The sequence below is a fragment of the Pseudomonas sp. SJZ078 genome (assembly GCF_007828255.1).
Lineage (GTDB): Bacteria > Pseudomonadota > Gammaproteobacteria > Pseudomonadales > Pseudomonadaceae > Aquipseudomonas.
Genome location: NZ_VIUG01000030.1, coordinates 1 through 56,952 on the forward strand (window position 1 = coordinate 1; position 56,952 = coordinate 56,952).

At 60.7% G+C, this 56,952-nt stretch carries 54 protein-coding genes and 4 tRNA genes (1 of these 58 only partly in view); 22 read left to right on the plus strand and 36 right to left on the minus strand.

What is annotated here, in order from left to right:
• The first annotated feature begins 449 nt into the window (after positions 1-449).
• Positions 450-644 carry a hypothetical protein gene (locus FBY02_RS22050; protein WP_144930252.1) on the plus strand — a complete coding sequence of 65 codons (195 nt, stop codon included), beginning with the start codon at positions 450-452 and terminating at the stop codon, positions 642-644.
• Between the two features lie 128 nt (positions 645-772).
• Here FBY02_RS22050 and FBY02_RS22055 read toward each other — a convergent pair whose 3' ends face one another.
• The 7 genes from FBY02_RS22055 to FBY02_RS22085 form a co-directional block, all read right to left on the minus strand.
• Positions 773-1,312 carry a DUF2058 domain-containing protein gene (locus FBY02_RS22055; RefSeq protein ID WP_024779739.1) on the minus strand — a complete coding sequence of 180 codons (540 nt, stop codon included), beginning with the start codon at positions 1,310-1,312 and terminating at the stop codon, positions 773-775.
• A gap of 26 nt (positions 1,313-1,338) precedes the next feature.
• Entirely contained in the window at positions 1,339-2,172 is an 834-nt protein-coding gene (gene mazG, locus FBY02_RS22060) for a nucleoside triphosphate pyrophosphohydrolase (RefSeq protein ID WP_144930253.1), read from the minus strand.
• A gap of 128 nt (positions 2,173-2,300) precedes the next feature.
• Positions 2,301-4,547 carry a GTP diphosphokinase gene (relA, locus tag FBY02_RS22065; protein WP_144930254.1) on the minus strand — a complete coding sequence of 749 codons (2,247 nt, stop codon included), beginning with the start codon at positions 4,545-4,547 and terminating at the stop codon, positions 2,301-2,303.
• A gap of 101 nt (positions 4,548-4,648) precedes the next feature.
• Complete coding sequence (gene rlmD, locus FBY02_RS22070; protein WP_144930255.1) at positions 4,649-6,019, minus strand: 23S rRNA (uracil(1939)-C(5))-methyltransferase RlmD; 1,371 nt, start codon at positions 6,017-6,019, stop codon at positions 4,649-4,651.
• On the minus strand, positions 6,019-6,921 hold the full coding sequence (cysM, locus tag FBY02_RS22075) for a cysteine synthase CysM (protein WP_144930256.1): 903 nt from the start codon (positions 6,919-6,921) through the stop codon (positions 6,019-6,021). The genes rlmD and cysM overlap by 1 nt, the downstream gene beginning before the upstream one ends.
• Positions 6,922-7,001: 80 nt before the next feature.
• Entirely contained in the window at positions 7,002-8,402 is a 1,401-nt protein-coding gene (locus FBY02_RS22080) for a sensor histidine kinase (protein WP_144930257.1), read from the minus strand.
• Complete coding sequence (locus FBY02_RS22085; RefSeq protein ID WP_144930258.1) at positions 8,389-9,111, minus strand: response regulator transcription factor; 723 nt, start codon at positions 9,109-9,111, stop codon at positions 8,389-8,391. Before FBY02_RS22085 ends, FBY02_RS22080 begins: the two co-directional genes overlap by 14 nt.
• A 214-nt stretch (positions 9,112-9,325) precedes the next feature.
• On the opposite strand from FBY02_RS22085, the gene FBY02_RS22090 reads away from it, so the two are divergent.
• From FBY02_RS22090 to FBY02_RS22105, 4 genes are all read left to right on the plus strand, one after another.
• Entirely contained in the window at positions 9,326-12,076 is a 2,751-nt protein-coding gene (locus FBY02_RS22090) for a response regulator (protein WP_144930259.1), read from the plus strand.
• Between the two features lie 67 nt (positions 12,077-12,143).
• Positions 12,144-13,133 (plus strand): 2-hydroxyacid dehydrogenase, encoded by a 990-nt coding sequence (locus tag FBY02_RS22095; protein WP_144930260.1) that lies wholly within the window; start codon positions 12,144-12,146, stop codon positions 13,131-13,133.
• 191 nt (positions 13,134-13,324) lie between these two features.
• A complete protein-coding gene (locus FBY02_RS22100; RefSeq protein ID WP_144930261.1) occupies positions 13,325-13,759 on the plus strand; it encodes a hypothetical protein in 435 nt (144 codons plus the stop codon).
• On the plus strand, positions 13,759-14,163 hold the full coding sequence (locus FBY02_RS22105) for an META domain-containing protein (protein WP_144930262.1): 405 nt from the start codon (positions 13,759-13,761) through the stop codon (positions 14,161-14,163). Before FBY02_RS22100 ends, FBY02_RS22105 begins: the two co-directional genes overlap by 1 nt.
• A 96-nt stretch (positions 14,164-14,259) precedes the next feature.
• Here FBY02_RS22105 and FBY02_RS22110 read toward each other — a convergent pair whose 3' ends face one another.
• Complete coding sequence (locus FBY02_RS22110) at positions 14,260-14,727, minus strand: TlpA disulfide reductase family protein (protein WP_144930263.1); 468 nt, start codon at positions 14,725-14,727, stop codon at positions 14,260-14,262.
• Between the two features lie 90 nt (positions 14,728-14,817).
• Here FBY02_RS22110 and arsC point away from each other — a divergent pair, with 90 nt between their 5' ends.
• Genes arsC through FBY02_RS22125 form a run of 3 tightly spaced genes read left to right on the plus strand, consistent with a single transcriptional unit; the run spans position 14,818 to position 16,191 of the window.
• Positions 14,818-15,171: an arsenate reductase (glutaredoxin) gene (gene arsC, locus FBY02_RS22115; RefSeq protein WP_144930264.1), complete on the plus strand. Its 354-nt coding sequence runs from the start codon at positions 14,818-14,820 to the stop codon at positions 15,169-15,171.
• Positions 15,168-15,773, plus strand: coding sequence for an NAD(P)H:quinone oxidoreductase (gene wrbA, locus FBY02_RS22120; protein WP_144930265.1), 606 nt, complete (start codon positions 15,168-15,170; stop codon positions 15,771-15,773). Before arsC ends, wrbA begins: the two co-directional genes overlap by 4 nt.
• Entirely contained in the window at positions 15,766-16,191 is a 426-nt protein-coding gene (locus FBY02_RS22125) for a DUF2069 domain-containing protein (RefSeq protein ID WP_144930266.1), read from the plus strand. The genes wrbA and FBY02_RS22125 overlap by 8 nt, the downstream gene beginning before the upstream one ends.
• Positions 16,192-16,290: 99 nt before the next feature.
• Here the strand turns inward: FBY02_RS22125 and FBY02_RS22130 are convergent, their stop codons facing one another.
• A complete protein-coding gene (locus FBY02_RS22130; RefSeq protein ID WP_144930267.1) occupies positions 16,291-16,965 on the minus strand; it encodes a DNA-3-methyladenine glycosylase I in 675 nt (224 codons plus the stop codon).
• Positions 16,966-16,985: 20 nt separating this feature from the next.
• Complete coding sequence (gene ttcA / locus FBY02_RS22135) at positions 16,986-17,810, minus strand: tRNA 2-thiocytidine(32) synthetase TtcA (RefSeq protein WP_041020228.1); 825 nt, start codon at positions 17,808-17,810, stop codon at positions 16,986-16,988.
• 333 nt (positions 17,811-18,143) lie between these two features.
• On the opposite strand from ttcA, the gene FBY02_RS22140 reads away from it, so the two are divergent.
• Positions 18,144-18,746, plus strand: coding sequence for a Yip1 family protein (locus tag FBY02_RS22140; RefSeq protein ID WP_024779754.1), 603 nt, complete (start codon positions 18,144-18,146; stop codon positions 18,744-18,746).
• A 156-nt stretch (positions 18,747-18,902) separates the two neighbouring features.
• Entirely contained in the window at positions 18,903-19,397 is a 495-nt protein-coding gene (locus FBY02_RS22145) for a SprT family zinc-dependent metalloprotease (RefSeq protein ID WP_144930268.1), read from the plus strand.
• Between the two features lie 136 nt (positions 19,398-19,533).
• Here the strand turns inward: FBY02_RS22145 and FBY02_RS22150 are convergent, their stop codons facing one another.
• Both FBY02_RS22150 and FBY02_RS22155 read right to left on the minus strand, forming a co-directional pair.
• Positions 19,534-20,715 carry a CaiB/BaiF CoA-transferase family protein gene (locus tag FBY02_RS22150; RefSeq protein ID WP_144930269.1) on the minus strand — a complete coding sequence of 394 codons (1,182 nt, stop codon included), beginning with the start codon at positions 20,713-20,715 and terminating at the stop codon, positions 19,534-19,536.
• A 164-nt stretch (positions 20,716-20,879) separates the two neighbouring features.
• The gene (locus FBY02_RS22155; protein WP_144930270.1) at positions 20,880-22,232 is read right to left on the minus strand and encodes a dicarboxylate/amino acid:cation symporter; all 1,353 of its coding nucleotides are present in this window, start codon (positions 22,230-22,232) and stop codon (positions 20,880-20,882) included.
• Positions 22,233-22,566: 334 nt separating this feature from the next.
• On the opposite strand from FBY02_RS22155, the gene FBY02_RS22160 reads away from it, so the two are divergent.
• Complete coding sequence (locus tag FBY02_RS22160) at positions 22,567-23,565, plus strand: AraC family transcriptional regulator (RefSeq protein ID WP_144930271.1); 999 nt, start codon at positions 22,567-22,569, stop codon at positions 23,563-23,565.
• A gap of 127 nt (positions 23,566-23,692) precedes the next feature.
• Here FBY02_RS22160 and FBY02_RS22165 read toward each other — a convergent pair whose 3' ends face one another.
• From FBY02_RS22165 to FBY02_RS22175, 3 genes are all read right to left on the minus strand, one after another.
• The gene (locus tag FBY02_RS22165) at positions 23,693-25,039 is read right to left on the minus strand and encodes an ATP-binding protein (RefSeq protein WP_144930272.1); all 1,347 of its coding nucleotides are present in this window, start codon (positions 25,037-25,039) and stop codon (positions 23,693-23,695) included.
• On the minus strand, positions 25,036-25,713 hold the full coding sequence (locus tag FBY02_RS22170) for a response regulator (RefSeq protein ID WP_144930273.1): 678 nt from the start codon (positions 25,711-25,713) through the stop codon (positions 25,036-25,038). Before FBY02_RS22170 ends, FBY02_RS22165 begins: the two co-directional genes overlap by 4 nt.
• 105 nt (positions 25,714-25,818) lie before the next feature.
• Positions 25,819-26,418, minus strand: coding sequence for an outer membrane beta-barrel protein (locus FBY02_RS22175; RefSeq protein ID WP_144930274.1), 600 nt, complete (start codon positions 26,416-26,418; stop codon positions 25,819-25,821).
• A gap of 155 nt (positions 26,419-26,573) precedes the next feature.
• Between FBY02_RS22175 and FBY02_RS22180 the strand changes: the two genes are divergently transcribed.
• Together FBY02_RS22180 and FBY02_RS22185 are read left to right on the plus strand one after the other, a co-directional pair.
• Positions 26,574-27,365 carry a dienelactone hydrolase family protein gene (locus FBY02_RS22180; RefSeq protein ID WP_144930275.1) on the plus strand — a complete coding sequence of 264 codons (792 nt, stop codon included), beginning with the start codon at positions 26,574-26,576 and terminating at the stop codon, positions 27,363-27,365.
• 123 nt (positions 27,366-27,488) lie between these two features.
• Complete coding sequence (locus tag FBY02_RS22185) at positions 27,489-28,214, plus strand: 4'-phosphopantetheinyl transferase (protein ID WP_144930276.1); 726 nt, start codon at positions 27,489-27,491, stop codon at positions 28,212-28,214.
• A gap of 115 nt (positions 28,215-28,329) precedes the next feature.
• Here FBY02_RS22185 and FBY02_RS22190 read toward each other — a convergent pair whose 3' ends face one another.
• Both FBY02_RS22190 and FBY02_RS22195 read right to left on the minus strand, forming a co-directional pair.
• Complete coding sequence (locus FBY02_RS22190; protein WP_144930277.1) at positions 28,330-29,940, minus strand: ATP-binding protein; 1,611 nt, start codon at positions 29,938-29,940, stop codon at positions 28,330-28,332.
• Positions 29,937-30,659, minus strand: coding sequence for a response regulator (locus FBY02_RS22195; RefSeq protein ID WP_144930278.1), 723 nt, complete (start codon positions 30,657-30,659; stop codon positions 29,937-29,939). Before FBY02_RS22195 ends, FBY02_RS22190 begins: the two co-directional genes overlap by 4 nt.
• Positions 30,660-31,432: 773 nt before the next feature.
• Here FBY02_RS22195 and FBY02_RS22200 point away from each other — a divergent pair.
• Complete coding sequence (locus FBY02_RS22200) at positions 31,433-34,324, plus strand: ribonucleoside-diphosphate reductase subunit alpha (RefSeq protein ID WP_144930279.1); 2,892 nt, start codon at positions 31,433-31,435, stop codon at positions 34,322-34,324.
• A 189-nt stretch (positions 34,325-34,513) separates the two neighbouring features.
• On the opposite strand, the gene flgE is transcribed toward FBY02_RS22200, so the two are convergent.
• From flgE to FBY02_RS22230, 6 genes are all read right to left on the minus strand, one after another.
• Positions 34,514-35,812 carry a flagellar hook protein FlgE gene (flgE, locus tag FBY02_RS22205; RefSeq protein ID WP_144930280.1) on the minus strand — a complete coding sequence of 433 codons (1,299 nt, stop codon included), beginning with the start codon at positions 35,810-35,812 and terminating at the stop codon, positions 34,514-34,516.
• Positions 35,813-35,841: 29 nt separating this feature from the next.
• Complete coding sequence (gene flgD / locus FBY02_RS22210) at positions 35,842-36,564, minus strand: flagellar hook assembly protein FlgD (protein WP_144930281.1); 723 nt, start codon at positions 36,562-36,564, stop codon at positions 35,842-35,844.
• Between the two features lie 15 nt (positions 36,565-36,579).
• A complete protein-coding gene (gene flgC / locus FBY02_RS22215) occupies positions 36,580-37,023 on the minus strand; it encodes a flagellar basal body rod protein FlgC (RefSeq protein ID WP_144930282.1) in 444 nt (147 codons plus the stop codon).
• 3 nt (positions 37,024-37,026) lie between these two features.
• Positions 37,027-37,434: a flagellar basal body rod protein FlgB gene (flgB, locus tag FBY02_RS22220; protein WP_024779770.1), complete on the minus strand. Its 408-nt coding sequence runs from the start codon at positions 37,432-37,434 to the stop codon at positions 37,027-37,029.
• A 361-nt stretch (positions 37,435-37,795) separates the two neighbouring features.
• A complete protein-coding gene (gene cheR, locus FBY02_RS22225; protein ID WP_178111821.1) occupies positions 37,796-38,623 on the minus strand; it encodes a protein-glutamate O-methyltransferase CheR in 828 nt (275 codons plus the stop codon).
• Positions 38,624-38,677: 54 nt separating this feature from the next.
• A complete protein-coding gene (locus FBY02_RS22230; protein ID WP_144930284.1) occupies positions 38,678-39,604 on the minus strand; it encodes a chemotaxis protein CheV in 927 nt (308 codons plus the stop codon).
• A 78-nt stretch (positions 39,605-39,682) separates the two neighbouring features.
• On the opposite strand from FBY02_RS22230, the gene flgA reads away from it, so the two are divergent.
• The 4 genes from flgA (at position 39,683) to FBY02_RS22250 (ending at position 42,278) form a co-directional block, all read left to right on the plus strand.
• A complete protein-coding gene (flgA, locus tag FBY02_RS22235; protein WP_144930285.1) occupies positions 39,683-40,447 on the plus strand; it encodes a flagellar basal body P-ring formation chaperone FlgA in 765 nt (254 codons plus the stop codon).
• Positions 40,448-40,619: 172 nt separating this feature from the next.
• On the plus strand, positions 40,620-40,925 hold the full coding sequence (flgM, locus tag FBY02_RS22240) for a flagellar biosynthesis anti-sigma factor FlgM (RefSeq protein WP_144930286.1): 306 nt from the start codon (positions 40,620-40,622) through the stop codon (positions 40,923-40,925).
• Positions 40,926-40,971: 46 nt separating this feature from the next.
• Positions 40,972-41,439 (plus strand): flagella synthesis protein FlgN, encoded by a 468-nt coding sequence (locus FBY02_RS22245; RefSeq protein WP_047701073.1) that lies wholly within the window; start codon positions 40,972-40,974, stop codon positions 41,437-41,439.
• Between the two features lie 92 nt (positions 41,440-41,531).
• Entirely contained in the window at positions 41,532-42,278 is a 747-nt protein-coding gene (locus FBY02_RS22250; protein WP_144930287.1) for a flagellar brake protein, read from the plus strand.
• Positions 42,279-42,408: 130 nt separating this feature from the next.
• Here FBY02_RS22250 and FBY02_RS22255 read toward each other — a convergent pair whose 3' ends face one another.
• From FBY02_RS22255 to FBY02_RS22275, 5 genes are all read right to left on the minus strand, one after another.
• On the minus strand, positions 42,409-43,746 hold the full coding sequence (locus FBY02_RS22255; RefSeq protein ID WP_144930288.1) for an MFS transporter: 1,338 nt from the start codon (positions 43,744-43,746) through the stop codon (positions 42,409-42,411).
• 77 nt (positions 43,747-43,823) lie between these two features.
• Positions 43,824-45,065: a glutamine synthetase family protein gene (locus FBY02_RS22260; RefSeq protein ID WP_178111830.1), complete on the minus strand. Its 1,242-nt coding sequence runs from the start codon at positions 45,063-45,065 to the stop codon at positions 43,824-43,826.
• 280 nt (positions 45,066-45,345) lie between these two features.
• Positions 45,346-46,038 (minus strand): sensor histidine kinase KdpD, encoded by a 693-nt coding sequence (locus tag FBY02_RS22265; protein ID WP_144930290.1) that lies wholly within the window; start codon positions 46,036-46,038, stop codon positions 45,346-45,348.
• Positions 46,031-47,638: a tetratricopeptide repeat-containing response regulator gene (locus FBY02_RS22270; protein WP_144930291.1), complete on the minus strand. Its 1,608-nt coding sequence runs from the start codon at positions 47,636-47,638 to the stop codon at positions 46,031-46,033. The genes FBY02_RS22265 and FBY02_RS22270 overlap by 8 nt, the downstream gene beginning before the upstream one ends.
• Positions 47,639-47,929: 291 nt before the next feature.
• Complete coding sequence (locus FBY02_RS22275; RefSeq protein ID WP_144930292.1) at positions 47,930-48,856, minus strand: transcriptional regulator GcvA; 927 nt, start codon at positions 48,854-48,856, stop codon at positions 47,930-47,932.
• A 238-nt stretch (positions 48,857-49,094) separates the two neighbouring features.
• Here FBY02_RS22275 and astA point away from each other — a divergent pair, with 238 nt between their 5' ends.
• Both astA and gstA read left to right on the plus strand, forming a co-directional pair.
• The gene (gene astA, locus FBY02_RS22280) at positions 49,095-50,117 is read left to right on the plus strand and encodes an arginine N-succinyltransferase (protein ID WP_144930293.1); all 1,023 of its coding nucleotides are present in this window, start codon (positions 49,095-49,097) and stop codon (positions 50,115-50,117) included.
• A gap of 80 nt (positions 50,118-50,197) precedes the next feature.
• A complete protein-coding gene (gstA, locus tag FBY02_RS22285; RefSeq protein WP_144930294.1) occupies positions 50,198-50,809 on the plus strand; it encodes a glutathione transferase GstA in 612 nt (203 codons plus the stop codon).
• A gap of 102 nt (positions 50,810-50,911) precedes the next feature.
• Here the strand turns inward: gstA and FBY02_RS22290 are convergent.
• Positions 50,912-50,988 (minus strand) — tRNA-Arg (locus FBY02_RS22290).
• A 528-nt stretch (positions 50,989-51,516) separates the two neighbouring features.
• Between FBY02_RS22290 and FBY02_RS22300 the strand changes: the two genes are divergently transcribed.
• Positions 51,517-51,846: an Arc family DNA-binding protein gene (locus FBY02_RS22300; protein WP_144930296.1), complete on the plus strand. Its 330-nt coding sequence runs from the start codon at positions 51,517-51,519 to the stop codon at positions 51,844-51,846.
• Positions 51,847-52,050: 204 nt separating this feature from the next.
• Here the strand turns inward: FBY02_RS22300 and mgtE are convergent, their stop codons facing one another.
• Entirely contained in the window at positions 52,051-53,493 is a 1,443-nt protein-coding gene (gene mgtE / locus FBY02_RS22305; RefSeq protein ID WP_144930297.1) for a magnesium transporter, read from the minus strand.
• 452 nt (positions 53,494-53,945) lie between these two features.
• Here mgtE and FBY02_RS22310 point away from each other — a divergent pair, with 452 nt between their 5' ends.
• On the plus strand, positions 53,946-54,449 hold the full coding sequence (locus tag FBY02_RS22310; RefSeq protein WP_144930298.1) for a cell envelope protein SmpA: 504 nt from the start codon (positions 53,946-53,948) through the stop codon (positions 54,447-54,449).
• Between the two features lie 40 nt (positions 54,450-54,489).
• Here the strand turns inward: FBY02_RS22310 and FBY02_RS22315 are convergent.
• The 6 genes from FBY02_RS22315 to alaS form a co-directional block, all read right to left on the minus strand.
• Positions 54,490-54,566 (minus strand) — tRNA-Arg (locus FBY02_RS22315).
• 72 nt (positions 54,567-54,638) lie between these two features.
• Positions 54,639-54,715 (minus strand) — tRNA-Arg (locus FBY02_RS22320).
• 107 nt (positions 54,716-54,822) lie between these two features.
• Positions 54,823-54,913 (minus strand) — tRNA-Ser (locus FBY02_RS22325).
• Between the two features lie 62 nt (positions 54,914-54,975).
• Positions 54,976-55,164 carry a carbon storage regulator CsrA gene (csrA, locus tag FBY02_RS22330; protein ID WP_003178872.1) on the minus strand — a complete coding sequence of 63 codons (189 nt, stop codon included), beginning with the start codon at positions 55,162-55,164 and terminating at the stop codon, positions 54,976-54,978.
• A 186-nt stretch (positions 55,165-55,350) separates the two neighbouring features.
• Positions 55,351-56,592 (minus strand): aspartate kinase, encoded by a 1,242-nt coding sequence (locus tag FBY02_RS22335; protein WP_047701090.1) that lies wholly within the window; start codon positions 56,590-56,592, stop codon positions 55,351-55,353.
• Between the two features lie 87 nt (positions 56,593-56,679).
• Positions 56,680-56,952 carry the 3' end of an alanine--tRNA ligase gene (alaS, locus tag FBY02_RS22340; RefSeq protein WP_144930299.1) on the minus strand. The gene runs 2,349 nt beyond the window's last position, so only the last 273 of its 2,622 coding nucleotides appear in the window; the start codon falls outside the window, past its right edge — the gene reads right to left on this strand; the stop codon is at positions 56,680-56,682.

A 56,952-nucleotide genomic window follows, 5' to 3' on the forward strand; every position in this document is an offset into this window, starting at 1 on the left:
GAATGGGCATAAAAAATCCGATACCAGAGGACTGGTATCGGATTTTCTAGAAAGCCCGGCTTGGACTCAAATGCTTAAGTGAACAGCATTACGCCAATGCGGGGCTTCTTTTTGCCCGTGATTTCATGCACAACACCAACCCCTGTGGGAGCGAGCCTGCTCGCGATAGCGGTATACCTTTCAGCGAGATGTTGGCTGACACACCGCAATCGCGAGCAGGCTCGCTCCCACAGGGTTCTGCTACTACCGGAGGATTGCTGCCACCCATGAAATTTTCTTCATGAAACAGCCCTGCGACCGAATGCCGCGCACTGCCTGATCTGCAGGGCAGCTGCACTTTTCATGAAAACTTCTTAACCGGCCAGGACATTTACTTAGCAGGCTATCCAAATCTATAACAAAGCCCTGCACACGCCTTGCTGCAGATGACAGAGATTGGAGTTTGCAAGATGACTGTGAAAGTAAATGAACGCGACGATGCCCACATGTCCCACGAAGCCATTGCCGCTGGTATCCGGATCTGGGATGTACATCAACAGGATCTGCTGGTGGGAATGTTCCACTCCGAGACGGAGGCCAACCGCTATAGAGACGAGCTGGAGTGCCAGGAACGGCAGCGCTCGGGTGAAACGGTAGAATCCTGAAGAAGAAACACTTGTGGGAGCGGGCTTGCTCGCGAAAGCGGATGATCAGTCAACATTGAGTCGGCTAACACACCGTTTTCGCGAGCAAGCTCGCTCCCACAGGATTTGCGTTTACCTTACCGTCCTGCCTACCACATCAAATCATCAGGAATCTGATACGCCGCGTACGGATCGTCGGCATCCACTTCTTCGGTCTGGGTGTTGAGCTGGACGATGCGCTTGGGGTCGCGTTCCTGGATCTTCAGCGCGGCCTCGCGCGGGATCACTTCGTAGCCGCCGGCATGGTGGACGATCGCCAGGGAGCCGCTGCTCAGCTTATTGCGCATCAAGGTGTTCACCGAGATGCGCTTGACCTTCTTGTCGTCGACGAAGTTGTAGTAATCCTCGGTAGTCAGCTTCGGCAGGCGCGACACTTCGATCAATTGCTTGATCTGCGCGGCACGGGCTTTCTGCTCGGCCTTCTCCTGCTGCTGACGGTTGAGTTCCTGGTCGCGTCGGGCCTTCTCGGCCATGGCCTCCTGGGCGGCGCGCTGCTGGGAGTCATCCAGCTCGATCTGGCCTTTGTGGGCCAGGCGCTGCTGCTTCTGCTTGTCCTTGCCGACCTGCTTGACCTGCTTTTGGTTGACCAGCCCTGCTTTGAGCAACTGGTCGCGAAGGGAAAGGCTCATGGTGCTTACTCACTTAGGCAACGGCCTCAGCCGCAGCTGGGCAAATTCTTTTCCTGACGTTTGGCTTCGCCCCACAAGGCGTCCAACTCTTCAAGGGTGCAATCTTCCATGGGACGGTGGGTGTCGCGCAATGCCTGTTCGATAAATCGGAAACGTCGCTCGAACTTGGCGTTGGCGGCGCGCAGCGCGCCTTCCGGATCGACCTTGAGGTGCCGGGCCAGGTTGACGACTGAAAACAACAGGTCACCGATCTCGTCGGTGACTGCCGCCTGATCGTTTTCCGACATGGCTTCGAGCACTTCGTCCAATTCTTCCCGGACCTTGTCGAGTACCGGCAAGGCGTCCGGCCAGTCGAAACCGACCTGCCCGGCGCGCTTCTGCAATTTGGCCGAACGGGACAGCGCCGGCAACGCGCCGGGCACATCGTCCAGCAGCGAGAGTTGCAGCGGCGCGGTGGACTTCTCGGCACGCTCCTGGGCCTTGATTTCCTCCCAGCGCTGCTTGACCTGCTCTTCGCTCAGGCGTGGCACATCCAGCGGCGCGTATAGGTCACCGGTGGGAAATACGTGGGGATGGCGACGGATCAGTTTGCGGGTGATGCTGTCGACCACACCGGCAAATTCGAAGCGGTTTTCTTCCCGGGCAAGTTGGCTGTAATACACCACCTGGAACAGCAGGTCGCCCAACTCACCCTGCACATGATCGAAGTCACCGCGCTCGATCGCATCGGCCACTTCGTAGGCTTCCTCCAGGGTATGGGGGACGATCGTCTCCCAGGTCTGCTTGATGTCCCACGGGCAACCGTACTGCGGGTCCCGCAGGCGGTTCATGAGGTGGAGCAGGTCTTCGAGGCTATACATTAAATCGTCTCATCACACAAAACCCTGTGGGAGCGGGCTTGCTCGCGAAAGCGGCGTATCAGACAACATTGATGTCGACTGACACATCGTCTTCGCGAGCAAGCCCGCTCCCACAATTAGTTATGGGATCACCCCGGCGTCCGGTTACGTCGGGTCTCGATGATGTTCGGCAACTGGGAAATCCGCCCCAGCAACCGCCCCAGCGCATCCAGCCCCGGAATCTCGATGGTCAGGGACATCAGCGCTGTGTTGTCTTCCTTGTTCGAGCGGGTGTTGACCGCCAGCACGTTGATGCGCTCGTTCAGCAGTACCTGGGACACGTCACGCAGCAGCCCGGAACGGTCGTAGGCGCGGATGACGATGTCCACCGGATAGGTGAGTACCGGCACCGGCCCCCAACTGACCTGGATGATCCGCTCGGGTTCGCGACCGGCCAATTGCAGCACCGAGGCGCAGTCCTGGCGGTGAATGCTCACGCCACGCCCCTGGGTGATGTAGCCGACGATCGCATCGCCCGGCAACGGCTGGCAGCAGCCGGCCATCTGGGTCATCAGGTTGCCCACGCCCTGGATCTGGATATCGCCGCGCTTGCCCGGCTTGTAGCCGCTGGCCTTGCGCGGGATCAGCTCCAGTTGTTCGTTGCCCCGCTCCGGCTCCACCAGTTGCTGGGCCAGGTTGACCAGTTGCGCCAGGCGCAGGTCGCCGGCCCCGAGGGCGGCGAACATGTCCTCGGCGGTCTTCATGTTGGCCTTTTCGGCCAGCTTGTCGAAATCCACCTGTGGCAGGCCCAGGCGACTAAGCTCGCGCTCGATCAGGGTCTTGCCGGCGGCGACGTTCTGGTCGCGAGCCTGCAACTTGAACCAGTGGACGATTTTCGCCCGCGCCCGGGAGGTGGTGATGTAACCCAGGTTCGGGTTCAACCAGTCGCGGCTCGGCGTGCCATGCTTGCTGGTGATGATCTCGACCTGCTCACCGGTCTGCAGGCTGTAGTTGAGCGGCACGATCCGCCCGTTGATCTTGGCGCCCCGGCAGTTGTGGCCGATCTCGGTGTGGACCCGATAGGCGAAGTCCAGCGGCGTCGCGCCCTTGGGCAGGTCGATGGCGTGTCCGTCAGGGGTGAAGATGTAGACCCGGTCCGGCTCGATATCCACCCGCAGCTGTTCCGCCAGGCCACCGATGTCACCCAGTTCCTCGTGCCATTCGAGCACCTGGCGCAGCCAGGAGATTTTCTCTTCGTAGTGGTTGGACCCGGACTTGACGTCGGTGCCCTTGTATTTCCAGTGGGCACAGACGCCCAGCTCGGCCTCCTCGTGCATGGCGTGGGTGCGGATCTGCACTTCCAGCACCTTGCCTTCCGGGCCGATCACGGCGGTGTGCAGCGAGCGATAGCCGTTTTCCTTGGGGTTGGCGATGTAGTCGTCGAACTCCTTCGGAATGTGCCGCCACAAGGTATGGACGATCCCCAGCGCGGTGTAGCAGTCGCGCATTTCCGGGACCAGTACGCGAACGGCGCGCACGTCATAGATCTGGCTGAACTCCAGGCCCTTGCGCTGCATTTTGCGCCAGATCGAATAGATGTGCTTGGCCCGGCCGCTGATGTCGGCCTCCACGCCCGTGGCCTGCAGTTCTTCGCGCAATTGGGTCATCACGTCGGTGATGAAGCGCTCGCGGTCCAGGCGCCGCTCATGCAGCAGCTTGGCGATCTGCTTGTACTGGTCCGGCTCCAGGTAGCGGAAGGACAGGTCCTCCAGCTCCCATTTGATGTGACCGATGCCCAGACGGTGGGCCAGGGGGGCATAGATGTCGAAAACTTCCCGGGCGACACGATTGCGTTTTTCGTCGTCGGCGGCTTTCACCGCGCGAATTGCGCAAGTCCGCTCGGCCAGCTTGATCAGCGCGACGCGCACGTCATCGACCATGGCCACGAGCATCTTGCGCAGGTTTTCTACCTGGCCCTGGGTACCCAGGACCATGGAGTGACGCGGGCTGAGGCTGGCACTGATGGCCGCCATGCGCAGCACGCCGTCGATCAGCTTGGCGACCACCGCGCCGAAGCGCTGGCTGACCACCGACAACTGGATCTGGCCTTCGCGCACGCCGCGGTACAGCACCGCGGCTACCAGCGAATCCTGATCGAGCTTGAGGTCGGCAAGGATCTCGGCGATCTCCAGGCCCGTCTGAAAACTCGACGTGCCTTCGGACCAGAGGTTCTTCGCCGCGTTGTGCTGCTGCTCCGCCTCACGAGCGAACTCGCAGGCTTCCTTCAAGGCTTCGCGATCCAGTGCCATGTCGATACTGACCGCGTGATCGAGCCAAGCCTCGAGATTGATACTGCCGTCGGTGTTGATCGGCTGGTGTGCTCTCACCTGTACCATCTTTACTTACCTTCCCTACGACGCAGATTCAATGCGTCAACATCGCTGACCTTCGTTGCCCGTGTTTCCGCCCAGGGCTGTGGCGGGTTGGCACGAACGGGTCAGTCGGACAAGCCATCCTGGCTCGCTTCAAATAACGCCATGGCCTCGACATGCGCCGTCTGAGGAAACATATCGAGAATCCCGGCACGTTTTAACCGGTAGCCCTGCTTGATCAATTCGACCGTGTCCCGGGCCAAAGTTGCCGGGTTGCACGATACATAAACCAACCGTTTGGCGCCCAGGGACGCCAGCTTGCGCACCACCTCGAAAGCACCGTCACGGGGTGGGTCCAAGAGTACCGCAGAAAAGCCTTCGCCGATCCATTCGGCACCCGCCAGTGGCTGGGATAAATCGGCCTGAAAAAAGGCAGTGTTATGCAAATTGTTGCTGAGGGCATTGGCCGCCGCGCGATCCACCATGGCCTGTACGCCCTCCACGGCCACTACCTCGCGCACGCACCGGGCCAACGGCAAGGCAAAGTTGCCCAGGCCGCAGAACAGATCCAGCACCCGCTCCTCGGCTCGCGGCGCCAGCCACTGTAGCGCCTGGGCGATCATCGCCTCGTTGATCCCGGCGTTCACCTGAATGAAATCCCCCGGCCGATAAGCCAGGTCCAGCTCCCAGGTGTCCAGGCGATAGCCCAGGGTCAACCCAGCGTCGACCGGTTGCGGCTCACCTTCGCCGTGCAGCCACAGTTGGGCGCCATGGAATGCGCAGAAATCCTTGAGGATCGTCAGGTCGGCTTCCGACAGCGGCGCCATGTGCCGCAGCAATACCGCCAGGGACGAGCCGGCGAACAATTCCACATGCCCCAGCGCCTGGGGTTTGCTCAAGCGGCGGAGCATGTCCGGCAAGCGGCTCATGATCGGCTGCAAAGGCTGTACCAGCACAGGGCAATCGCCGATGGCGACAATCTCCTGGCTGCCGACGGCACGGAAACCAACCTCGAGCTTCCTGGCTTTCTGATCCCAGCGCACCGCCACGCGGGCCCGGCGCCGGTAAGCGAACTCCGGCCCGCTCAGCGGCGCGGCCCATTCCTCCGGCACCACAGCGGCAACCCGCGACAATTGCTCGGCGAGCATGCGCTGTTTCAGGGCGAGCTGTTCGTCGTGGGGCAGATGCTGAACGCTGCAACCACCACATCGACCGGCATGGATGCAGGGCGCGGCACGGCGCAGTTCGCTGGCCTGGAATACTCGTTCGGTGCGTGCCTCGACCACCTTGCCATGGGCACCCAGCACCCGCGCCTCGACCTCTTCGCCAGCCAGGGCACCGATGACGAACCAGGTACGCCCGTCGACAAACGCGATGCCCCGACCATCGTTGGCCAGGCGCTCGATGACCAGGCGCTGTTTTTTGCCGGTCGGCACCTGTGGCGCCCGGCTTCCGCCGCTGGGCTGGAAGCGCAAGCCTCTTTCATGCTTGGCCATCAGTTGGGCGCGTCGAAAATGCCGGTGGACAGGTAGCGATCGCCGCGGTCGCAGATGATCGCGACGATCACTGCGTTTTCAACTTCCTTCGACAAGCGCAGCATGCCCGCCACGGCACCGCCGGACGATACGCCGCAGAATATGCCTTCCTCGCGGGCCAGGCGCCGGGTCACGTCCTCGGCTTCGCTCTGGGCCATGTCGATGATGCGGTCCACACGGTCGGCCTGGTAGATCTTCGGCAGATATTCCTCGGGCCAGCGGCGGATGCCGGGGATCGACGCGCCTTCCATCGGCTGCAGGCCGACGATCTGCACATTCGGGTTCTTTTCCTTCAGGTAGCGCGAAGTGCCCATGATGGTACCGGTGGTGCCCATCGAGCTGACGAAATGGGTGATGGTGCCGTCGGTCTGGCGCCAGATCTCGGGACCGGTGGTGGTGTAGTGGGCCTCGGGGTTGTCGCCGTTGGCGAATTGGTCGAGCACCTTGCCACGCCCCTCGGCCTGCATTCGCTCGGCCAGGTCACGGGCGCCTTCCATGCCCTCATCCTTGGTGACGAGGATCAACTCGGCGCCGTAAGCGGTCATCGCCGCCTTGCGCTCGGCACTGGAGTTGTCAGGCATGATCAGGATCATCTTGTAGCCCTTGATCGCCGCCGCCATCGCCAGGGCAATCCCGGTGTTGCCGGAGGTCGCCTCGATCAGGGTATCGCCGGGCTGGATCTGCCCGCGCAACTCGCCACGGGTAATCATCGACAGCGCCGGCCGGTCCTTGACCGAACCCGCCGGGTTGTTCCCTTCGAGCTTGAGCAAAAGCGTATTGCTGGTCACGCCAGGCAGGCGCTGCAAACGGACCAGCGGAGTGTTGCCGACGCAATCGGCGATGGTGGGGTATTGCACAGTCATGGCGTATTCGCAATCCGGGCTGCGGGGGCGCCTATCATACCGGCAAACCCTGCTCGGCCATATCACGCAAAGTGTGGAGGTTATGGCTTAAAGGAATAAGGTCTGCCAATGCCCTCTGTGGCGGTGGGCTTGGCATCGGCCATCAGCCACAGATTCAACCGCAACCCTCGCTCACCATTCTCCGCCCACATCCGCCCGCCCTGGCGCTGCACCGCGTTGCGCGCGATGCTCAGGCCCAGGCCAAAGCCGCCATCGCCGGGACGGGAGCCATCGAGGCGGGTGAAAGGATCGAAGATACGCCGCAGGTCCTGCTCCGCCACCCCGCCGCCTTCGTCCTCCAGCCACAGATGCCAGAAGGCGCCTTCGCGTCGGCCGTCCAGGCGCACGATGCCATCGGACGGGGAATGGCGGATGGCATTACGCAGGATATTTTCCAGGGCCTGGGCCAGGGTATTGAGGTTGCCCTGCACCCAACAGCCGGCCGCTACGGCGCAATGCAGTTGGCTGGCGGGCCAGGCACTTTCGTAGCAGGCATTTTCCGTGAGCATTTCCCACAACGCCTGGATCTGGATGGCTTCCCCAGGCAGCGGCGCACGGTCGGCGTCGAGCCAGGCCAGTTGCAAGGTGTCCTCCACCAACCGCTGCATGCCCTCGACTTCCCGGGTGACCCGCTCACGCAAGGAATCGAGCGCTTGCTCGCTTTCGCTGGCGACCTGCAAGCGACTCAGGGGTGTGCGCAATTCGTGGGACAGGTCGCGCAGCAGTTGCTGTTGCAGGATGACGGTCGACTGCAGCCGTTCGGCCATGTGATCGAACGCACGCCCCAGCTCACCCAACTCGTCGCTCCGGTCGGTGGTGCGACTGGGCAGGCGCACGTTCAACTGATCGACGCGCCAGGCATTGGCCTGCTCGCGCAGTTGATTGAGCGGCACCACCAGCAAGCGATACAGGCCGACGCACAGCAACAAGGTGAACAGACCGGGAATCACGCCATTGGTAATCACCCGCCAGAACACCCGATATCGTCCCGGCAGGAAACGCTCAGGCAATTCGATTACCAGGCTGCCAGCGGACGGATCCTCGGGAAACGGTACCCGCAGCCACGGCCGGCCTTTGCGGTGGATGGGCCAGTCGAGCCCTCGCAGGAACGTCAGGCGTTCGATTTCCTTATCCGTCAGCGGATGCTCGCTCAGGGACTGCAAGTCCGCACCGATGACGCCGACCCAACTGGCTTCCCGCTGTTGCATGCTTTGTAACCACCGATCGACACCTGCCTGGCTGCCGCCTAGCCAAGCCTGCTCGGCCTCGGCGGCATAACGCGTGAGGGTGCCTCGGGCCTCGTCCGAGAGGAACTGGTTGCGCTGCTCCATGTAGCGTCCCCAGGACCAGCTCAGCCAGATCATCAACAGACAGAACGCCACCAGCAGGCACGCCAGTTTCCAGAACAGTGAATGCCGTGGGGGCAGATCAGACCATTTCATCGACGGCACTCAAGACATACCCCTTGCCCCATACCGTGCGCACTTCCCGCGCGGTGTAACCGATGGCCTTGAGCTTGCGACGGATCTGGCTGACGTGCATGTCCAGGCTGCGGTCGTGGGGCGCATAGCCACGTTGCAGGACGTGCTGATAAAGGAAGGCCTTGCTCAGCACTTCGTCGCCGCTGCGGTGCAGGACTTCCAGCAGGCGGTACTCGCTGCGGGTCAGCCCGGCCAGCTGCCCGGCAACTTGCACGTCACAGCGTTCTTCATCGAAATCCAGCCCCTGGGCCTGATGCACCGGCAACACCGGCGCCGGACGCCGATCCAGGGCCACCCGGCGCAGGATGGCTTCGATACGCACGTGCAGCTCAGCCATGCTGAAGGGCTTGGGCAGGTAATCGTCGGCACCGAGGCGAAAACCACTGATGCGGTCGGCTTCGGCCCCCAGGGCAGACATCAGTACGACCGGGGTCGAATGGCTCTGGCGCAAACGGGTCAGCACCGCGAGCCCATCCAGGCCCGGCAGCAGGATGTCCATGAGCACTACGTCGAAAGCCTGGCGATTGGCAACGTCCAGGCCTTCTTGGCCGTTCTGGCACCAGGTCACGTCGAACCCGCTGCGGCCCAGGTGCTCGTGGACATAGGCGCCCAGTACGGGATCGTCTTCGATGGAAAGAATGCGCGGACGACCGACGGGAATGGGATTCATGACTATCTGCAAATATTTCTCAGTTGCCAAATTATTCAAGATCGCCTCCCATGAGGCAACTGCCGTGCATCGCTACACCGATACACCCGGCAGTACGGATGCACGGCGACATGAATTTTACGAAGATCGCCCGCCTGCAAATCGCTACACTGCGCAGGTATTGCGTGCCGGATGCGCGCGAAGTCGATCGGACCGCTGGATGCAGGAGACAAGTGTGCTGAAGAAACTGGGAATCAAAGGCCGCGTGCTGTTGCTGACCTTGTTGCCGACCAGCCTGATGGCGCTGGTCCTGGGCGGCTATTTCACCTGGATGCAGCAAGCGGACCTGCATGCCCAGTTGCTGCAGCGTGGCGAGATGATCGCCGAACAGCTTGCCCCGCTGGTCGCCCCGGCCATGAGTCGCCAGGACAGCGATTTGCTGGAGCGCATCGCCACCCAATCCCTCGAACAGACGGACGTGCGCGCCGTGACCTTCCTCGCCCCCGACCGCACGCCCCTGGCCCACGCCGGCCCGACCATGCTCAACCGTGCACCGGAGGGCAACAGTGCCCAACTGCTGCAACGTACCGGCAACGATGCCACGCGTTACCTGCTGCCAGTATTCGGCAAGCATCGCAACCTCGCCGGCGAACTGATTCCCGAAGAAGCCGACCGCCTGCTGGGCTGGGTCGAGCTGGAGTTGTCCCACAGCGGCATGTTGCTGCGCGGTTACCGCAGCCTGTTTGCCAGCCTGTTGCTGATTACCGCCGGCCTGGGCCTGACCGGCTTGCTGGCCCTACGCATGGGCCGCACGATCAACCGACCGCTGAGCCAGATCAAGCTGGCCGTGGCGCAGCTCAAGGATGGTCACCTGGAAACCCGCCTGCCCCCGCTGGGCAGCCAGGAGCTGGATGAGCTGGCGTCAGGCATCAACCGCATGGCCGGCACCTTGCAGAACGCCCAGGAAGAATTGCAGCACAGCATCGACCAGGCCACCGAAGACGTGCGCCAGAACCTGGAAACCATCGAGATCCAGAACATCGAGCTGGACCTGGCCCGCAAGGAGGCCCTGGAGGCCAGCCGGATCAAGTCCGAATTCCTGGCGAACATGAGCCATGAAATCCGTACGCCCCTCAATGGCATCCTCGGCTTCACGCACCTGCTGCAGAAGAGCGAACTGACCCCGCGCCAGCTCGATTATCTGGGCACCATCGAAAAGTCCGCCGACAGCCTGCTGGGCATCATCAACGAGATCCTCGATTTTTCGAAGATCGAGGCCGGCAAGCTGGTGCTCGACAGCATCCCGTTCAACCTGCGGGACCTGTTGCAGGACACCCTGACCATCCTCGCCCCAGCCGCCCATGCCAAACAGTTGGAGCTGGTGAGCCTGGTCTACCGCGACACACCGTTGTCGCTGGTGGGCGATCCGCTGCGACTCAAGCAGATCCTTACCAATCTGGTGAGCAACGCCATCAAGTTCACCCGCGAGGGCACCATCGTCGCCCGGGCCATGCTCGAAGACGAACACGAAGACAGCGTGCAATTGCGCATCAGCATCCAGGACACCGGGATCGGCCTGTCGAACCAGGACGTGCGGGCACTCTTCCAGGCATTCAGCCAGGCCGACAATTCGCTGTCGCGGCAACCGGGCGGCACCGGCTTGGGCCTGGTGATTTCCAAACGTCTGGTGGAACAGATGGGCGGCGAGATCGGGGTCGACAGCACACCCGGCGAAGGCTCGGAATTCTGGATCAGCCTGCGCCTGCCCAAAACCCGTGACGACGCCGAGGACCTGCCCGGCCCACCGTTGCTGGGTCGTCATGTGGCCCTGTTGGAAAACCACGACCTGGCCCGCCAGGCCTTGCAGCATCAGCTCGAAGACTGTGGCTTGCAGGTGACGCCGTTCAATACCCTGGAAAACCTGACCAATGGCGTGACCATCGCCCACCAGACCGACCAGGCCATCGACCTGGCCGTGCTGGGCATCACCAGCAACGACATGCCGCCGGAACGCCTCAACCAGCACATCTGGGACCTGGAGCACCTTGGCTGCAAAGTTCTGGTGCTGTGCCCGACCACCGAGCAGACCCTGTACCACCTCTCAGTGCCCAACCCCCACAGCCAGTTGCAGGCCAAGCCGGCCTGTACCCGCAAGTTGCGCCGCTCGCTGTCCGACCTGGTCAACCCGCGCCCGCCGCGCAACGAACCCAACGAACCGGTGGCCAGCCGCGCGCCCAAGGTCCTGTGCGTGGACGACAACCCGGCCAACCTGCTGCTGGTGCAAACCCTGCTCGAAGACATGGGCGCCAAAGTGCTGGCAGTGGAAAGCGGCTATGCCGCGGTCCAGGCCGTGCAGAAGGAAACCTTCGACCTGGTCCTGATGGACGTGCAGATGCCCGGCATGGACGGTCGCCAGAGTACCGAGGCCATCCGCCAATGGGAAAGCGAGCGGCACTGCACGCCGCTGCCGATTGTCGCCCTCACCGCCCATGCCATGGCCAACGAAAAACGCGCCCTGCTGCAAAGCGGCATGGACGACTACCTGACCAAACCCATCAGCGAGCGGCAACTGGCCCAGGTGGTGCTCAAATGGACCGGCCTGGCCCTGCGCAATCAATCCCCGGAGCGAGGCTTCGACGCCCAGGGCGGCAGTGAGCTGCTGGTGCTCGATCCCGAAGAAGGTCTGCGCCTGGCCGCCGGCAAGGCCGACCTGGCGGCAGACATGCTGGCGATGCTGCTGGCCTCCCTGGAAGCCGACCGCGAAGCGATTCGCCAGGCCAGCGAGGCCAACGACCACAATGCCCTGGTCGAGCGGGTTCATCGCCTGCACGGCGCCACACGCTACTGCGGCGTTCCGCAATTGCGCGCCGCCTGCCAGCGCAGCGAAACCCTGCTCAAGCAACAGGATCCCAAGGCCGCGGCCGCCCTGGAAGACCTGGATCGCGCCATCGATCGCCTGGCCAGCGAGGCACGCATCAGCGCCTGATCCAGGACAACAGGCACACGGGTGATGGCAGCTAGACTGACACCCTTCAAAGTGCCAGGAGGCCGCCATGCGCGTGATTCTTTTCAGCAGCCAGACCTACGATCGAGACAGCTTCACCAAGGCCCCGCGGCCCGCCGACGTTGAACTGCAATTCCAGCCGGCCCGCTTGAACCTGGACACCGTGGCCCTGGCCGAGCGGCACGAGGTGGTGTGCGCATTCATCAACGATGACCTGAGCGCCCCAGTGTTGGAACGGTTGGCAAACGGTGGAACCCGGTTGATCGCCCTACGCTCGGCCGGCTACAACCATGTCGACCTGCCCGCCGCCAGGCGCCTGGGATTGAGTATCGTCCGGGTGCCGGCCTACTCGCCCCATGCAGTGGCCGAACATGCGGTGGCGCTGATCATGGCGCTCAATCGCTGCCTGCACCGTGCCTACAACCGCACCCGCGACGGCAACTTCAGCCTCCATGGTCTGACCGGATTCGACCTGGTGGGCAAGACGGTCGGGGTGGTCGGTACTGGACAGATCGGCGCGACATTCGCGCGGATCATGGCCGGCTTCGGCTGCCACTTGCTGGCTTACGACCCCTATCCCAACCCTCAGGTCGAAACCCTGGGAGCCCGTTACTTGCCCCTGGCCGATCTGCTGGCGCAAGCACAGATCATCAGCCTGCACTGCCCGCTGAACGAGCAAAGCCGGCACCTGATCAACGCCGACTCGCTGGCGACCATGCAACCCGGCGCCATGCTGATCAACACCGGGCGCGGCGGCCTGGTGGATACACCGGCCCTGATCGAAGCGCTGAAAAGCGGTCAGTTGGGCTATCTGGGGTTGGACGTCTATGAGGAAGAGGCCCAGCTGTTTTTCAAGGATCGCTCCGACCAGCCCTTGCAGGACGACGTGCTGGCACGGCTGCTGACCTTCCCCAACGTGGTGGTCACCGCGCACCAGGCGTTCCTGACCCATGAAGCGCTGGACGCAATCGCCACGACCACCCTGGACAACATCGCGGCCTGGGCGAACGGCACGCCGCAAAACCTGGTGAACGACTAAGCCAACCCAGCACGCCCCCCTGTGGGAGCGAGCCTGCTCGCGATAGCGCCAGATCAGCCGGCATCGATGTCAACTGACAGACCGCTATCGCGAGCAGGCTCGCTCCCACAAAGGGAAAGAGGACTTCGTCGCATCCGGACCACCCCCCACCATACCCCGTGCTAGCATGTCGCGCCTATTTTGGAGGACCCATGGCCGAGCACGATTTCCGCTACACCCTGATGAACCCGCAGCACACCTTGACCGAAGTCCGCGCATTGGCGCCGGGCCGCTATCAGGTCACCGGCAACGGCGGTTCGATCCAGGCCAATGACGTACTGCTGGTCACGCTGAAGGGCAGCAAGGATTTGTCCATGCGCCTGACCGTGGACACGGTTCGCCACCTGCTCAAGCCCATGGGTCAATGGACCGCCATGACCACCGGCCCGGTGTTCGGCGAATTGGCGATCCATACTTGGAAGGTCAATTGCGACAGTTGCGCCAAGGTGCTGAGCTTCGAATTTGCCGTTGATGCCAAGCTCGGCATCAAGGGGCAGAAGCCGGCCGCCAGCGCACGCATCGCCGAGCTGGGCTGGTCCACCGTGGGTGAAAAGCACCTGTGCCCGACATGCAGGGACGCCGCCTGATGAAACGTCTGGTCCTGTCCGCGCTGATCGGCATGAGCCTGCTGGGTTGTGCCGCCGAACCTGTACAGTTGCAACAGAACCGCAGCTACATCCTGGAGTGGATCGGTGAACGACCATTGATGGATTACAGCCACTTGACCATCACCCTTGGTGAGGACGGCCGCGCCTACGGCAATGCCGGCTGCAATCACTGGTTCGCCCCCTATACCCTGGAAGGCCACCGCTTGAGCTTCGGCAAGATCGGCAGCACCCGCAAACTCTGCGGGCCGGCCGTGATGGAGCAGGAGTCGCGGTTCTTGCAGGCGCTGGAAAAGGTCCAGCGCTGGGACATCTCGCCCATCGAGCAGATACGTTTCTGGCCGGCCCAGGGCAAGCCGCTGCGGTGGTGGCTGGAGGAAGGCTGAGCTTCCAAGCGGAAATCTTGAGCCTGGCCAGGGCCTGTGGCGAGGGGATTTATCCCCTCGCCACACCACCCCTCACAACCTCTCCATCACAAATTGCTATTTAAGCGCCCGCAACGCCTCAAGCTTCGCCATCACCCCCGCCGCCGTCTGCTCACCCAGCAATTGCTCACGCACCTTGCCCTCGTTGTCGATGATGTAAGTCACCGGCAACCCCTCACTGCGTGGCAGGTCGAAGATCTCGGCCGGGTCCTGGGCCAGCACGGTGAACCGGATACCCATCTTGTCGCTGGCGCTCTTGAGCTCCTCGCCTTGCACCTGATCGAAATTGACCCCGAACACACCGACGTTGCGTCCCTTGAGCCGTTCGGCCAAGGCATTGAACTCCGGGATCTCGGTGCGGCACGGGGCGCACCATTCGGCCCAGTAGTTGATGACCAGCCATTGTTTGTCCAGCCGTTGCGAGGCGATCGCCTGGCCGTTCTGGTCGACACCGTAGTCGTTTCCGCAACCGGCGAGCAACAGGATCCCCATGAATGCCAGTGCCGCCGTCAATCGCCTTGCCATGTGCCAATCCTTAGTCTGAATGTGAACGCTGCCACGACCCATCGTGGCACAGTAGAATAGCCGCCACCTTACGCAAGATGCGACCCGCTCATGACCGATCTGACGCTTTATCACAATTCGCGCTGCTCAAAATCCCGCGGTGCGCTGGAACTGTTGGAGGCCCGGGGCCTGGTGCCCACCGTGGTCCGTTACCTGGAAACCCCGCTCGATGCAGCGCAGCTTGAACGGCTGCTGGGCAAACTCGGAATCACGGCCCGGCAACTGCTGCGCACCGGCGAGGACGAATACACCAGCCTGAACCTGGCCGACGAAAGCCTGAGCCAGGCGCAATTGATCGCCGCCATTGCCGCCCACCCGAAACTGATGGAACGGCCGATTCTCGAAACCGCCGACAAAGCCGTGATCGGTCGTCCACCGGAGAAGATCCTGGAGATCCTACCGTGAGCACACCGTACATCCTGGTGTTGTATTACAGCCGCAGTGGCTCCACCAACGAAATGGCCCGGCAAATCGCCCGTGGCATCGAACAGGCCGGGCTGGAAGCCAGGTTGCGCACGGTGCCGGCAATTTCCACCGAATGCGAAGCGGTGGCCCCGGACATTCCCGAGCAAGGTCCGCTGTACGCCACCCTCGATGACCTGAAGCACTGTGCCGGCCTGGCCCTGGGCAGCCCGACCCGTTTCGGCAACATGGCCGCGCCGCTCAAATACTTTCTCGACGGCACCAGCAACCTGTGGCTGACCGGTGCCCTGGTGGGCAAGCCGGCTGGGGTGTTCACCTCCACCGCGAGCCTGCACGGCGGCCAGGAAACCACCCTGTTGTCGATGATGCTGCCGCTGTTGCACCACGGCATGCTGATCACCGGCTTGCCCTACAGCGAGTCGGCGCTGATCGACACCGAGGGCGGCGGTACGCCCTACGGGCCGAGCCACCACGCCGGGAGTGACGGTAAAAGCGGCTTGAACGAGCATGAAGTCGCCCTGTGCCGGGCGTTGGGTTCACGCCTGGCGAAAACCGCACAATTACTGGAGAGCGGCCGTGGCTAAAAAGCCGAAGATCCTCCCCTCCATCCAGTGGCTGGAGCCGCGCGTGCGCATTGCCCGCATTCTCAGCCTGTTGTGCTTTTTCGGCCTGGTGGGGGTGCTCAGCGTCTATTACCTGCTGATCGCCGACCTGCACGGCGCGCGTCCCTGGGTAATCCTGCTGATCGAATTGGTACCACTGTTGATATTGGCACCCAGCATGCTCACCGGCAGTGCTCGCGGCCATTCATGGATGTGCTTCGTGGTGAACCTGTATTTCATCAAAGGCGCATTGGCGGCCTATGACCCGAACCGGCAACTGTTCGGCGTACTGGAAATGCTCGCGAGCGTGGCGGTGTTCTGCTCGGCGTTGCTGTATGTGCGCTGGCGGTTTCAGTTGAACCGGCGTCTTGCGGGGGAAGGCGAAATTTCTGTCGCCTGATAGATCGTTTTCGCGAGCAAGCCCGCTCCCACAGGGGATTTTCGGCGTTCACAAATTCAGTGTGGGAGCGAGCCTGCTCGCAATAGGTGCGACGCGGTTTCAATGATTCACTGTGTAGGCCAGCATCCTCGAAATCTGGCTCATCGGCCGGCCGCCACTTTCTTCATGCCACTGGTTGAAGGCATTCTGCACCGTCGCCAGGTCCCGCAGACTGGTGGGGACTTTGTCGATGATGTCCTGGGCGTTGAGCGCCGCCACAACGTCGTTGCTGGTCACGAAGGTGTCCTTGCCCATCATCCGTAAAAAATACGGAGCCGACAGGCCGCCCAGTTGATGGCCATGTTTTCTCAGGTAGGTCCACAGGCCAACGATGTCGTTCACCGGCCAGTCGGCGATCAGCGCGCCGAAGCTGCCTTTTTCATGGGCCGCGTCCAGTACCAGTTGCGCGTTGCGGGGCACGCTCTTGAGCTTGCCCAGGTGTCGGATGATCCGCGCATCCTGCATCAACCGCTCCAGGTGCTCGGCACTCATCAAGACGACTTTTTCCGGATCGAACTTGAAGAACACTTCTTCGAACGCCGGCCACTTGGCATCTACCAGGCTGTGCTTGAGCCCGGCGCGAAAGATCCGCAGCGACATGGTCGAGAGGTAGCGGTCGTCGCCGATCTTGCGCAGTTGCGCCGGGGTCTTGGGAACAGGCAGATGGGCTTCCAGTTCAGCCGCCGAACCGAAGCGGTTCAGACAGTACTCATGCAGCCACTTATAATCGCGCATTCCCGCTCCTGGGGGTCCGGTCAGAGGTTCACGACATTGACGAAGCGCGAAGCAGCGCTTTCGTCGATACGCAGGTTGGTGAAATCGAACAGGTTGCGATCCGCCAGTTGCGACGGAACGACGTTCTGCAAACCGCGGAAGATACTCTCGGTGCGGCCTGGCGTCTTGCGCTCCCACTCCTGGAGCATCTCCTTGACCACCTGGCGCTGCAGGTTCTCCTGGGAACCGCACAGGTTGCAGGGGATGATCGGGAATTGCTTGAGATCCGAATAGGCCTGGATGTCCTTCTCGCTGCAATAGGCCAGCGGACGAATCACCACGTTGCGCCCATCATCGGCGCGTAGCTTGGGCGGCATGGCCTTGAGCGAACCGTTGAAGAACATGTTCAGGAAGAACGTCTCGACGATGTCGTCGCGGTGGTGCCCCAGGGCCATCTTGGTCGCGCCGATCTCGTCGGCGAAGGTGTAGAGCGTGCCGCGACGCAGGCGTGAACACAGTGAACAGGTGGTCTTGCCTTCGGGAATCAGCTCCTTGACCACCGAATAGGTGTCTTTCTCGACGATGTGGTACTCCACGCCCAGCGACTCGAGGTACGCCGGCAGCACATCCTCGGGGAATCCCGGCTGTTTCTGGTCCATGTTCACCGCGACGATGTCGAACTTGATCGGCGCCACCTTCTGCAGATGCATCAGCACATCGAGCATGGTGTAGCTGTCCTTGCCACCGGACAGGCAGACCATGACCTTGTCGCCGTCTTCAATCATGTTGAAATCGGCAACCGCCTCACCGGCCAGGCGGCGCAGGCGCTTTTGCAGTTTGTTCTGGTTGACCGTAAGAGTGCCCATGACGCGAAATCCGTGAGGTGTGACGAAGGGCCGGCATTTTACGCAAAAACAGGCCGGCGGCGAAGGGGCTGGCACACCACTGCTGTGGCGAGGGGATTTATCCCCTCGCCACAGGGTTATCCACCGGTTTCAAGACTGTGGACACAGACCTATCGGCGATTAACCCGCCAACCTACAGCGCGATTTGCTCTAAGTCCCCCATCCCCCTGGGGATAACTCCTTTCTATACTGCGTCATAAGGTCGCACACATATTCAGACCTTTACTTACTTGGCCATTTGGCCCGTAGGCGCTCCGTTGGGGGGCGATGGCAATAACAAAGGAGTGACTGACTATGATCCATCATGTCGTGGGGCTCTTTACCCACCCTGATCAAGAATGGAAAGACATCCGTGGCGATCAGGAGGAAAGCATCAGCCACATGTACCTCACGCACACGCTGATCCTGGCGGCGATTCCCGCTGTGTCGGCGTTTATCGGCACGACGCAGGTAGGTTGGGTCATCGGCAACCGTGCTCCCGTAATGCTCACCCAGGAAAGCGCGCTGTGGATGACCATCATGTCCTACCTGGCCATGCTGGGCGGGGTCGCGGTGATGGGCGCGTTTATCCACTGGATGGCCCGCACCTACGATGCCAACCCGAGCCTGGCCCGTTGCGTGGCGTTCGCTACCTACACTGCCACGCCCCTGTTCATCGGCGGCCTGGCGGCGCTCTATCCACACATGTGGCTGGGAATGATCGTGGGTACGGCGGCGATCTGCTACACGGTTTACCTGCTTTACGTGGGCTTGCCGACCTTCATGAACATTCCCCAGGACGAAGGCTTCCTGTTTTCCAGTTCGGTACTCGCCGTCGGCCTGGTGGTGCTGGTTGCCATCATGGCGTTCACAGTGATTGTCTGGGGGTTGGGCGTCGGCCCGGTCTATACCAACTGAAAAACCAAGGCTCTCCTATAAAAACAGGATCTGCCGACACAGGCCGCCGCAAGGCGGCCTTCCTGTGTCCGACTGAGGAAACGACCGCTGGGCACCTGAGCGATTCGCAATGGCCGATGCTTGCGGCATACTCGGGTTTCTGGAGACCCGTAAAGCATGCTCGAGCAACTCAATACCCGCGTCGAAGAGTGTTACCAACAAGCCGAATCCTTTTTCAAACGTCCTTTCAAACGCCCGGTGGTCAGCTTCAAATTGCGCGGCCAGAAAGCCGGTGTGGCGCATTTGCATGAAAACCTGCTGCGCTTCAATCCGCAGCTATACCGGGAAAATGCCGAAGACTTCCTCAAGCAGACCGTCGCCCACGAAGTCGCGCACCTGATTGCCCACCAGTTGTTTGGCGAACGCATCCAGCCCCATGGCGAAGAGTGGCAACTGATCATGCGCGGCGTGTACGAACTGCCGCCCAACCGTTGCCACACCTACGAAATCAAACGCCGCAGCGTTACCCGCTACATCTACAGATGCCCCTGCGAAGGCAGCGATTTCCCGTTCTCGGCCCAACGCCATAGCCTGGTGCGCCAGGGGCGGCGCTACCTGTGCCGCAGTTGTCGCGGGACGTTGGTGTTCAGTGGGGAGACGCGGGTCGAATAGCAGCTTCGGGGTGCCGGGGCTTGCCCCTTCGCGAGCAAGCCCGCTCCCACACTGGATACTCGACGGCAAAGAATCCGTGTTGGGAACAGATCCTCCTGTGGGAGCGGGCTTGCTCGCGAAGGGGCTCTAAAGAACGCTACAAAACCACCCCGCTCCTGCGCAATTCGGCAATCCGCTGCGCACTGAACCCCAACTCCCCCAATACCTGATCCGTATGCGCCCCCAGCCCCACGCCAATATGGCGAGGTTCGGGCAACCCTTCGGAGAACTTCAACGGACAAGCCATCTGCGTCTGACTCGAACCATCGACGCGGGGCACCTGAGTGACCACTTTCCTGGCCTGCAACTGCGGGTGCCCGAGCGCTTCCTCCAGGCTCAACACCGGTTCGACGCAGGCATCGATTTCGGCAAACAACCGGCAAAGTTCGGCGAAGTCATGTTTCTCGAATTCGGCTTGCAGCGCCTGCTTGAGCATCTGTTGTCGCTCGGGCTCGGGTGACAGGCCGTGAGCGGCCAGGTCCGGCCGGCCCAGAGCCTCACACAACGCTTGCATGAAAACCGGCTCCAGGCTGCCCACCGACATCCAGCGACCATCCCGGGTGCGGTAATAGTCATAGAAACTGCCGCCATTGAGCAGGTGCTTTTCCCAGCCGGGCTCGACCCCGCTGGCCAGGTAACCGGCGCCTGCCAGTGCATTAAGGCTGAATACGCAATCGGCCATGCTCACATCCAGGTATTGGCCCTGCCCGCTCTGCTGGCGAGCAATTACCGCCGCCAACAATCCGATCACACCGTGCAGCGACCCGCCGGCGATATCCGCTGCCTGGATGCCCAGCGGCAACGGACCGCTGTCAGCACGGCCGGTATGGCTGGCCAACCCTGTCAGGGCCAGATAGTTGATGTCGTGTCCGGCGCGGTCCCTGTAGGGGCCGGTCTGGCCGTAGCCGGTAATCGACACGTAGATGAGCCGGGGATTAATCGCCTTCAACGCCTCATAGCCCAGCCCCAATCGCTCCATCACCCCGGGACGGAACTGTTCCAACAGAATGTCGTACTCCCCCAGCAGCCGCTTGATCACCTCCAGCGCTTGCGGTTGCTTGAGGTCCAGGGCCAGGCTGCGCTTGTTGCGATTGAGGTAGGCATGGCTGGCGGAAACACCCCGGTCATGGGGCGGCAGGACGCGTAGCAGATCCGGACGGGTCGGGGATTCTATGCGCAGCACCTCGGCCCCCATGTCGGCCAGCAGCAGCGAGGCGAACGGACCGGGTAGCAGGGTCGAGAAATCCAGAACCTTGAGCGATGCCAATGGACCTTGCATGGAGGGTCTCCGCGAGATGATGAGCAAAGACTAGGCAGACGCTGGCAGCACGGCAATTACCGCAGGTGTGGTTTGGGATGACCGATGCGCTCAGGCGTTCATCCGTGGCGAGCTGGCATGAAAAAACCCGCCGAAGCGGGTTTTTTCCATAGGCAGCCTGAAGATTACTTCACAGCACCTGGAGCAGAGGTTTCAGCCGCTGCGATCTGCGCCGCCGCGATCTGCTCGTCGTCTTCACGGACATCGGAGATGCCGCGACCGCCGGAAGCCAGTTCGGTCTGCAACTGGTCTTCATTCAGTTCCTTGACCCACTTGGCAACCACGATGGTGGCGACAGCGTTGCCCACCAGGTTGGTCAGGGCCCGGGCTTCGGACATGAAGCGGTCGATACCCAGGATCAGTGCCAGACCGGCCACCGGCAGGGTGCCCACGGCCGACAGGGTGGCCGCCAGTACGATGAAGCCGCTACCGGTCACGCCGGCAGCACCTTTGGACGACAGCAGCAGCACCAGCAGCAGGGTGATCTGGTGAGTGATGTCCATCGGGGTGTCAGTGGCCTGGGCGATGAACACCGCGGCCATGGTCAGGTAAATCGAAGTACCGTCGAGGTTGAACGAGTAGCCTGTTGGAATGACCAGGCCCACGACCGACTTCTTGGCACCCAGGCGTTCCATCTTGATCAGCATGCGTGGCAGGGCCGATTCCGACGAGGAAGTACCCAGTACGATCAGCAGTTCTTCACGGATGTAGCGCACCAGCTTGATGACGCTGAAGCCGTGGGCGCGGCAGATGGCGCCCAGCACCACCAGCACGAACACGATGCAGGTGATGTAGAAGCAGATCATCAGTTGACCCAGTTGCACCAGCGAACCGACACCGTAGGCGCCGATGGTGAAGGCCATGGCACCGAAGGCACCGATGGGGGCCAGCTTCATGATCATGTTGATGATGATGAACATCACGTGAGCGAAGCGATCGATGAAGTCCAGCACCGGCTTGCCGTAGGCACCCAGGCGATGCAGGGCGAAGCCGAAGAGCACCGAGAACATCAGCACTTGCAGGATATCGCCGTTGGCGAATGCGCCGACGATGGTGGTCGGGATCACGTTGAGGATGAAGGCGATGATGCTCTGGTCTTTACCGGCCGAGATGAAACCGGCGATCTTGCTGGTGTCCAGGGTCGACACGTCGATGTGCATGCCGTTACCCGGTTGAACGACGTTGACCACGACCAGGCCGATCAGCAGGGCGATGGTGGAGACGATTTCGAAGTACAGCAGCGCGTAGCCACCGGTCTTGCCGACCGACTTCATGTTCTGCATGCCGCCGATACCGCTGACCACGGTGCAGAAGATGATGGGGGCAATGACCATTTTGATCAGTTTGATGAACCCGTCACCGAACGGCTTGAGAGCCACACCGGTCTGCGGATAGAAGTGGCCGAGCAAAATACCGATGGCAATGGCAACGATCACCTGGAAATACAGGGATTTGTACAAGGGCTGACGAGTCGTCATGGCAAACCTTCCTCAAGCGTCCCGTGTGACAACATCCACCTGTCGTCCACGACACCTCAACTTTGCGAACCCTCCTGCACTGGAGGGATTTGTTTTGTCGGCTGCACAGGGGCAGACCTACGTAGTGCATCGCAAAGCCCGTGCCATTTTCCAGAAAAGCCCTACAGCCGCTATAGCAGACAGGTTCTGTGATTAATCACCGATTAAACGACAGCGTATAAGATGGCGGATTTCCGCCAACAGATGGATTCCAGTTCCGGGATTTGGCGGATATCCGCCTTGTCGCGATGGATCGTCCTGCTACCATCGCTCGCTTATTAAACGGATTGATGCCATGCGCCAACGCACGATCGCCAGTCACTTCGCCCGCGCAGCCCTGGGCGGCGCACGTCGCCAGGGATTCGACTATCTTCCCCTGTTGCAACAGCTGGGCATCAGCCCTGAGCTGTTGGACGAGCCGCGCGCGCGCATCGCGCCGGAGCAGTTTGCCCACCTGTTGCAATCGCTGTGGCTGGCGCTGGGTGATGAATACCTTGGATTTGGCAGAGCCCCGAGCAAACCCGGGACGTTCGCCATGATGTGCCATACGCTGATCCATTGCCGGACCCTGGGCAAGGCGCTCCAGCGTGGCCTGTTGTTCTATCGCCTGTTCCCCGGTGCTCCGGACCTGACACTGGTGGCCGAAGGTGAACGGGTGCACCTGGTGCTGGACGATCCGGCCCTGTGGGACCCGGATCATTTCCTCGCCGAGAGCCTGCTGGTGGTATGGCATCGCCTCGCCAGTTGGCTGATCGGTCAGCGAATCACCCTGGAGCAGGCAAACTTCAGCTATGCCAGGCCCGCCCATGGCGCCGAGTACGATTTGCTGTTCCCCTGTCCGCTGGCGTTCGAGGCGCAACACAGCGGCCTGTTGTTCCACAGCCGCTACCTGGACATGCCGTTGCTTCAGGACGAACGAACGCTCAAGCGGTTTCTCGAGCACTCCCCCGCCGATCTGCTCTCGCGCCCGGACGATGGCCACAGCCTGAGCAGCCAACTGCGTCGGTTGCTCGGCCGCGATACCGCACACTGGCCGGACCTGGAGGCAGCCGCCGATCATCTGCACCTCAGTCCCCAGACCCTGCGCCGTCATCTGCGGGAGGAAGGCACCAGCTTCCAGGAACTCAAGGATCACCTGCGGCGGGATATCGCCATCTACCACCTGGGACGCGCGGAACTGTCGTTGCAGCAGATTGCCGAGCAGTTGGGATTCTCGGAGCCGTCGGCGTTTCACCGGGCGTTCAAGAAGTGGACGGGACTGACGCCGGGGGCTTACCGGGAGCAGGAGCACTGAGGCGCGGTGTTTTGTGATGTACGGGCCGCCGCCATCGCGAGCAGGCTCGCTCCCACAGGGTTTTGTGATCGGCACACATCCCATGTAGGCGAGCCTGCTCGCGATGGCGTCAGTGGCCCCACCCCGGTCAAACCACCGGAAAAAGCACCCGGAACGCCGCACCGCCCAGCTCCGAGTCGCCCAAGGTCAAACGCGCACCGTAGCTCTCGATGATGTCTTTGACCACCGCCAGTCCAATCCCCTGTCCCGGATGCTGGCGGTCCAGCCGTTCACCGCGCTGGAGAATCCGCGCACGCTGGTCCGGCGGTACGCCCGGCCCGTCATCCTCGACGCACAGCTCGGTCCCGCCAAGGGTCTGGTGCACGCTGACGCGCACTTCGCCCAGGCACAGCCGATAGGCATTCTCCAGCAGGTTACCGAGCATCTCCAGCAAGGCACCCTGCTCGATCGGTACCTGGCAGTGCTCCGGCAGGTCGAAGCGGACGTTGACCCGCTTGTCGCGATAGACCTTGTCCAGGGTGTCGCACAGGCTTTGCAGCACCGGCCGCAAGCGCACCTGGTGGCGCACCAGCCCGCTCTTACGCAGGCTGGCGCGCTGCAACTGGTAGCCGATCTGCTGGCTCATGCGCTCGATCTGGGTTTGCAGCACCCAGGCCTGCCCACGATCTTCGGGGCGCCGGGCCATGTCTTCGCTGACCCCCTGCAACACCGCCAACGGCGTCTTCAGGCTGTGGGCCAGGTCGTCGAGGGAGTCGCGATAACGGCTGCGCTGTTCCCGCTCGCTGTACAACAGTCGGTTGAGGGAGCCGGTCAGGCGCAGCAGTTCCCGGGGATGTTCGGTGCTGAGGCTCTCCCGGGTGCCGCCTTCGATTTCATCCAGTTCCTGGCTCAGGCGGCGCAACGCCCGCAGCCCCCAGGTCAGACCGATCCACAACAGCGCCAGCAACACCGCCAGCGCCGCTCCGAACCCCATGTAGAGTTTGTCCCGCAGGCCCTGCAGGGTGACTTCGTAATCGCGCACCGGTTGCAAGGTAACAACGCTGAACGCCGCATCCTGGCCGGCGAGCAACTTGATCTCGACGTCATAGACAAAGAACTCCTCGCCGTTCTGCTCGCGGATGCGGGCAAACTCGTTGCCCTGGCCGTCATAGCGAGGCGTGTAGTTGATGTTTTCTTCCCGGGTCGCCTTCGACCGCCAGACCAGTCGCCCATCGCGATCATAGATGTAGCCCAGCAGACGGGCGTCAGCGAGATTGAAGCGCTCGTCGGGCAACTGTGCCGGCATCTTCAGGCGATTGTTTTCCACCCGGGCGGCGGAAATCAGCGTGGTCACATCCGAGGCCAAGCGTTGCTGGATGGACTCCTGCAATGCCAGGCTGAACGCGCCTTGCATGGCGGGCAGCAGCGCCAGCATGAACAACACCGCCAGGATCGTGGCTGCCAGCATCAGCCGCAGCCGCAGGGAACGAATCACTGGCAGCGCTCGTTGAACAGGTAGCCCAGGCCACGCACGGTGTCGATCGGCTTGAAGCCGGAGGGACCTTCGAGTTTACGGCGCAGGCGCCCGACCAGGACTTCGATGACATTGGGGTCGCGCTCGTCGTCATCGGGATAGAGCTGTTCCATCAACCGGTCTTTGGCCACCACCTGCTGGTGATGGCGCATGAGGTACTCGAGGATGCGGTATTCGTAGGCCGTCAGCGCCAGCGGTTCCTCGTCGAGGGAGGCTTGCTTGCGATTGAGGTCCAACAGCAACGGGCCGGCGACGATGGTCGACTGGGTAAAACCGCTGGAGCGGCGCAACAGGGCATTCAGCCGCGCCTCCAGTTCCTCGAACTGGAACGGCTTGACCACATAGTCATCGGCCCCGGCGGCCAGACCTTCGACCTTGTCCTGCCAATTGCCGCGGGCAGTGAGGATCAGGATCGGAAAGGTCTTGTCCTGGGCACGCAGCCGACGGATCAGCTCAAGGCCGCTGATCCCGGGCAAGCCAAGGTCGATCACCGCCAGGTCATGATTGAATTCCGCGACCTGGTACAGGGCCTCTTCGGCATTGGCGACGGCTTGGACCACATGGCCGCTGTCGGTGAGACGGGTTTGCAGGTGATGACGCAACAACGCTTCGTCTTCGACGACCAGTAACTTCATGGAGCCTCTCTCCAGGCAAATCAGACAATCCGGTGCTGTGCAGCGCAACGAAAGCCGCCGGATCGTCTCGGGCCGATCCGGCGGGATACGCTCACCCTCGCCCGCTTAGAACGTGTAGTTGGCGGACAGGTAGGTCTGGGCGCTGCTGGTCAGGTCCAGCGAGCCCACCTTGTCGCCGCCGTGGGGGCTCATTTCGGTGCTGGCGTTGCTGCGCAGGTAACGGTAACCCAGTTCCACCGAGGTATTCTGCGAAATTTGTTGCAGCACGCCGCCCTGCAGGCCCGCCGTGAAACCGATGTCGCTGTCGCGACTGAAACCTGGGGAGTCCTGGGTCACCTTGGTCAGGCCCGCCGTCGCACCGCCGAACAGTTTGGTGCTGCCAGTGACCGGGTAGAACAGGTCGTAGCTGCCCAGCAGGTTTTCCTGGCGCAACTTGATGCCGTTATGGGTTCCCGAAACGTTGTCGTAGGTCGCGTAGTAGCGGCCCTGGTCGTTCTGCTTGCCCAGGCGCAAGCCATAGGTGGTGTCCTTGCCAATCACGCCGTCGGCGTTCGGATTGTTCAGCGCCTGGTCCAGGGCATTGGATTTCTTGACCTTGTCGCTGGTCTGGCCGAGGGTCAGGCTGGCGAAGTTGTCATCGGCGTGGGCCATGGCGCTGGCACCCAGCACAGTAAAAGCCAGCAGCAGTTTTTTCATGTGTGTCATGTTCAGGTTCCTTTGAAACGTGGGTGGTGTGTGAAGTCGTGATCACGTTAACCAGCGGTCCCTGAACACCCCTTGAACGTTCTCTGAACCTGCGCTGAACGAATCGGCTAGAGTGTCTTGTCTCATGCAAACCATTTCTTTCAGGGAGATTCCCCATGCGCAGGTTGCTTGCTGTTGTACTTCTGGCCTTGAGCGGCGCGGGCCACGCCGCCGTCCAGACCCAGGAGATACCTTACACCAGTGCCGACGGCACGAAGCTGATCGGCTATTACGCCTACGACGATGCGATCAAGGGGCCGCGCCCGGGCGTGGTGGTGGTGCATGAATGGTGGGGGCTGAACGACTACGCCAAGCGCCGCGCCCGCGACCTCGCCGGCCTGGGCTACAGCGCCCTGGCCATCGACATGTACGGAGATGGCAAGAATACCGAGCACCCCACGGACGCCATGGCCTTCATGCAGGCGGCGCTCAAGGACGGCAAGGCCGCCAGCGCGCGATTCCAGGCCGGGCTCGACCTGTTGAAGAAACAGCCCCAGACCGATCCGGACAAACTCGCCGCCATCGGCTACTGCTTCGGCGGCAAAGTGGTGCTGGATGCCGCTCGCCAGGGCGTTCCGCTGGCCGGTGTGGTGAGTTTCCACGGCGCCCTGGTGACCAACACCCCGGCCCCCCCCGGCAGCGTCAAGGCGAAGATCCTGGTCGAGCACGGCGCGCTGGACAGCATGGTCACCGAGGATAACGTCACCGCATTCAAAAGCGAGATGGACAAGGCCGGCGCCGACTACAAGTTCGTCAGCCTGGAAGGCGCCAAGCACGGCTTCAGCAACCCCGATGCCGACCGCCTGAGCCACGGCGAACATGGCGGGCCGGACATCGGCTACAACAAGGCGGCCGATGAGCAGTCGTGGGCGGATATGCAGAAGTTCTTCAAGAAGATCTTTGGTTGAACACTCCCCCTGTGGCGAGGGGATTTATCCCCTCGCCACAAAAGCCCCTTCTTCCCAGCAGAATTTCAGTCCGACCGCTCACATCACTACCCAGCATCAAACCAACCCGGCAAAATGCCCGGCATGAACCGACTCCCTGCCCTGCCCGCCTGCTGCTCGCCTCTGGATGAGGATTGGCTGTTGCCCGACGTCCTGCCCGACACAATCCTGCTGAGCACCCGTTTCGATCCACTGTTGTTTGTCGGTGAAGACTTCCCGAACAGTGCCATCGAGCCGCCCGCCAGCATCCAGCGTTCGGTGGCCAAGCGTCAGGCCGAATTCCTCGCCGGACGGATCTGCGCCCGCGCAGCCCTTTATCAGTTGAACGGCCAGCATTGCGTTCCGGCGATCGGCGACGACCGTGCCCCCCTCTGGCCGGCCCATGTCAGCGGGTCGATCACCCACAGCACCGGCCGGGCAGCCGCCATCGTCGCCCTCAAGGACCATTGGCAAGGGCTGGGGATGGACCTGGAGAACCTGCTCGACCCGGAGCGCGCCGAGCGGCTGGCGAGTGAAATCCTCACCCCACCGGAACTGCAACGCATGGCCACCACCCGGCGAGATGACCGGGCCTTGCTGGTGACGTTGACCTTTTCGGTGAAGGAAAGCCTGTTCAAGGCGCTGTACCCGATCGTCGGGCAGCGCTTCTATTTCGAGCATGCCGAGGTGCTGGAATGGGCCCGCGACGGGCAGGTACGACTGCGCTTGCTGACGGACCTGTCCGCCGAATGGCGCCATGGCAGTGAATTGCAGGCGCGGTTCGGGGTGAAGGATGGTCAGTTGTTGAGTCTGGTGGGTATCAAGGCCTGAAATTTGTAGTGTTTGTGTTGGCCCCTTCGCGAGCAAGCCCGCTCCCACAGGCATACGCATTCCAAATGTGGGAGCGGGCTTGCTCGCGAAGACAGCCGATCAGGCGCCGCACCTCTCAACCCCTGTCCTGATGCCTCGGCCAGCTCAAACTGAAACACGCCCCACCCAGGCTCTTGCTCTTGGCGATCAACGCCCGGCCGCCATGCCAGTAAATGATCCGCCGCACGATCGACAGCCCCAACCCATGGCCGCCCGAAGCACGGGCACGGCTGTCGTCCAGGCGCAGGAAGGGTTTGAACACCCGCTCCCAGGCCGCCTCCGGCACACCGGGCCCGTCATCCTCGACATCCACCCGGCAACGCAGTTGCCCCACCTGGTAGCTGACGGTCACCCGGGACCTGGCATGGCGCATGGCATTGCTCACCAGGTTCTGCAAGGCGCGATGCAGAAAGCGTGGCTCGGCCTCGACCCAGGCACCGTCGCAATCGGCGGCAGACAAGCACAGGCCACGTTCGACCGTGACCCCGACGCGCAACGGGCCCAGCTCGTCGATCACCTGATTGACCAGCGCATCCAGGTCCACCCGCTGGAAATTCAGCGCCGGTGAGCCTTGCTCCAGTCGCGCATAGGTCAGCATCTCGTCTACCAACCGATCCAGGTCTTCGATGTCATGGTCCATGCCCGCCAGGTATTTTTCCCGCGCTTGAGCAGTAGCAGCGCTGCCAAGCATTTCCAGGCCGAAGCGCAGGCGCGCCACCGGGGTACGCAATTCGTGGGAAACCGCCCGCACCAGCTCACGCTGGATCGCCAACAGTTGTTGCAGATGCTCGGCCATGCCGTTGAACGCGGCGGCCAGTCGCCCGACCGAGTCGGCACCGCGGGCCGGCACGCGGGTTTCCAGGCTGCCCTGGGCGATCTGGGTAGCGGCGGCCTCCAGGCCACTCAGGCGCCGTTCCAACTGACGCACCAACAGATAGACGATCAACCCGATCAGGCTCAAGCCCAACGCCGCGATCAGTACCAGCCACTCGGGCGGGTAAGGGTTCATCTGGTACAGCGGACCGATTTCCAATACCCACGGCGTGCCCACCATCCCGGCGAACACCCGGATCGAATCGCCGCCCTTGCCCAAGGCCATCACCGTATCGCCCTCGGACACGCGACGACGTTGGTCTTCATCCATGTCCGCCTGCTCGGCGGTCATCAATCGCAGATCGAAACCGAAACCTTTTTCTTCCATGATCTGCGCAAGCCGCCGGGGTTGCTCGCCCACCGGGTAGCGCACCAGCTCGTCGGCCAGCAGGTAAATGGTCGCCCGGGCCAATTGCTCGCTGATCTGCTGGACTTCCCCCACCAACATCAGTTGCTCGCCATCGCTGACCAGTCGATAGACCTTCGCCGCATGGGGCCCGGTCTGTTCGACCAGTGCCTGGCCACGCAGCACGCGGGTGCGCTGTCCCAGGTCCAGGTCGGTCTGGGCAAAGGTCTGCAACGCCAGGGGAATGCCCAACAGCCGCTCCCACAGCAGTAGCGCCCGGCGACGCTCGGTGTCGTTCATCGGCCGCAGATTCTCGGCCATCAGGGAAAACGTGCCGTGGGCCAGGCGCTCGCGGTACTGCTCGCTGCGGGTCTGGTTGAGCAGGTGCAGGGCCAGCACTCCGAGTACCGCCACCAGCACCAGCGCCGCGCACATGCCGCCATAGATGCGCAGGAAGATCGAGTTCACGGTGCCGGGTCTACACAGGCTTCAGGCACGAACAGGTAGCCTTTGCTGCGGATGGTCTTGATCAGCCGTGGATGGTCCGGGTCGTCGCCGATCTTGGGCCGTATGCGCGAGATGCGCACGTCGATGGAACGGTCCTGGCCGTCATAACCGATGCCGCGCAAGGCGGTGAAGATTTCCTCCCGGGACAGGATGCGCCCGGCGTTGGACACCAGCAGCCACAGGAGGTCGAACTCGGCGCTGGTCAGTTCGATCCCGCTGCCCTTAAGCCAGGCCTCGCGCAGGGCGTCGTCCACCACCAGCGGGCCGAATTGCAGGCGCCGCGGCTTCTGAGGGTTCGGCTCCACCGGCTCGCTGCGCCGCAACAACGCCTGGATGCGCGCCAGCAGTACCCGCGGGCGCACCGGCTTGCAGACGTAATCGTCGGCACCCAGATCCAGGCCCTGGATCTGGTCGGCGTCGTCGGTGCGGGCCGTGAGCATCAGGATCGGCCCATCGTACTGCGCGCGGACCTTGCGGCAGATGTTCAGGCCGTCTTCGCCGGGCAGCATCAGGTCGAGGATCACCAGGTCTGGCTGCTCGGCGACGATCCGCGCCGCCGCCACCGCGCCATCTCCTTCGATGGCGACACGCAGCCCGTTGCTTTCCAGGTATTCCCGGGTCAGCTCGGCCAGACGCTGGTCATCCTCGACGATCAATACCTGCCAGGCTTCGTGTTCCACTTGGGGCCTCGTGTTGCTGTGAATATAGAATGAAGGAACGACGCACTCGCCTGTGGCGAGGGAGCTTGCTCCCTCGCCACAAATGCCCGCTCGCTCTTTTGTCATGTCAAAAGAAGATAACTCTGTCCCACACACCAGCCGATTGTATAAACGGCGCCTCGATGGAAAACAAGCGGACAAATGCGTTCGGTCGGGCGGAATTTATGTGGTAACGTCCGCGCCCGCAAAAACCGGCAGGCTGTTTTCGACGCATCGAAAACGATGAAAAAACCCCCGCTCCAGCAAGGTCGCGGCCTACAGCGCAGTTCCCTATTTCGCACACAAATTACGCACAGGTTTATCCACAGGTAGTACGTTGCATTCGTCCCCCAAAACGCATTATCTTGTAGCCCGCTGCAAAAAAAACCCTACATGTAGGGTTTTAAGCCAAAAACCAACCACAAGTCGGACTGAGAATTCAAGCGCTTTTCGTGCCTCTTTCCACTTGAACAGCGTGTTGTCCCAAGACCAGACCGCCCCTGCGGATGGCCACTGTTTCAAGGGTCGAAAACGACCGAAACGGTACGGGTGTTGCAGTCCATTGTTGCCACCCTGCAAATCCGGTTTCGAGCCAGGCTCGCAACCCATGAACTTCGGATGGAAGCAGCCCCACGGGCCTGCTTCCTACTGTCCCGAAGTTGTTATACCCGGCGCCAGTCGGTTGTAGTGCTTCAGGACGGAACGGTGGGCACCGTGATGGTGCCCAAACAAACATAGAGAACGTGGAGACACCCATGCACACCGACACAACTCGCGAGAACCCGCAGGGCACCGCGCCGCTGGCCGCCGATTCGACCCCGGATCTGGCCGCCACCGCGCCTGGTCAACTGCGCGTGATCAAGCGTAACGGCACTGTCGTTCCTTACACCGATGACAAGATCACCGTCGCCATCACCAAAGCGTTCCTCGCAGTTGAAGGTGGCACCGCAGCCGCTTCGTCGCGCATCCACGACACCGTGGCCCGCCTGACCGAACAGGTCACCGCGACCTTCAAGCGTCGCATGCCGTCGGGTGGCACCATCCACATCGAAGAGATCCAGGACCAGGTCGAACTGGCCCTGATGCGTGCCGGCGAGCAAAAGGTAGCGCGTGACTACGTGATCTACCGCGACTCCCGCGCCAAGGAGCGCGCTACCCGCAACCCGGCCGACGCACCGGTCCAGGCCCACCCGTCGATCCGCATCGCCCGCGCCGATGGCAGCCTGGCGCCGCTGGACATGGGCCGCCTGAACACCATCGTCACCGAAGCCTGCGAAGGCCTGGAAGAAGTCGATGGCGACCTGATCCAACGCGAAACCCTGAAGAACCTCTATGACGGCGTCGCGCTCAAGGACGTCAACACTGCCCTGGTGATGACCGCGCGGACCCTGGTAGAGCGCGAGCCGAACTACTCCTTCGTCACCGCCCGCCTGCTGATGGATACCCTGCGTGCCGAAGGCCTGGGCTTCCTGGAAGTCGCCGAGAGCGCGACCCACCACGAAATGGCCGACCTGTACGCCAAGGCCCTGCCGGCCTATGTCGCCAAGGGTATCGAATTCGAATTGCTGAACCCGGTCCTGGCCTCTTTTGACCTGGAAAAACTCGGCAAGGCGATCAACTACGAGCGTGACCAGCAGTTCACCTACCTGGGTCTGCAAACCCTGTACGACCGTTACTTCATCCACAAGGACGGTATCCGTTTCGAACTGCCGCAGATCTTCTTCATGCGCGTAGCCATGGGCCTGGCCATCGAAGAGAAGCAGAAAGAAGACCGTGCCATTGAGTTCTACAACCTGCTGTCATCCTTCGACTACATGGCGTCGACCCCGACCCTGTTCAACGCCGGTACCCTGCGTCCACAGTTGTCGAGCTGCTACCTGACCACCGTGCCGGACGACCTGTCGGGCATCTACGGCGCGATCCACGACAACGCCATGCTGTCGAAATTCGCCGGCGGCCTGGGCAACGACTGGACGCCGGTTCGTGCGCTGGGCTCGTACATCAAGGGCACCAACGGTAAATCCCAGGGCGTCGTACCGTTCCTCAAAGTGGTCAACGACACTGCTGTGGCGGTCAACCAGGGCGGCAAGCGCAAGGGCGCTGTCTGTGCCTACCTGGAAACCTGGCACATGGACATTGAAGAGTTCATCGAGCTGCGCAAGAACACCGGTGACGATCGTCGTCGTACCCACGACATGAACACCGCCAACTGGATCCCCGACCTGTTCATGAAGCGCGTCTTCGACGACGGCAAATGGACCCTGTTCTCGCCATCCGAAGTACCAGACCTGCATGACCTGACCGGCAAGGCCTTCGAAGAGCGCTACGAGTACTACGAAGCCCTGACCGAGTACAACAAGATCAAGCTGTTCAAGGTCGTCCAGGCCAAGGACCTGTGGCGCAAGATGCTCTCGATGCTGTTCGAGACCGGCCACCCATGGCTGACCTTCAAGGACCCGTGCAACCTGCGCAGCCCGCAGCAACACGTAGGCGTGGTCCACAGCTCGAACCTGTGCACCGAGATCACCCTGAACACCAACAAGGACGAGATCGCCGTCTGCAACCTGGGCTCGATCAACCTGCCGAACCACATCGTCGACGGCAAGCTGGACACCGCCAAGCTGCAACGCACCGTGAACACCGCCGTGCGCATGCTCGACAACGTGATCGACATCAACTACTACTCGGTGCCACAGGCGAAGAACTCCAACTTCAAGCACCGTCCGGTCGGCCTCGGCATCATGGGCTTCCAGGACGCGCTGTACCTGCAGCACATCCCGTACGGCTCCGACGCTGCGGTCGAGTTCGCCGACAAGTCCATGGAGGCGGTCAGCTACTACGCGATCCAGGCCTCCTGTGACCTGGCCGACGAGCGTGGCGCCTACGAGACATTCCAGGGCTCGCTGTGGTCCAAGGGCATCCTGCCGCTGGACTCGCAACAGATCCTGATCGCGTCCCGTGGCGAAAAGTACATCGACGTCGACCTGACCGAGTCCCTGGACTGGGCACCGGTTCGCGCCCGTGTACAGAAAGGTATCCGCAACTCCAACATCATGGCCATCGCACCGACCGCCACCATCGCCAACATCACCGGCGTGTCGCAGTCGATCGAACCGACCTACCAGAACCTGTACGTGAAATCGAACCTGTCGGGCGAATTCACCGTGATCAACCCGTACCTGGTCCGCGACCTCAAGGCCCGCGGCCTGTGGGACTCGGTCATGATCAACGACCTGAAGTACTACGACGGTTCGGTGCAGCAGATCGAGCGCATCCCGCAGGAGCTCAAAGAGCTCTACGCGACCGCGTTCGAAGTGGACACCCGTTGGATCGTCGACGCCGCCAGCCGTCGCCAGAAGTGGATCGACCAGGCTCAGTCGCTGAACCTGTACATCGCCGGCGCCTCGGGCAAGAAGCTGGACGTGACCTACCGCATGGCCTGGTACCGTGGTCTGAAAACCACCTACTACCTCCGTGCCCTGGCCGCCACCAGCACCGAGAAGTCGACCATCAACACCGGTAAGCTGAACGCTGTGTCCAGCGGCGGCAACCACGGCGACGACTCGGTCCTGGCCGCTCCAGCAGGCCCGGCGCCAGTGCCAAAAGCCTGCGCGATCGACGAGCCGGATTGCGAAGCTTGCCAATAAGCTGAGCGGGTGGGCGCTGCAAGGCGCCTACTTATAAAGAAAGCCCCCGATAGATCGCTGGTCTATCGGGGGTTTTCTTTTGTCTGGAGGAAAGTAGCGCCGGGACAAACCTCATCGTCGGATCGCCGCCCAAAAAGAAGCCCCTCTTGTGAGGGGCTCCTTGTGCAGCATTCAAGCAACCATCGAGCATCAAGCCATCTGAATAATGGTCTGCATGATGGTGCTCTGGGTGGAGATGGTCTTGGCGTTTGCCTGGTAGTTGCTCTGAGCCTTGATCAGCTCGACCAGTTCGTTGGTCAGGTTGACGTTGGATTCTTCCAAGGCGTTGGAAACGATCGAACCCAGGGTACCGGTGGTCGGGGCATCGTAGGCAGGGATGCCCGAGTCAAAGGTTTCCTTCCAGCTGGTGCCACCTACCGGTTGCAAGCCTTGTTCGTTGGTGAAGCTGGCCAGGGCCAGTTGACCGATCGGCTTGGTCTGGTTGTTGCTGAAGTTGGCCAGCAATACGCCGCTGCCGTCGATGGTCAGGTTGGTGATCTGGCCGGTGGCATAACCGTTCTGGACCGGGAGCGAACGAGCGGTGTCGGCGTTGAACTGGCTGGTATTAGCCATGGAAATCGTGATGGTTGGCGCACTCGCGGCGCCGTTGGCGGTCCATGTGCCATTGGTCACGGTGCCCGGCACCCAACCAGTCAAAACCAGATCGCTATTGATAGTCGCCGGAGGCGTGCTGACCTGAAGCAGCTTGCCGCTCGAATCGAATGTCATAGTCGACGGGACCGGCGCGGTCACACCGGTCGTGGTCGGCGCGGAGCCATCGAGGTTACGACCATCGATCAAGGTATAGACATTCCAGGTGTTGCCGGCAGTCTTGACCATGTATTGATCCATGGAATGCTGGTTGCCCTGGGTGTCATAGATCGGGGTAGTGAACTGCTTGGTAAACGTGGACGTGTCGGTCGGATCGAACGCCGCGGTGATCGGCGTCGCCTTCGAATTCAGGTTGATCGTCGATGAGACCAGGCTGGTCGCCTGTGGCGGCAGGTTGGAGGTATCGATACGCAGATCAGTCAGGATCCCGTTCTGGATCTTTCCGTTGGCATCCACGCCATAGCCTTGCAGCTTCGAAGTGCCATCACTGTTGGTGATATAGCCTGCCTTGTCGGTCTTGAACGTACCGGCACGGGTGTAGCTCAGGGAACCGTCGTTGCTCAGGACGAAGAAGCCCTGGCCCTGGATACCCATGTCCAGCACGTTACCGGTGTTGTTGACGTCGCCCTGGCCGAACTGCTGGGAAACGTTGGACAGGCGCACGCCGTTACCAACGGTCTTGCTGCCCGAACCCAGCTTGGTAGCCGAGTAGACGTCTTCGAATTCCGCGCGGGACGATTTGAAGCCGGTGGTTGCCACGTTGGCGATGTTGTTACCGGTGACGTCCAGCTGTTTGTTGGCAGCATAGAGACCGCTAAGGCCGATGTTGAAAGACATATTCCACTCCTTTGCCGGGTTAGTCGGCTCTACATACCAATAGTTTGTACTTTGGACAGGGCGATGCTGCCCAGCCCGGCGAGGTTGAGCATCAGCTCTCCCCCTGTCTGGCTGATCGTCACGCTGCTGACGGTCGCCGGCAGGTTGGTGATCAGCGACGTGGCCTTGCCGTCGATGGTGGTCGAAGCCGCGAAGGTATAAGTACCCGCCTCGACCGTGGTGCCCGCGTCGTTCTTGCCATCCCAGATAAAGGCAGAGTTACCGGCCTTCTGGCTGCCCAGGTCGATGGTGCGAACCGTCTTGCCGTCCTTGTCGACGATCTTGACCGCGACGGACGATACCGCCGAGGGCACCACCACCGTGCCGTTGAGGCTCTTGGAGGTGTCGACCACCGCCTTGTCGCCAGGGGCAATGACCGAACGCCCTACCAGCGACGAGGCCTGCAAGGCCTGGGACGAGTTGTAGTTGCTGGCCAGCCCGCTCACGGTATCGTTGAGGGTGGTGATGCCTTCCAGGCTGCTGAATTGTGCCAACTGGGCAACGAACTCACCGTTGTCCTGTGGCGACAGCGGGTCCTGGTTTTTCAGCTGGGTAACGAGCAGTTGCAGGAACGCATCCTTGCCCAGCTCCTTTTTACCGGTCGCAGCCCCTGTCATCGAAGACAGGCTGTCGGAGGTGTTATTGGTCTTGATCGAGGAGTTGGCCAGAATCTCGTTGAGGCTCAAACCGCTGGTGGTGTTGGTAACGCTCATGTGACTCGCCCCTTATCACTGACCCAGGGTCAGGACCTTCTGCATCATGGTTTTGGCGGTGTTCATCATTTCGGCGTTGGTCTGGAACGAACGACTGGCGGAAATCATGTCGGCCATTTCTTCGACGACGTTGACGTTCGGGTAATAGACATAACCCTTGGCGTCGGCAGCCGGATGGTTCGGCTCATAGCGCGCTTCGAGGTTGCTCTGGTCCTCGACGACGCCAAGCACCTGCACGCCCTGCCCGGCCGCGTCCTGCTCCTGGAACAGCGAGCCGCTGCCATTCGCCTGGCCGCCCTGGAACATGGTGGCGAACACCGGGTGACGGGCGCGGTAGGTCTGGTCGATGCTCGACGAAACGGTCTCGGCGTTGGCGATGTTACTGGCGACAGTGTTCAGGCGAGTGGTCTGGGCACTCATGGCACTGCCGGCGATGTTGAATACGCTCGCAATCGACATGGCTTATTCTCCGCGCAGGGCCGAGATCAGCCCTTTGAATTTGCTGTTGAGCAGGGTGAAGCTGGCCTGGAAGTTCACGGAGTTTTCCGCGTAGTTGGACTGTTCCAGTTGAGCGTCCACGGTGTTCTGGTCGATCGAAGGTTGCATCGGCGTGCGATACATCAGCGACTCGTCACCATTGCCCAGGCCTTCGGCCTCGATATGACGGCTGTTGGTCATGTTCAGGGCGAAAGAGCCGTTCTTGGTCTTCTCGTTCTGCTCGGCGAGCACTTTGGAGAAGTCCAGATCCCGGGCCTTGTAGTTCGGGGTATCGGCGTTGGCGATGTTGTTGGCCAGGACTTCGGCACGCTGGGCGCGGAAGCTCAGGGCCTGTTCGTGGATACCGAGCGCTTTATCGAAGCTGATGCTCATGTCGGAAACCTTTGGGTGACCAGAATGTACGTGCGATGGATATAGCAAGCGTCGTGCCACTTTGAGAAAGCCCGTAAACCGGGGCTTTGCGGGCATCGGCAAGGCGGCAATGCCAGAAAAGCGGCAACCGCTTTCCGCTTACCTGCCGCTTTTCTGCCGCTCTCAGCGTCAACGGCGGTTAATTGTGGGAGCGGGCTTGCTCGCGAAAGCGGTGTATCAGTCGACATCAATGTCTCTATGAGATCGCCTTCGCGAGCAAGCCCGCTCCCACAAGGGGATGGCGGTGACTTGATGGAGATTTGGCAGGCAAAAAAAAACGGGAACCTGTGACGGCTCCCGTTTTCTTGACCACCGGCGCGAATCACTTCGCCTGGTAGATGATCCCCGGGCTGCACTGGATCATCTGGTAATGATCCGGCAAGCCGTTCAGCGCTTCGGATGCACCGAGGAACAGGTAGCCGCCCGGCTTAAGGGTGCCGTGTATACGCAGCAGGATGTCCTTCTTCACTTCGGCGGAGAAGTAGATCAGTACGTTACGGCAGAACACGATGTCGAATTTGCCCAGGCTGGCATAGCTGTCCAGCAGGTTGAACGAGCGGAATTCCACCCGGTTCTTGATCGGCGCCTTGACCACCCAGCGCCCCGGCCCTTTCGGATCGAAGTAGCGTTGCAGGCGATCAGGCGACAGGCCGCGGCCGATGGCCAGACTGTCGTACTCACCCGTCTTGCAGTTGTTAAGCATGGTCCCGGACAGGTCCGTGGCAACGATCTGCACGCCACCTTTCAACTGGCCGATATTGGTCCGCTCGAACTCGTCGATGGACATCGACAGCGAATAGGGTTCCTGGCCCGACGAGCAAGCGGCCGACCAGATCCGCAGGCGCTGGCCCGGGCTGGCCTTGATGGCCGCCGGCAGCACTTTGTTTTTCAATACTTCGAACGGATAGGTATCGCGAAACCACAGGGTTTCGTTGGTGGTCATGGCATCCACCACCATTTCGCGCAAACCGCTGCGCGGCTGGGTCTGGATACGCTGCACCAGCTCGCCCAACGATTTGAGGCCCTGTTGCTCCATCAATTTGTTGAGACGGCTCGACACCAGATATTGCTTGTTTTCACCAAGCAATATGCCACAGGCTTTTTCCAGGAAGACCCGGAACTGTTCGAAATCCAAATTACCCGTAGACAAGTTACCGCCTCTTTCCATTGTATTGATTTGCCGGGCGCACAACGCGCCCGACCTTTATCCAGCTGTCTTGATCCGATCGACCACCCGGGAAGCCAGGTCATCGGGGCGGAACTTGGCAAGAAAATCGTCGGCACCGACCTTCTTGACCATTGCCTGGTTGAAGACGCCCGACAGGGACGTGTGCAGGATGATGTGCAGCTTTTGCATACGCGGATCGCTGCGAATTTCCGACGTCAGGGTATACCCGTCCATCTCCGGCATCTCGATGTCGGAGATCATCATCAGAAACTCCTCTTCCGGCTTCTTGCCCTCGTCAACCATGTTTCGCAAGTAATCCAACGCCTGCCGCCCATCGTTCAGCGCAATCACTTCAACGCCGATCGTCTGCAGGCAACGGGTCACCTGCTTACGTGCCACTGATGAGTCGTCCACCGTCAGTACCCGCAACGAAATCGCCTTGTGCTGGGTTTCGGCATCCACCACACCGTGGGAAATGGTTTCCGTGGTCGGCGCCACTTCGGCGAGGATTTTCTCCACGTCGATGATTTCCACCAACTGGCCGTCGACCCGGGTTACCGCCGTCAGGTAGTGATCGCGGCCGGTGCCCTTGGGCGGTGGATGGATCTCTTCCCAGTTCATGTTGACGATGCGCTCCACCGAGCGCACCAGGAAACCCTGGGTCTTGGTGTTGTACTCGGTGATGATCACAAACGGATTGCTCTGATCCAGCAGCCGACCGGAACCGGTGGCCATCGCCAGATCGAGAATCGGGATGGTCGCTCCCCGGATATTTGCCACACCGCACACGACGGGACTGGACTTGGGCATCAAGGTCAGCTTGGGGCATTGCAGCACCTCGCGCACCTTGAATACGTTGATCCCATATAACTGCTGGCCATCGAGACGGAACAACAACAGCTCCAGGCGATTCTGACCGACCAGCTGTGTGCGCTGGTTTACCGAATCCATCACTCCCGCCATGCCCTGACTCCTACCTAACGCTAATGTGTCCGACGCGCATTCATCACTAAACGGCACGGGGCTTGCTATTCAACCGGCATGAACGCACAAACGACATTTTCTCGACGCCTGACCACTCATTGCCGCCTCTGGCTCGGTATGCTGTTGGCTGTCTGCCTGTTCGCCTCGGGGGGACGCGCCCTTGCCGAAGCTCCGGTTACCTTGCCTGATCTCCTTATCGGCGTCACTCAGGGCTTTCTTGAATTCACCGTAGAAGACTATCTGGCTTCCAGTCAAACCGAAGGTCGCTACGAAATCGAAGTCAACCAGATCGACCCGCGCTTGCGCATGCCAATGTGTGACAAGGAATTGACTGCGTCCCTGGAAAGCCCTGCCAGGCCACTGGGACGGGTCACGGTAAAGGTCCGTTGCGACAGCGCGGCCCCCTGGACGGTCTTCGTGCCAGCCCAGGTACGCCTGTTTCGCGAAATCGTCACCACCACCCGCCCTTTGAAACGGGCCGGAATCGTCGAGCCCCAGGACGTGACGTTGCGTGAACGGGATGTCAGCCAGATCACCCAAGGGTTCCTGACCTCCGTCGATCAGGCCATCGGACAGAAACTTGTCCGACCAATGGTAGCCGACCAGATCGTGACTCTTTTGCACCTGGAACAGGCCGAAGTCGTCCGCAAAGGTGACCAGGTGGTGATCACGGCCCGTAGCGGCACCCTGGCCGTGCGGATGCCCGGCGAAGCCCTGTCCAATGGCGGCATGAACGAACAGATTCGAGTGAAGAACCTAAATTCCCAACGCGTCATCAAGGCGCAAGTGATGGCCCCAGGCCAGGTGGAAGTGGCTATGTAGTGATCCGGTAGAGACGGGTAGAAAGCTGGCGCTTGACCCTGCTGTTCCCTAGACTGTGCCTTACGCAAGGCAAGCGCAGACGTGCGCACGCTCATTGAACAAATGAGCCTAAAGTTTTTTGGGGGATGGCCGAAAACATGGCAAGCGTCCAAATACCCAGAGGTTTTTTACCATGGTCATCGATTTCAATCGTTTAAACAGCTCCTCACCATTGACAGGCACTACGCGCACCAACGCCAGCAAGGAAACTGAAAAATCCTCGCCGGCCGAGCAGGCCACCACTGTCAAGAACGGGGAGTCGGTACACCTCAGTGATGAGGCTCAGCAGTTGCAGAAGATTACTGACAAGCTGCGCGATCAACCTGTCGTCGACAACGCCCGCGTGGCCGAGTTGAAAGCAGCCATCGCCGATGGCAGCTATAAGGTCGACAGCAACCGTGTAGCCAGCAAACTGCTCAACTTCGAAGCCCAGCGCTAGGCCGCCGCCAGCGCAGGCTTTTGGATGCTAAGACCCAAGGCCAGCCATGCACGACACTCATTTATTGCAATTGATCATCGACGACTTTGTTCCAGCACAACAATTGCTGGAGCTGCTGCAGACCGAATCCCTGGCGCTGCATGGTCGCGACATGCCCTTGCTGGAAAATATCCTGGCACAGAAACAGGCATTGATCATTCTGCTCGATCAGCATGGCCGCAAACGCAGCGAGATTCTCGCCAGCCTCAACCTGCCCGCCAACAACGATGGCCTCGAGCAACTGGCCAGCCAGTCGACGATCGGCGATCAGTTGTTGTCCCAAAGCGCAGTGCTCAATGATCTGCTCGCCCAGTGCCAGGCGGCCAACGCCCGCAACGGCCAGTCGATCCAACTCCAGCAAGCCGCTACCGCCAACCAGTTGCGCATCCTCAATGGCGGTGAAATCCCGACGCTTTACGATGCTCGCGGCTCGACCGCCAAGATGGTCAAGCACCGCCCGCTCAGCCAGGCATGAAACGAACCATGCCTGCGCTCTATCAACCCGCGATAGATGCTGGCAAAATGCTGGCCATTCGTAGTCGTATTTTGCTTGGAGATTGACCCACCGTGTTCAATGCCTCAAACGCGGATGATGCTCCGCAACCGCCCAAGGTCCTTACCACGCCCCTGGAAATCTCCGGCAACCTGCGGATGCTGCAAGATAGCCACGATCCGTTGATCATTACCTTCCACGAACGCACCCAGCGCTTCCAGAGCTACCTGGTCGACGTCGATCGCGAGAAGAACACCATCGCCCTGGATGAAATGATCCCTCGCGACGGGGAGCGTTTCCTGCTCGCGGGCGAGCCGTTTCGGGTCGAAGGTTTCCATGATGGCGTGCGCATCGCATGGGAAGGCAAGGGTCCGCTGACGATCAATGAGTCCCACGATGGTCGCTGCTACCGTGGCGCCTTGCCCGACGAAGTGGTTTATCACCAACGTCGCAACGCCTTCCGCGCAGCCTTGAAGCTGGCGCAACTGGTGAGCATCGAACTGGGCGGCGACAAGCTCAAGTCACCCGTGAGCGGCAAACTGCTGGATATCTCCGCCACCGGCTGCAAGCTGCGCTTCGATGGCGACATCACCGAGCGCCTGCAATTGGGCCAGGTTTACGAGCGCTTCATCGCCGCCCTGCCCTTTGGCAACATGACGGCACCGGTCGAACTGCGCTACCTGCATTTCGAAGAACGCATCAACACCACCTTCGCCGGCGTGCGCTTCCACAATATCAGTGGCCTGGTGCAGCGGCAGGTCGAGCGTTTCGTCTATCAGCTGCAGCGCGAAGCGCGCCGCTTCGATAAAGACGATATCTGATCCCCAGCCCCGAATATTTTCTGCGCCTGGACCGACCTCATCGCGAGCAGGCTCGCTCCCATAAGGACTTGCGGTTTACCGCCCCCATATGGGAGCGAGCCTGCTCGCGATTGGCGACACCACTGCCTACTTACCTGGCTTGAGGTTCCTCAGCGTCAGCCCCCTCGGTGACCGGCTCTGCAACCGGCTCGACCTCCGGATTCGGCGTCACCTGCATCTGCTCTTGCACCACCTGCTCATCGACCCTCGGGTCGAGACACGCCACCAGCGGGGAACTGGACATGCTGTCGGGCATCGCCACGTGATGCAGCGGCGCGTCATCGACCTGATGCAGGTTGGTCACCGCTTTTGGCCGTATGCGCCACACCAGTACCAGTGCAAAGAAGGTGAAGAAGGCGTACAGCATGTGGCTGCCGAATGAGTTCATCAGCACCCCGGCCACCAGCGGGCCAATACTCGCACCTACGCCGTACGTCACCAGCAGCATCGCTGTCAGCGACACCCGGCGATCCGCTTCGACGTGGTCGTTGGAAAACGCCACCGCCAGCGGGTACAGGCAGAATTGCATCAGCGAACAGAAAAAACCGGCGACGAACAGCACTTCCAGCGGCACCGTCGACAGGATCGCCAATGGCGACGCGAAGACTGCCAGGCACAATGCAAAGCAACGGATCAGCAGCGCCCGGTCGTAACGGTCGGACAGCCAGCCCAACGGCCACTGCACCAACAGACCGGCAAAGATGCAGCTGCCCATGAACAGCCCCACCTGTTCGGTCGACAGCCCTTGCTGGGACGCATACAGCGGCGCCAGACCATAGAACGAGCCGACGATCAATCCGGAACCCAGCACCGTGCTCAGCGACTGCGGCACGCGCTTGATGAAGAACCGTGGCTCCATGGGCGCCGGACGCAACGGCGCCGGGTGGATCCGTCGGGTCAACGCCACCGGCACCAGGCACAGGGCAAAACACAACGCCACCAGCATCAGCAGCTCCAACCCCAGGGCCGGGTGGATCACGAGGATCAGTTGACCCAACACCATCCCCAGGTACGAGGCGATCATGTAGCCGCTGAACACCACCCCACGCTGCTTGGCATCGGCCTGCTCGTTGAGCCAACTCTCGATGACCATGTACTGGCACATCATGCCGAGGCCGACGATAACCCGCAGCACCACCCAGGCCGGCAGCCAGCTCACCAGGCCGTGGCCCAGCACCGCCGCACCGACGATCCCGGCACAGGCCGAATAGGCACGGATATGCCCGACGCGGGCAATCAGCCGATGGCCGATCTTGCCACCCAGCACCAGGCCGAAATAGTTGGCGGCCATCAGCGCACCGACCCACAGGCTATCCACATGCTCGGCAGCCAGGCGCAAGGCCAGGTAGGTACTCAAAAGCCCCGAACCGATAAGCATCATCAGCGAGGCGAAATAAAGCGCTCGAAAAGGTTTCCAGACTTGGCGCATCGGCGTTCCGAGCGGCTCCTTGAGATAAGTAGGGGCTGCCTCTGTAGACAGCCCGAATGCGACTTTACGTACAAAGCCTAGGCCTGGGCTGCCAGCACACGCCGTTCCCAGGGGGTGATTTCATCAAAGTAGCTGGTCAGTTCCAGGGTTTTCGTCGCAATGTAGCCTTCGATGAACTCCGTACCGAACAGTTCCTTCGCTAGAAGGCTACGTTTCAGACGCTCCAGGGCAGCGTGCAGGGTACATGGCAACGACAGATTATCCGGTACCTGGAATTCGCCCTGTATCGCAGCGCTCGGCTCCAGGCGATTTTCAATCCCATGAAGACCGGCCGCCAGGCTGGCGGCAATCGCCAGATAGGGGTTGGCATCCGCCCCGGGCAAGCGATTCTCGACCCGTCGGGCCACTGGCGAACTGGCCGGAATCCGTAACCCGGCCGAGCGATTGTCGTGAGACCAGCAGGCATTGTTCGGCGAGGCGAACGGATGACACAGGCGCTGGTAGGAATTGACGTTCGGCGCGAACAGCGCCGTGAAGTCCGCCATGCCCGCCTGCTGTCCACCGATGAAGTGCCGAAACGCTGCCGTCGGCTCGCCGACCTCGTCGCTGAACACATTACGACCGCTGTCCAGCTCGACGACACTCTGGTGAATGTGCATCGAACTGCCCGGCGTATGGGCCAGCGGCTTGGCCATGCATACCACGGTCAGGCCGTGCTTGAGAGCGACTTCCTTGAGCAGGTGCTTGAACAGGAACGTCTGGTCGGCCAGCAGCAGGGCATCGCCATGCAGCAGATTGATCTCGAACTGGCTCACGCCCATTTCATGCATGAAGGTATCGCGCGGCAACCCCAGGGCTGCCATGCATTCATAGACCTCATTGAAGAATGGGCGCAGGCCGTTGTTGGAGCTGACACTGAATGCCGAGTGGCCGTCTTCACGACGCCCATCCAGGCCCACCGGCGGTTGGAATGGCTGGGTCGGATCCGGGTTGGGTGCAAAAACAAAGAATTCCAGCTCGGTCGCCACCACCGGTGCCAGGCCCCGGGCGGCGTACCGGGCGATCACCGTCTTGAGCTGGCCACGCGTCGAGAGCCGGGAGCTTTCACCGGTCAGTTCGTCGGCATCGCAGATGGCCAGGGCGCGGGGATGCGAGCTCCAGGGCAGGCGGTGGATCTGTTTCGGGTCGGCCACCAACGCCAGGTCGCCATCGTCACTGCCATAGAAACGCGACGGCGGATAGCCGCCCATGATGCATTGCAGCAGCACGCCCCGGGCCATCTGCAATCGCCGCCCCTCCAGGAAACCCGCGGCGGTCATCACCTTGCCCCGCGGTACGCCATTGAGGTCCGGCGTGACACATTCAATCTCATCAATGCCCGTCAGTCGCTGCGCGATTGAACATTGATCATCGGTCGTCATGACGCATTCCTTGTTATGTGCGAGCCGCGAACGGCAATCCGTACAAAATAGGCTTCAGCTGTTCGAAATATCAAGCACTCGGGGACAATAAACATCGAGCCTGGGAACACCTTGTGGGAGCGAGCAGACTCGCTCCCACAAGGATTCAGGCTGCCAGGGCCACCTGCGTGGAACAGGTTCAGGGCAGATAAATCCGGAACACGCCGCCCCCCAGCACACCGCCATTGGCAATTTCGGTCCGCCCGCACACGCCGCCGCGCTGGTGCAGCCCGGCGATCCGCGCGGCGAAGTAAAGGCCCAGCCCGGTGCTGCCGCTGCTGTGGTTGATACCTTGCACATAATCGGCCTGACGTTCGAGCATTTCAGGCGGATAGCCTTCGCCGTCGTCATTGATGGTGAGCACCAATTGCCCGGCTTCATCGCTGGCACTGATCAACAACGTCTGCCGGGCGTGGCGAATGGCATTGTTGATGCAGTTGTCGAGCACCGAAGCGATCAGCTCACGGTCGAAGAAGCCCAGTGGGCTCAACGGATCGACTTCATACGTGACCATGATCCCACGGCTGCGGAACACCTCCCGATGGCCGGCCAGCTGCGCCTCGATAAAGTCGTCCAGCTCGTGGTAGGCCGGGTGCAGCGGCAACTGGTTGACACCCAGCTTGTACAGCCCCAGCAGCTGCACCATCAAGCCATTGAGGTGGGCGAATTCGAACTCCATCACGCCCTGCTCGGAGGTCTGCTGCACCTCTTCAGGCAAGCGCTCGAGCCACTGCGCATGAGCCTGCATGAGCAAGGTCAGGGAGTTTTTCATGTCGTGCACGGTCGATGCGATCACCGTGGAAAAATCGAGTGCCTGTTCGCTGTCATTCATCGCCAAATGCCTTGCTTCGCAGTTTCTGATAGCGCGCAAAACGCGCATCGGTGTCGGGCATCATGCCCACCAGTTTCAGGCAGGCGCGACATTCCTCCAGCAGCTCCGATTCCACACTGGTATCGGTGCCATGCAGCAGGGATTGCGCCATATTCAGGGCAATACTGATGTTCTTCGGTTGCATCTTCAGCGCACGACGGAACAGCTCCCGTGCCTCGGGCAACGCGCCGGTCTTGTAGACCCGCACACCTTCGCGGTTCAGTTCGGCGGCGGCATTGCCTTGATTGAGGATGTTCGGGTCGTCGGTGAGCTTGGCAATACCCTGCATCACCGTCGGGTCATCCCCGTAGATTTCCGCGCAGTTCTTGAGCATCGATTCGCCGGCGCTGGTCTGGCCGAGCATCTGCAATTGCTTGGCTACCAGCAGCGCGGCCTCGGCACTCATGAATTGCTCCATGCCATCGAGGCGCTGCAGGGCCTGCTCGGTGAGTTTTTCCGCGGTTTCGGCGTCGTTCAACAACAGGCTCGTGGCTTTCATCAGTCGCGCCCGGACCTGCAGTCCCGGGTCGTTGAGGTTTTCCTTCGCCACCGCGCTGAGGGTCGTGTTGATCTCCAACCGGGTCCGGGTGTCGAGGCCCTTTTCGCTGCCCTTGCTGATAAGTGCATGGGCCAGGCCGAGGTTGCTTTCCGGATCCTTGAAACGCGACTGCGCGCCCTGCCCGACCGCCTGGCGATAGGCTCTGGAAGCGGTGTCGAAGTCTTCGTTGGCCATCGCCAACTTGCCCAGCAACGATTGCCGGCGAACCGCCAGGGGCGACAGGCGAACCGCTTCTTCCAGCACCTCCTGGGCCTGTTTCGTGTCGCCTTCGGCCACCAGCACATCGGCCATACCATCATACAAGGCAGGCATCATCGGAAAGGCCTTGAGGGCCTTTTCATAGACAGCCTTGGCCTGCGTCACCTGACCGCGCTTGAACATCAATTTGCCCAGGCCCGCATAGGCCCAAGGCAACGGACGATCGGCCAGGATGGTGTTGTACAGGCGCTCCAGGGCTTCGTTCTGGTTCAGGTCCCGCAGCGCATCGGCCCGATAACGCAGACACAACGGCCCGTAGCGCGGATCCTGCTTGCACAGGGCGATGCAGGCATTGAGCACTTCCAGCGGCTTGCCACGATCCAGCGCCTGGAGAATCGGCTTGAGCAGGGTCTTGCGCTGCTCCAGCCGCTCCAACCGCTGGGCCAGGCCCGAACGGTTGAAAGGCTTGGTCAGGTACGCATCGGGCTCATGCTCCAGGGCACTGAGTACCATGGCCTGGCTGGTCTCGGCAGTCACCATGAGGAACACGCTTTCATGGCTGATGAGCTTCTCGATCATCAGGTCTTCCAGCACCTGCTGACCGTTCTTGCGGCCGTCGCCCAAGTGATAGTCCTGCAGGATGAAGTCATAGCGCTTCTGCGAACACATGCGCAGCGCCACTTCACCGGTATCGGCGGTGTCCACGTCCTTGACGCCCAACTCACGCAACATGGAGCGGATCGAGCTGCGGAAATCCGAGAAATCATCGACGATCAGAAAACTTTTTTGGTGGTACGCCAGCATCGAGGATGTCCAGGCAAGTAAAAAGGTGCACCCAATGGCAGACAACGAAAATGCGGTCCTGCAACCCGTGGGCGCGCAGATGATAGCCACCAGCCATTATGGAGCAAGAGATTTCCGAACCTCTTGCCCTGGCTGTGCCGTGGCGCACATTGCGAACCTTTCCGGCACACACAGGTGTGGGAGAAAAACGGGCTCATCAGGCTATCGGCTGAATTCGGCTTTCCGTTAAGCGGATCGTAAGGAAGAGATTAGAAGATTGTTGCCCAGACGCAGGTGTCCGGGACAGGAAGCTCATTTGAAGATGTCAGAAACCGAGGTCGACTCAGTGCTCTGCACCAGATCGATCAACCAGGTCCGGAATGCCACGACTTTTTTCGAGTTGGCAATTTCCAGTGGCGTCACCAGATAAAAGCCCAGATCGGACTTCAACTTGAGGTTGAACGGCGCTACCAGTCTGCCGGCTTTCAAATCGTCATCGACATAGGTGGAACGACCGATACACACCCCCAGCCCGTCGATTGCAGCCTGCACCGCCATCATCGCCAGATCGAACGTCAGCCGCGTGCCTTCAGCGAGCTTCTTCGGTTGCCCGGCCGCGCTCAGCCACATGTTCCAGTCGTTACTGGTCATGCCACTGACCTGCAACAGCGTGTGATTGACCAGATCGACCGGGCTTTTCAAGGCTTTGGGACCGGTCAGCAGCTTGGGACTGCATACAGGAAATATCTCATCGGACATGAGCCAGTCCGCCCGCAAGCCCTTCCAGTCGCCGAAACCGTAGCGGATCGCGGCGTCGATGCCGCCCTTGCGGAAGTCGACCAATTCGGTTGATGCGGTGACCCGCACGTCAATATTGGGAAATGCGTCCTGAAAGGATGCCAGGCGTGGCAGCAGCCACTTGGATGCCAGGGAAACCAGCGTGCTGATGGTCAATGCGCTGTTATTGGTCGACTCGAGCAACATTTCCGTGGAATAGCGCAACTCATGGAAGGCCGAGCGAATGCCCGGCAAATAGGCATGGCCTTCGGTGGTCAATGCCAGACCGTCCTTGAGCCGCAGGAACAGGCGGACGCCCAGCTCATCTTCAAGGCGGCGGATCTGATGGCTGATGGCCGTCTGCGTGACATTCAGCTCTTCGGCGGCCTTGGTAAAACTCATATGGCGAGCAGCCGATTCAAACGCTTTCAATCCATTGAGAGAGGGAATTCTGGCGACCATAAGGCTGCGTAATGCTCATGAGATTTTGTCATAAGGTAGCATCGAAGAAGTCCTTTGCAAAACACCCCAGCAAACACGGATCTTAAGGGCACTCTGATCTGCCCGCTGGTCGGCTTCGGTATCGTCGCGGCCATCACGGCACACAGGTTGTGGGAATCTGATGGGCAGCCGATCCGGGTGGTTGCCTTATGAACGTCATGCAAAGTCGTTTCCCAGGCCGACACGAAGGAGCTTCATCATGATTGTCCGCCCGGTCGCCATCACCGACCTGCCCTCATTGCTGGACCTTGCCCGCTGCGCAGGCCCGGGATTCACCAGCCTGCCGACCAATGAAGAACGCCTGGCCCATCGCATACGCTGGGCCCAGCGTACCTTTGCCGGACAAGTCGAGCGGGCCGACGCCGACTACCTGTTCGTACTTGAGGACGATGACCGGCAAGTGGTCGGAATCAGCGCCCTGACCGGCGCGGTCGGCCTGCGTGAGCCGTGGTACAACTATCGGGTCGGGGTCACGGTCAGTGCTGCGCCGGAGCTGGGTATCCAGCGACAGATCCCGACCCTGTTCCTCAATAACGAGATGACCGGGCAATCGGAAATCTGCTCGTTGTTCCTGCACCCCGCCCAGCGTCATGGTCATAACGGGCGGCTGTTGTCCCTGGCACGTCTGTTGTTCGTTGCGGAGTTCTCCCAGTTGTTCGGGGAAAAACTGATCGCCGAGTTGCGCGGTCACGCCGATGAGCACGGTTGCTCGCCGTTCTGGGACAGCCTGGGACGACACTTTTTCCAGAAAGACTTCGCCTACGCCGATCAGTTATCCGGCATGGGTAACAAGTCGTTCATTGCCGAGTTGATGCCGCGCCAGCTGCTGTACACCTGCCTGCTCACCCAGCAGGCCCAGGCAGTGATCGGCAGGGCCCATCCGAACACCGAACCGGCCTTGAGGATTCTCGGCGCCGAGGGTTTCAGCCATAAGGGCTACATCGATATTTTCGACGGCGGCCCGGTGATCGAAGCGCCGGTCTCGAATATCCGCTGCATCCGCGACAGCCAGTCACTGGTCCTGGCCGTCGGCTCACCGGACGAACAGGCTCCCATCTGGGTGATCCACAACCGGCGCCTGGAAAACTGCCGCGTCACCAGCGCTCGGGGCCACCACAACGGCCATAGCCTGATCGTCGACCGGCTCGCCGCCAAACGCCTGCAAGTCCAGCCAGGTGACACGGTGCGCGCCGTGCCGCTGCTCGGTCAGAGGCCGGCGTAGCGAGAGCAAACGGCCCTCTCGTTTCAGGCCAGGAACGGCAACACACCCGGGCATACGTTCCCGCTTATCAGGAGATACCCATGAAACTGTACTTTGCCCCCATGACCTGCTCACTGTCGCCACACATCGTGCTGCGTGAACTGGGCTTGCCTTTCGAATTAATCCGAGTCAACAACAAGACCAAAGCCACCGCCGACGGCCATGACTTCCGCGACATCAACCCAAAGGGTTACGTGGCCGCACTGGTGCTGGATAACGGCCAGGTGCTGACCGAAGGTCCGGCCATCGTTCAATACCTGGCAGATCAGGTCCCGGGCAATTCCCTGGCGCCGGCCAACGGCACCTGGGAACGTATCCGCTTGCAGGAACTGCTGAACTTCATCACTTCGGAAATCCACGGTGGCAGCGCGCCGCTGTTCAATGTCGATATTCCTGAGCCCACCAAAGAAATTTTCCGGCAGAAGCTGTTCAAGCGCCTGGACTACCTGAACAACGGCCTGATGAACAAAGACTATCTGTTGGGTGACTTCGGCCTGGCCGATGCGTACCTGTTCACCGTGCTTAAGTGGCTGCCTTTCTTCAATATCGATATCGAGAAGTGGCCGAAACTTGAGTCATTCATGAATCGCATCGAAACACGTCCAAGCGTGCGCGCCGCCATAGCCGCGGAAGAGGCCCCGCAACCGGTTTAACAGCCGGTCGATGCTGGCTTCTGCTGATGCTTTGGAGAGTCGGGTTGGCACTGTACCGCTATCGACGAACGGTTCGAGAGGTTACGCCAACCTTTGATCATATGGTGTCCCAGGGCAGGTTCGAACTGCCAACCTTCCCCTTAGGAGGGGGATGCTCTATCCAATTGAGCTACTGAGACACAGGTCGACCACGAGAAACGCGGTGCGATGGACGGCGTGCATGTTAACGGCCAGCCTGGCGTTTGTCATGTCGTCCGTAGGCTTTTTAAGTGTAGGCAAATGCTGCAGCCCATAGCCCCCAGCCCGATGACACGGATAAACGGGACGCCGCTCATCCGCCCCCATCTGCCTCCGCTAGTAAATCGGCAAATTGCCACTATCCTATACAATACAAGGACAGCACCGGTCTTTGCTGCCGTTCCGGTTATCCGCCGGACGGTATGGCACATAGACACGATGTGATGGTCATAGCATGCGGACCTGCTGATTTTCCAAACCAGTCCGCATTTTTGATGAAGAGTAATAGCAGAACGCCTTTACGCGGATCAATATTTGTCACAGAATTGGCGCCAATGATCTGGCAATTTTGAGGCATGATGCGGGCCTCTTAACAATTCAGGTTGAACATTTGGCTACGGTGCTTGTCCTATCGACATCCTGCGGCCAATCCCGAGAACCGCTCCCCTGAACTAACCGGTTAAATAAATATGCGCCCAATGACAAAGGCAATTTATTCCAGCCGTACGGCTGACAAGTTCGTCGTACGTCTGCCAGACGGAATGCGGGAACGCATTGCCGAGGTGGCTCGCAATCATCATCGCAGCATGAACTCTGAAATCATCGCGCGCCTTGAGCAAAGCCTTATCCAGGAAGGCGCGTTGGGTGAAGAACTGAGCATGCGCCTGGACAGCCCGGAGCTGTCATTGCATGAGCGAGAATTGCTTCAACGCTTCCGACAACTCTCCCACCGCCAGCAGAACGCCCTCGTTTCGCTGATTGCCCACCAGGATGCAGAAATGGCCGCAGACGCGCCCTGATCGCACCGCAATACCCAAAGCCAGCCTTATGCTGGCTTTTTTTTGCCTGGGATTTGGGCTCGACTTGTATTTTCGAGCCCCAAAAAACCGCCAGACAGGCGTAATGCCGTTGTGGCGAGGGGATTTATCCCCTCGCCACAACGAGCTGGGCAAGTCTTAAGTGGACAGCGTTACATCAGATAAGCGGTTTTTTTGACCAGCGACTCAGAGCAGGAAGATGGTCGCCAGCCCGAGGAAAATAAAGAACCCGCCGCTGTCGGTCATGGCGGTAATCATCACGCTCGCGCCCATGGCCGGGTCACGCCCCAACCGGGCAAGGGTCATGGGAATCAATACGCCCATCAATGCCGCCAACAGCAAGTTGAGGGTCATCGCTGCCGTCATGACCACCCCCAATGACCAACTGCCATAGAGCAGATACGCCACCACACCGATCACCCCCCCCCAAAGCACGCCATTGATCAGAGCCACCGCCAGTTCCTTGCGCATCAATCGCGAGGTATTGCCGGTGCTGACCTGATCCAGCGCCATGGCGCGAACGATCATGGTGATGGTCTGGTTGCCGGAGTTGCCGCCGATCCCGGCAACGATGGGCATCAGCGCCGCAAGCGCCACCAACCGCTCAATGGAACCTTCGAACAACCCAATGACCCGGGAAGCAACAAACGCCGTGATCAGATTGATCGCCAGCCAGGCCCAACGGTTGCGCAGGGATTTCCAGACCGAGGCGAAGATGTCTTCCTCTTCACGCAGACCGGCCATGTTGAGGACTTCGCTCTCGCTTTCCTCACGAATCAGGTCGACCATTTCATCGATGGTCAGACGGCCGATCAGCTTGCCGTTCTTGTCAACCACCGGGGCGGAAATCAAGTCATAACGTTCGAACGCCTGGGCCGCATCATAGGCGTCTTCGTCCGGATGAAAACTTACCGGATCGCTGGCCATGACGTCGGCCACCTGCTTTTCCGGGTCGTTGACCAGCAATCGCTTGATCGGCAGCACACCCTTGAGCACGCCGTCGTAGTCGACCACAAAAAGCTTGTCGGTATGCCCCGGCAGCTCCTTGAGACGACGCAGGTAGCGCAATACCACTTCGAGACTGACATCCTCACGGATCGTCACCATCTCGAAGTCCATCAACGCACCGACCTGCTCCTCGTCATAAGACAACGCCGAGCGCACGCGCTCACGCTGCTGGCCGTCGAGGGCTTCCATCAGTTCGTGGACAACGTCCCGTGGCAGTTCAGGTGCAAGGTCGGCGAGTTCGTCGGCGTCCATTTCCTTGGCCGCCGCCAGCAACTCGTGATCATCCATGTCGGCGATCAGGGTTTCACGAACCGAGTCGGACACTTCGAGCAGGATGTCACCGTCGCGATCAGCCTTGACCAGCTGCCAGACCGTCAGGCGCTCTTCCAGCGGCAGGGCTTCGAGGATGTAGGCGACGTCGGCGGAGTGCAGGTCATCGAGTTTGCGCTGCAACTCGACGAGGTTCTGCCGGTGGACCAGGTTCTCGACCCGATCATGATGCGGGCCTTCCTGGCGATGCGTCAGGTCCTCCACGACCCGCTGGCGATGCAGCAGCTCAACGACTTGCGCGAGACGGTCCTGAAGGCTTTCCTGCGTTTTCTTTACTTCAATTTCGGTCATAGGCGAACTCCACTCCCAGCAGTGGGGCACGCCGGAAGGATCAATCAGTCAATTCATGATTGGTGAAACGCGGTTTTGAGTAACTACTGGGTAAGTCCATGGAAGTATTCCAAAGCCCCGGCGGGGCTGACGGGCGCAATCATACACCGCTTGGCGTTTTAAAACGTTAAAAAATCACGGCAAGAACAAGCGCTTGCGAGACAAACCTGAACGCAGGCTGAACCTGTGGAATTACGACGTTTTATCCTGAAAAGAAAACACACCACCCGGCAAAAATGGAGCGGCTACCCTGAGGACAATCAACTGATCACAAGCCCGTGGGAGCAAAGCTTGCTCGCGATTGCAGACAGTCAATAGACAGCGAATCGGCTGGTCTACCGCTGTCGCGAGCAAGCTTTGCTCCCCGGGTAATGCATCAACTCCCACCTTTCATCCGCAAGGAAGGCGCTCGAATGCCGCTCAATCGCTATATGCTTCTGCTCGTCACCCTGTGCTGCCTGCCTTCGCGAGCGGCCGAGCACACCGTTCATCGCTGCGAAAACAGCGCAGGGCATGTCACCTTCACCACCTTGAGCTGTGGCCCGGAAGAAAACCAGTCAGTGCAGCGAATCCATCCGTACAGCCCTGGCACAATAGCCCCCGCCGGCGAATCGCTGCTGCCCGAAGCAGAGCACCGACAAACATCCAGCAACAAAACCAGGCGCAGGGAACCGACGGTCGTTGGTCAGCTCGAAGAGCGCTGTGGAAATCTACTGACCGCCGGGCAGCGGCGCGATGCGATCATGGACAGGCGCATCGTCACGGGCATGAGCCAGCAGGACGTGGAAAGCGCCCTCGGCAAACCTGACTCAATCAAGATCCGGAATTCGAGCACCCGCTACACCTACAAAGAGAAGAGCGGTCGCAGCGCAGAGGTCGTGTTCGATGAGAAAGGCTGTGTAAAAGGCAAATCGTAGGCAACAAAAAGCCCGCGTTAAACGCGGGCTTCTTGATATATGGTGCACTCGACAGGATTCGAACCTGTGACCGCTCGGTTCGTAGCCGAGTACTCTATCCAGCTGAGCTACGAGTGCAGGTTGTGGTTTTATACCAGATCACAACTGGTTGAAGCCAAGTTATTTGCATTGCTGCAAACAACTCTTAAATGGTGCACTCGACAGGATTCGAACCTGTGACCGCTCGGTTCGTAGCCGAGTACTCTATCCAGCTGAGCTACGAGTGCATGTGTTGCCGCGCATTATAGGTCGTCGAATCTTTTTGTAAAGCGCTTTTTCCAGTAATTTCAACAACTTACTGAACAAGCCGGATCACAACGCACTACATGAATAATGGCGGAGAACGGGGGATTCGAACCCCCGACACCCTTTTGAGGTGTACTCCCTTAGCAGGGGAGCGCCTTCGGCCACTCGGCCAGCTCTCCGCAACACGGGGCGTATATTAACCACCTTCATCCCCGTTTGCAAACATAAAAATCGATAAAAATTAATGGCTTGGTTCGTCGTCCTTCTCTTTCTTGATACGCAGGTAAATTTCCTCCCGGTGCACCGCGACCTCTTTCGGGGCGTTGACGCCAATACGCACTTGGTTTCCTTTGACGCCGAGCACGGTCACGGTGATTTCGCCATCGCCAATAATCAGGCTCTCTGCGCACCGACGAGTCAGAATCAGCATACCTTTCTCCTCACGCAATTCAGTTCAGGGACTACAAGTCTGCAAAACAAGGGCGTCGGACCTGCAACCGCAACGGTCGCAGCCTACAGGCCTCAGTATTGACCAGCGCGAGCAAAAGAACAGTTTTGAGACGCGCCATTCAAAAAAACAAAGGGCGCGGTAGAACCGCGCCCTTGGGACAACGCCTTATTCGCCCTGTCGAGCGGCTGCGTCGAGTTCGAAAGCCGTGTGCAGGGCACGCACGGCCAGTTCCAGGTATTTCTCTTCGATCACCACGGAAACCTTGATTTCCGAAGTCGAGATCATCTGGATATTGATGCTTTCCTTGGCCAGGGATTCGAACATGCGGCTGGCCACGCCTGCATGGGAGCGCATGCCGACGCCGACGATCGACACCTTGGCGATCTTGGTGTCCCCCACCACTTCCCGGGCACCGATCTCGGCTGCGGTCTTCTTCAGCACGGCTTCGGCGGCCTGGTAGTCGTTGCGGTGCACGGTGAACGTGAAGTCGGTGGTGTTATCGTGCGCGACGTTCTGCACGATCATGTCGACTTCGATGTTCGCGGCACTGATCGGGCCGAGAATCTTGAAGGCCACGCCGGGGGTGTCTGGCACGCCACGGATGGTCAGCTTGGCTTCATCGCGGTTGAAGGCGATGCCGGAAATGATCGGCTGTTCCATGGATTCCTCTTCATCAATAGTAATGAGGGTGCCCGGACCCTCTTTGAAGCTGTGCAGGACGCGCAGCGGAACATTGTATTTGCCAGCGAATTCGACCGCCCGGATCTGCAGTACCTTCGAGCCGAGACTGGCCATTTCCAGCATCTCTTCGAAGGTGATCTTGTCCAGGCGCTGAGCCACGGGAACCACACGCGGATCGGTGGTGTAGACGCCATCCACATCGGTGTAGATCTGGCATTCGTCAGCCTTGAGAGCTGCCGCCAGCGCAACACCGGTGGTGTCGGAACCGCCACGACCGAGGGTGGTGATATTGCCGTGCTCGTCCACGCCCTGGAAACCGGCGACCACCACGACGCGGCCAGCCTTCAGGTCAGCGCGAATCTTCTGATCGTCGATCTGCAGGATACGCGCCTTGTTGTGCGCGCTGTCCGTCAGGATACGCACCTGGTTGCCGGTGTAGGACACCGCCGGCACGCCACGCTTCATCAGCGCCATAGCCAGCAAGGCGATAGTCACCTGCTCGCCGGTGGACACGATCACATCCAGCTCACGGGGAACCGGCTGCTGCTCGCCACTGATTTGCTTGGCCAGATCGATCAGACGGTTGGTTTCGCCGCTCATTGCCGACAGCACAACCACCAGGTCATCGCCCGCATCACGGAATTTCTTAACCTTGTCGGCGACTTGTTCGATTCTCTCGACAGTGCCGACCGAGGTGCCTCCAAATTTCTGTACGATCAAAGCCATTTCAAAGCCGCCTCTGCCCATGAAGGGCGCCCAATAGTTACTACGGCGGTCGGGCCCGCGACTAGACCGCGAGCCCGAAGCACCGCCTTAAATACCCTGCTCTACAAATGCAACGGTCTGGGCCAGTGCCGCGTCCAGTGCGCCAACGTCGGTACCGCCGCCTTGCGCCATGTCCGGACGACCACCGCCCTTGCCGCCCACTGCCGCTGCGGCCTGCTTCATCAAATCACCGGCTTTGAGTTGGCCGGTCAGGTCCTTGGTCACGCCTGCGACGAGAACGACCTTTTCCTCATGGACACTGCCGAGCAGGATCACTGCGCGGCCGAGTTTGTTTTTCAGCTGATCGACCAGTCCCAACAG

Coding starts and splice junctions, on each gene's coding strand:
- flgC (WP_144930282.1), bottom strand. CDS start 37,023: ATGTCGATTGCGAGCGTATTCAACATCGCCGGCAGTGCCATGAGTGCC.
- FBY02_RS22270 (WP_144930291.1), bottom strand. CDS start 47,638: ATGCTGGCGTACCACCAAAAAAGTTTTCTGATCGTCGATGATTTCTCG.
- flgM (WP_144930286.1), top strand. CDS start 40,620: ATGGTCATCGATTTCAATCGTTTAAACAGCTCCTCACCATTGACAGGC.
- FBY02_RS22100 (WP_144930261.1), top strand. CDS start 13,325: ATGGCCGAGCACGATTTCCGCTACACCCTGATGAACCCGCAGCACACC.
- rlmD (WP_144930255.1), bottom strand. CDS start 6,019: ATGGCCAAGCATGAAAGAGGCTTGCGCTTCCAGCCCAGCGGCGGAAGC.
- FBY02_RS22050 (WP_144930252.1), top strand. CDS start 450: ATGACTGTGAAAGTAAATGAACGCGACGATGCCCACATGTCCCACGAA.
- FBY02_RS22080 (WP_144930257.1), bottom strand. CDS start 8,402: ATGAAATGGTCTGATCTGCCCCCACGGCATTCACTGTTCTGGAAACTG.
- mazG (WP_144930253.1), bottom strand. CDS start 2,172: ATGTATAGCCTCGAAGACCTGCTCCACCTCATGAACCGCCTGCGGGAC.
- FBY02_RS22095 (WP_144930260.1), top strand. CDS start 12,144: ATGCGCGTGATTCTTTTCAGCAGCCAGACCTACGATCGAGACAGCTTC.
- FBY02_RS22160 (WP_144930271.1), top strand. CDS start 22,567: ATGCGCCAACGCACGATCGCCAGTCACTTCGCCCGCGCAGCCCTGGGC.
- FBY02_RS22170 (WP_144930273.1), bottom strand. CDS start 25,713: ATGAAGTTACTGGTCGTCGAAGACGAAGCGTTGTTGCGTCATCACCTG.
- FBY02_RS22255 (WP_144930288.1), bottom strand. CDS start 43,746: ATGCGCCAAGTCTGGAAACCTTTTCGAGCGCTTTATTTCGCCTCGCTG.
- FBY02_RS22105 (WP_144930262.1), top strand. CDS start 13,759: ATGAAACGTCTGGTCCTGTCCGCGCTGATCGGCATGAGCCTGCTGGGT.
- FBY02_RS22265 (WP_144930290.1), bottom strand. CDS start 46,038: ATGAATGACAGCGAACAGGCACTCGATTTTTCCACGGTGATCGCATCG.
- FBY02_RS22140 (WP_024779754.1), top strand. CDS start 18,144: ATGATCCATCATGTCGTGGGGCTCTTTACCCACCCTGATCAAGAATGG.
- FBY02_RS22310 (WP_144930298.1), top strand. CDS start 53,946: ATGCCGCTCAATCGCTATATGCTTCTGCTCGTCACCCTGTGCTGCCTG.
- flgD (WP_144930281.1), bottom strand. CDS start 36,564: ATGAGCGTTACCAACACCACCAGCGGTTTGAGCCTCAACGAGATTCTG.
- mgtE (WP_144930297.1), bottom strand. CDS start 53,493: ATGACCGAAATTGAAGTAAAGAAAACGCAGGAAAGCCTTCAGGACCGT.
- FBY02_RS22245 (WP_047701073.1), top strand. CDS start 40,972: ATGCACGACACTCATTTATTGCAATTGATCATCGACGACTTTGTTCCA.
- FBY02_RS22085 (WP_144930258.1), bottom strand. CDS start 9,111: ATGAATCCCATTCCCGTCGGTCGTCCGCGCATTCTTTCCATCGAAGAC.
- FBY02_RS22150 (WP_144930269.1), bottom strand. CDS start 20,715: ATGCAAGGTCCATTGGCATCGCTCAAGGTTCTGGATTTCTCGACCCTG.
- cysM (WP_144930256.1), bottom strand. CDS start 6,921: ATGACTGTGCAATACCCCACCATCGCCGATTGCGTCGGCAACACTCCG.
- FBY02_RS22275 (WP_144930292.1), bottom strand. CDS start 48,856: ATGGTCGCCAGAATTCCCTCTCTCAATGGATTGAAAGCGTTTGAATCG.
- arsC (WP_144930264.1), top strand. CDS start 14,818: ATGACCGATCTGACGCTTTATCACAATTCGCGCTGCTCAAAATCCCGC.
- FBY02_RS22185 (WP_144930276.1), top strand. CDS start 27,489: ATGAACCGACTCCCTGCCCTGCCCGCCTGCTGCTCGCCTCTGGATGAG.
- FBY02_RS22180 (WP_144930275.1), top strand. CDS start 26,574: ATGCGCAGGTTGCTTGCTGTTGTACTTCTGGCCTTGAGCGGCGCGGGC.
- FBY02_RS22300 (WP_144930296.1), top strand. CDS start 51,517: ATGCGCCCAATGACAAAGGCAATTTATTCCAGCCGTACGGCTGACAAG.
- FBY02_RS22155 (WP_144930270.1), bottom strand. CDS start 22,232: ATGACGACTCGTCAGCCCTTGTACAAATCCCTGTATTTCCAGGTGATC.
- flgA (WP_144930285.1), top strand. CDS start 39,683: ATGAACGCACAAACGACATTTTCTCGACGCCTGACCACTCATTGCCGC.
- FBY02_RS22055 (WP_024779739.1), bottom strand. CDS start 1,312: ATGAGCCTTTCCCTTCGCGACCAGTTGCTCAAAGCAGGGCTGGTCAAC.
- FBY02_RS22175 (WP_144930274.1), bottom strand. CDS start 26,418: ATGACACACATGAAAAAACTGCTGCTGGCTTTTACTGTGCTGGGTGCC.
- gstA (WP_144930294.1), top strand. CDS start 50,198: ATGAAACTGTACTTTGCCCCCATGACCTGCTCACTGTCGCCACACATC.
- FBY02_RS22260 (WP_178111830.1), bottom strand. CDS start 45,065: ATGACCGCCGCGGGTTTCCTGGAGGGGCGGCGATTGCAGATGGCCCGG.
- FBY02_RS22145 (WP_144930268.1), top strand. CDS start 18,903: ATGCTCGAGCAACTCAATACCCGCGTCGAAGAGTGTTACCAACAAGCC.
- relA (WP_144930254.1), bottom strand. CDS start 4,547: ATGGTACAGGTGAGAGCACACCAGCCGATCAACACCGACGGCAGTATC.
- FBY02_RS22335 (WP_047701090.1), bottom strand. CDS start 56,592: ATGGCTTTGATCGTACAGAAATTTGGAGGCACCTCGGTCGGCACTGTC.
- FBY02_RS22230 (WP_144930284.1), bottom strand. CDS start 39,604: ATGGCGGGAGTGATGGATTCGGTAAACCAGCGCACACAGCTGGTCGGT.
- csrA (WP_003178872.1), bottom strand. CDS start 55,164: ATGCTGATTCTGACTCGTCGGTGCGCAGAGAGCCTGATTATTGGCGAT.
- FBY02_RS22200 (WP_144930279.1), top strand. CDS start 31,433: ATGCACACCGACACAACTCGCGAGAACCCGCAGGGCACCGCGCCGCTG.
- flgB (WP_024779770.1), bottom strand. CDS start 37,434: ATGAGCATCAGCTTCGATAAAGCGCTCGGTATCCACGAACAGGCCCTG.
- astA (WP_144930293.1), top strand. CDS start 49,095: ATGATTGTCCGCCCGGTCGCCATCACCGACCTGCCCTCATTGCTGGAC.
- ttcA (WP_041020228.1), bottom strand. CDS start 17,810: ATGGGCACTCTTACGGTCAACCAGAACAAACTGCAAAAGCGCCTGCGC.
- FBY02_RS22110 (WP_144930263.1), bottom strand. CDS start 14,727: ATGGCAAGGCGATTGACGGCGGCACTGGCATTCATGGGGATCCTGTTG.
- FBY02_RS22130 (WP_144930267.1), bottom strand. CDS start 16,965: ATGCGCGATTATAAGTGGCTGCATGAGTACTGTCTGAACCGCTTCGGT.
- flgE (WP_144930280.1), bottom strand. CDS start 35,812: ATGTCTTTCAACATCGGCCTTAGCGGTCTCTATGCTGCCAACAAACAG.